48 protein-coding genes and 9 pseudogenes (2 of these 57 running past the window's edge) are annotated in these 56,944 nt (G+C 57.9%); 33 read left to right on the top strand and 24 right to left on the bottom strand.

The features are described from left to right. Window positions 1–6 carry the end of a hypothetical protein gene (locus DBIPINDM_RS04615; protein WP_258581256.1) on the top strand. Its footprint begins 174 nt before the window's first position, so 6 of the gene's 180 nt are visible here — the last part of the coding sequence; its start codon lies beyond the left edge, outside the window; the stop codon is at window positions 4–6. Between the two features lie 237 nt (window positions 7–243). On the opposite strand, the pseudogene DBIPINDM_RS04610 reads toward DBIPINDM_RS04615, so the two are convergent. Beyond that, window positions 244–697 (bottom strand): annotated as a pseudogene (locus DBIPINDM_RS04610) (transposase); the annotation flags it as partial. A gap of 617 nt (window positions 698–1,314) precedes the next feature. On the opposite strand from DBIPINDM_RS04610, the gene DBIPINDM_RS04605 reads away from it, so the two are divergent. The 6 genes from DBIPINDM_RS04605 (at window position 1,315) to DBIPINDM_RS04580 (ending at window position 8,113) form a co-directional block, all read left to right on the top strand. After that, window positions 1,315–2,448 (top strand): serine hydrolase domain-containing protein, encoded by a 1,134-nt coding sequence (locus DBIPINDM_RS04605; protein WP_258580907.1) that lies wholly within the window; start codon window positions 1,315–1,317, stop codon window positions 2,446–2,448. Window positions 2,449–2,656: 208 nt separating this feature from the next. Next, window positions 2,657–4,222, top strand: a complete 1,566-nt coding sequence (locus DBIPINDM_RS04600) for an ABC transporter substrate-binding protein (RefSeq protein WP_258580906.1) — start codon at window positions 2,657–2,659, stop codon at window positions 4,220–4,222. A 21-nt stretch (window positions 4,223–4,243) separates the two neighbouring features. Next, window positions 4,244–5,260: an ABC transporter permease gene (locus DBIPINDM_RS04595; RefSeq protein ID WP_258580905.1), complete on the top strand. Its 1,017-nt coding sequence runs from the start codon at window positions 4,244–4,246 to the stop codon at window positions 5,258–5,260. Window positions 5,261–5,277: 17 nt separating this feature from the next. Further along, window positions 5,278–6,150, top strand: coding sequence for an ABC transporter permease (locus DBIPINDM_RS04590; protein ID WP_258580904.1), 873 nt, complete (start codon window positions 5,278–5,280; stop codon window positions 6,148–6,150). Beyond that, window positions 6,147–7,136, top strand: a complete 990-nt coding sequence (locus tag DBIPINDM_RS04585) for an ABC transporter ATP-binding protein (protein WP_258580903.1) — start codon at window positions 6,147–6,149, stop codon at window positions 7,134–7,136. Before DBIPINDM_RS04590 ends, DBIPINDM_RS04585 begins: the two co-directional genes overlap by 4 nt. Next, a complete protein-coding gene (locus tag DBIPINDM_RS04580) occupies window positions 7,133–8,113 on the top strand; it encodes an ABC transporter ATP-binding protein (RefSeq protein WP_258580902.1) in 981 nt (326 codons plus the stop codon). The genes DBIPINDM_RS04585 and DBIPINDM_RS04580 overlap by 4 nt, the downstream gene beginning before the upstream one ends. A gap of 96 nt (window positions 8,114–8,209) precedes the next feature. On the opposite strand, the gene DBIPINDM_RS04575 is transcribed toward DBIPINDM_RS04580, so the two are convergent. Both DBIPINDM_RS04575 and DBIPINDM_RS04570 read right to left on the bottom strand, forming a co-directional pair. Continuing rightward, complete coding sequence (locus DBIPINDM_RS04575) at window positions 8,210–8,812, bottom strand: UPF0149 family protein (RefSeq protein ID WP_258580901.1); 603 nt, start codon at window positions 8,810–8,812, stop codon at window positions 8,210–8,212. Continuing rightward, complete coding sequence (locus tag DBIPINDM_RS04570; RefSeq protein WP_258580900.1) at window positions 8,809–9,042, bottom strand: IS66 family transposase; 234 nt, start codon at window positions 9,040–9,042, stop codon at window positions 8,809–8,811. Before DBIPINDM_RS04570 ends, DBIPINDM_RS04575 begins: the two co-directional genes overlap by 4 nt. 312 nt (window positions 9,043–9,354) lie before the next feature. Here DBIPINDM_RS04570 and DBIPINDM_RS04565 point away from each other — a divergent pair, with 312 nt between their 5' ends. Next, complete coding sequence (locus DBIPINDM_RS04565; protein ID WP_258580899.1) at window positions 9,355–9,543, top strand: hypothetical protein; 189 nt, start codon at window positions 9,355–9,357, stop codon at window positions 9,541–9,543. Beyond that, on the top strand, window positions 9,530–11,599 hold the full coding sequence (locus DBIPINDM_RS04560) for a recombinase family protein (protein ID WP_258580692.1): 2,070 nt from the start codon (window positions 9,530–9,532) through the stop codon (window positions 11,597–11,599). Before DBIPINDM_RS04565 ends, DBIPINDM_RS04560 begins: the two co-directional genes overlap by 14 nt. Here DBIPINDM_RS04560 and tnpC read toward each other — a convergent pair. The 3 genes from tnpC to tnpA all read right to left on the bottom strand — a co-directional run bounded on the left by tnpC (window position 11,539) and on the right by tnpA (window position 13,837). Beyond that, window positions 11,539–12,981: an IS66 family transposase gene (gene tnpC / locus DBIPINDM_RS04555; protein ID WP_258580898.1), complete on the bottom strand. Its 1,443-nt coding sequence runs from the start codon at window positions 12,979–12,981 to the stop codon at window positions 11,539–11,541. The genes DBIPINDM_RS04560 and tnpC overlap by 61 nt on opposite strands. A 71-nt stretch (window positions 12,982–13,052) precedes the next feature. Then, the gene (gene tnpB, locus DBIPINDM_RS04550) at window positions 13,053–13,403 is read right to left on the bottom strand and encodes an IS66 family insertion sequence element accessory protein TnpB (protein ID WP_023782575.1); all 351 of its coding nucleotides are present in this window, start codon (window positions 13,401–13,403) and stop codon (window positions 13,053–13,055) included. Next, complete coding sequence (tnpA, locus tag DBIPINDM_RS04545) at window positions 13,400–13,837, bottom strand: IS66-like element accessory protein TnpA (protein WP_258580897.1); 438 nt, start codon at window positions 13,835–13,837, stop codon at window positions 13,400–13,402. The genes tnpB and tnpA overlap by 4 nt, the downstream gene beginning before the upstream one ends. A gap of 325 nt (window positions 13,838–14,162) precedes the next feature. Between tnpA and DBIPINDM_RS43590 the strand changes: the two genes are divergently transcribed. After that, window positions 14,163–14,444 carry a hypothetical protein gene (locus tag DBIPINDM_RS43590; protein ID WP_416361685.1) on the top strand — a complete coding sequence of 94 codons (282 nt, stop codon included), beginning with the start codon at window positions 14,163–14,165 and terminating at the stop codon, window positions 14,442–14,444. Between the two features lie 245 nt (window positions 14,445–14,689). Then, the gene (locus tag DBIPINDM_RS04540; protein ID WP_258580896.1) at window positions 14,690–15,907 is read left to right on the top strand and encodes an ATP-grasp domain-containing protein; all 1,218 of its coding nucleotides are present in this window, start codon (window positions 14,690–14,692) and stop codon (window positions 15,905–15,907) included. Between the two features lie 265 nt (window positions 15,908–16,172). Here DBIPINDM_RS04540 and DBIPINDM_RS04535 read toward each other — a convergent pair whose 3' ends face one another. From DBIPINDM_RS04535 to ehuB, 12 genes are all read right to left on the bottom strand, one after another. Further along, window positions 16,173–16,940 carry a class II aldolase/adducin family protein gene (locus tag DBIPINDM_RS04535; RefSeq protein ID WP_258580895.1) on the bottom strand — a complete coding sequence of 256 codons (768 nt, stop codon included), beginning with the start codon at window positions 16,938–16,940 and terminating at the stop codon, window positions 16,173–16,175. 39 nt (window positions 16,941–16,979) lie between these two features. Next, window positions 16,980–18,167, bottom strand: coding sequence for a M24 family metallopeptidase (locus DBIPINDM_RS04530; RefSeq protein ID WP_258580894.1), 1,188 nt, complete (start codon window positions 18,165–18,167; stop codon window positions 16,980–16,982). Between the two features lie 80 nt (window positions 18,168–18,247). Next, window positions 18,248–19,669, bottom strand: coding sequence for an amidase (locus DBIPINDM_RS04525; protein WP_258580893.1), 1,422 nt, complete (start codon window positions 19,667–19,669; stop codon window positions 18,248–18,250). Window positions 19,670–19,829: 160 nt separating this feature from the next. Further along, the gene (locus DBIPINDM_RS04520) at window positions 19,830–20,741 is read right to left on the bottom strand and encodes a LysR substrate-binding domain-containing protein (protein WP_258580892.1); all 912 of its coding nucleotides are present in this window, start codon (window positions 20,739–20,741) and stop codon (window positions 19,830–19,832) included. A 465-nt stretch (window positions 20,742–21,206) separates the two neighbouring features. Further along, complete coding sequence (locus DBIPINDM_RS04515) at window positions 21,207–22,235, bottom strand: NAD(P)-dependent oxidoreductase (RefSeq protein ID WP_258580891.1); 1,029 nt, start codon at window positions 22,233–22,235, stop codon at window positions 21,207–21,209. 50 nt (window positions 22,236–22,285) lie between these two features. Next, window positions 22,286–23,044: an Asp/Glu racemase gene (locus DBIPINDM_RS04510; protein WP_258580890.1), complete on the bottom strand. Its 759-nt coding sequence runs from the start codon at window positions 23,042–23,044 to the stop codon at window positions 22,286–22,288. Continuing rightward, window positions 23,041–24,273 carry a M20 metallopeptidase family protein gene (locus DBIPINDM_RS04505; protein WP_258580889.1) on the bottom strand — a complete coding sequence of 411 codons (1,233 nt, stop codon included), beginning with the start codon at window positions 24,271–24,273 and terminating at the stop codon, window positions 23,041–23,043. Before DBIPINDM_RS04505 ends, DBIPINDM_RS04510 begins: the two co-directional genes overlap by 4 nt. Next, entirely contained in the window at window positions 24,270–25,454 is a 1,185-nt protein-coding gene (locus tag DBIPINDM_RS04500; RefSeq protein ID WP_258580888.1) for a M24 family metallopeptidase, read from the bottom strand. The genes DBIPINDM_RS04505 and DBIPINDM_RS04500 overlap by 4 nt, the downstream gene beginning before the upstream one ends. Before the next feature lie 23 nt (window positions 25,455–25,477). Further along, window positions 25,478–26,137, bottom strand: coding sequence for an ectoine/hydroxyectoine ABC transporter permease subunit EhuD (gene ehuD, locus DBIPINDM_RS04495; RefSeq protein ID WP_258580887.1), 660 nt, complete (start codon window positions 26,135–26,137; stop codon window positions 25,478–25,480). A gap of 9 nt (window positions 26,138–26,146) precedes the next feature. Further along, entirely contained in the window at window positions 26,147–26,815 is a 669-nt protein-coding gene (gene ehuC / locus DBIPINDM_RS04490; RefSeq protein ID WP_258580886.1) for an ectoine/hydroxyectoine ABC transporter permease subunit EhuC, read from the bottom strand. 33 nt (window positions 26,816–26,848) lie between these two features. Beyond that, window positions 26,849–27,664 carry an ectoine/hydroxyectoine ABC transporter ATP-binding protein EhuA gene (ehuA, locus tag DBIPINDM_RS04485; protein WP_318036877.1) on the bottom strand — a complete coding sequence of 272 codons (816 nt, stop codon included), beginning with the start codon at window positions 27,662–27,664 and terminating at the stop codon, window positions 26,849–26,851. 69 nt (window positions 27,665–27,733) lie between these two features. Next, window positions 27,734–28,597: an ectoine/hydroxyectoine ABC transporter substrate-binding protein EhuB gene (gene ehuB / locus DBIPINDM_RS04480; RefSeq protein WP_258580885.1), complete on the bottom strand. Its 864-nt coding sequence runs from the start codon at window positions 28,595–28,597 to the stop codon at window positions 27,734–27,736. A gap of 303 nt (window positions 28,598–28,900) precedes the next feature. Here ehuB and DBIPINDM_RS04475 point away from each other — a divergent pair, with 303 nt between their 5' ends. Further along, window positions 28,901–29,134, top strand: coding sequence for a GntR family transcriptional regulator (locus DBIPINDM_RS04475; protein WP_318036876.1), 234 nt, complete (start codon window positions 28,901–28,903; stop codon window positions 29,132–29,134). A 305-nt stretch (window positions 29,135–29,439) separates the two neighbouring features. Here the strand turns inward: DBIPINDM_RS04475 and DBIPINDM_RS04470 are convergent. Further along, window positions 29,440–29,736 (bottom strand): annotated as a pseudogene (locus tag DBIPINDM_RS04470) (DDE-type integrase/transposase/recombinase); the annotation flags it as partial. A 358-nt stretch (window positions 29,737–30,094) separates the two neighbouring features. On the opposite strand from DBIPINDM_RS04470, the gene DBIPINDM_RS04465 reads away from it, so the two are divergent. After that, window positions 30,095–31,195: an Ldh family oxidoreductase gene (locus DBIPINDM_RS04465; protein WP_258580884.1), complete on the top strand. Its 1,101-nt coding sequence runs from the start codon at window positions 30,095–30,097 to the stop codon at window positions 31,193–31,195. Between the two features lie 387 nt (window positions 31,196–31,582). Here DBIPINDM_RS04465 and DBIPINDM_RS04460 read toward each other — a convergent pair whose 3' ends face one another. Beyond that, window positions 31,583–32,722 carry an alpha-hydroxy acid oxidase gene (locus DBIPINDM_RS04460; RefSeq protein WP_258580883.1) on the bottom strand — a complete coding sequence of 380 codons (1,140 nt, stop codon included), beginning with the start codon at window positions 32,720–32,722 and terminating at the stop codon, window positions 31,583–31,585. 93 nt (window positions 32,723–32,815) lie between these two features. Between DBIPINDM_RS04460 and DBIPINDM_RS04455 the strand changes: the two are divergent. The 8 genes and pseudogenes from DBIPINDM_RS04455 to DBIPINDM_RS04420 form a co-directional block, all read left to right on the top strand. Continuing rightward, a pseudogene (locus DBIPINDM_RS04455) lies at window positions 32,816–33,512 on the top strand (IS6 family transposase). Window positions 33,513–33,933: 421 nt separating this feature from the next. Continuing rightward, window positions 33,934–35,313: a PLP-dependent aminotransferase family protein gene (locus DBIPINDM_RS04450; protein WP_258580882.1), complete on the top strand. Its 1,380-nt coding sequence runs from the start codon at window positions 33,934–33,936 to the stop codon at window positions 35,311–35,313. Window positions 35,314–36,547: 1,234 nt separating this feature from the next. Then, window positions 36,548–37,729, top strand: coding sequence for an ectoine hydrolase DoeA (gene doeA / locus DBIPINDM_RS04445; RefSeq protein WP_258580881.1), 1,182 nt, complete (start codon window positions 36,548–36,550; stop codon window positions 37,727–37,729). Window positions 37,730–38,061: 332 nt separating this feature from the next. Further along, a pseudogene (locus DBIPINDM_RS04440) lies at window positions 38,062–39,087 on the top strand (IS5 family transposase). Window positions 39,088–39,660: 573 nt separating this feature from the next. Continuing rightward, entirely contained in the window at window positions 39,661–40,953 is a 1,293-nt protein-coding gene (locus DBIPINDM_RS04435) for an LLM class flavin-dependent oxidoreductase (protein WP_258580880.1), read from the top strand. Window positions 40,954–40,992: 39 nt separating this feature from the next. Further along, a complete protein-coding gene (locus DBIPINDM_RS04430) occupies window positions 40,993–41,166 on the top strand; it encodes a hypothetical protein (protein WP_258580879.1) in 174 nt (57 codons plus the stop codon). Further along, on the top strand, window positions 41,163–42,209 hold the full coding sequence (locus tag DBIPINDM_RS04425; RefSeq protein ID WP_258580878.1) for a D-2-hydroxyacid dehydrogenase: 1,047 nt from the start codon (window positions 41,163–41,165) through the stop codon (window positions 42,207–42,209). Before DBIPINDM_RS04430 ends, DBIPINDM_RS04425 begins: the two co-directional genes overlap by 4 nt. A gap of 796 nt (window positions 42,210–43,005) precedes the next feature. Further along, a pseudogene (locus DBIPINDM_RS04420) lies at window positions 43,006–43,229 on the top strand (transposase); the annotation flags it as partial. A 215-nt stretch (window positions 43,230–43,444) separates the two neighbouring features. On the opposite strand, the gene DBIPINDM_RS04415 reads toward DBIPINDM_RS04420, so the two are convergent. Next, window positions 43,445–44,155 carry a hypothetical protein gene (locus DBIPINDM_RS04415; RefSeq protein ID WP_258580877.1) on the bottom strand — a complete coding sequence of 237 codons (711 nt, stop codon included), beginning with the start codon at window positions 44,153–44,155 and terminating at the stop codon, window positions 43,445–43,447. A 1,146-nt stretch (window positions 44,156–45,301) separates the two neighbouring features. Beyond that, a complete protein-coding gene (locus DBIPINDM_RS04410) occupies window positions 45,302–45,598 on the bottom strand; it encodes a hypothetical protein (RefSeq protein ID WP_258580876.1) in 297 nt (98 codons plus the stop codon). A 425-nt stretch (window positions 45,599–46,023) separates the two neighbouring features. On the opposite strand from DBIPINDM_RS04410, the gene DBIPINDM_RS04405 reads away from it, so the two are divergent. The 4 genes from DBIPINDM_RS04405 (at window position 46,024) to DBIPINDM_RS43585 (ending at window position 47,831) form a co-directional block, all read left to right on the top strand. Beyond that, window positions 46,024–46,161, top strand: a complete 138-nt coding sequence (locus DBIPINDM_RS04405; protein WP_258580875.1) for a hypothetical protein — start codon at window positions 46,024–46,026, stop codon at window positions 46,159–46,161. A 557-nt stretch (window positions 46,162–46,718) separates the two neighbouring features. Then, window positions 46,719–46,823, top strand: a complete 105-nt coding sequence (locus DBIPINDM_RS43430; RefSeq protein ID WP_323806032.1) for a DUF982 domain-containing protein — start codon at window positions 46,719–46,721, stop codon at window positions 46,821–46,823. A 97-nt stretch (window positions 46,824–46,920) separates the two neighbouring features. After that, window positions 46,921–47,109, top strand: coding sequence for a hypothetical protein (locus DBIPINDM_RS04395; RefSeq protein WP_258580874.1), 189 nt, complete (start codon window positions 46,921–46,923; stop codon window positions 47,107–47,109). A 131-nt stretch (window positions 47,110–47,240) separates the two neighbouring features. Next, entirely contained in the window at window positions 47,241–47,831 is a 591-nt protein-coding gene (locus DBIPINDM_RS43585; protein ID WP_416361684.1) for a hypothetical protein, read from the top strand. Between the two features lie 331 nt (window positions 47,832–48,162). On the opposite strand, the pseudogene DBIPINDM_RS04385 reads toward DBIPINDM_RS43585, so the two are convergent. Together DBIPINDM_RS04385 and DBIPINDM_RS04380 are read right to left on the bottom strand one after the other, a co-directional pair. Continuing rightward, a pseudogene (locus tag DBIPINDM_RS04385) lies at window positions 48,163–49,657 on the bottom strand (NAD-dependent succinate-semialdehyde dehydrogenase). A gap of 136 nt (window positions 49,658–49,793) precedes the next feature. Continuing rightward, complete coding sequence (locus DBIPINDM_RS04380) at window positions 49,794–50,285, bottom strand: Lrp/AsnC family transcriptional regulator (protein WP_258580873.1); 492 nt, start codon at window positions 50,283–50,285, stop codon at window positions 49,794–49,796. A gap of 457 nt (window positions 50,286–50,742) precedes the next feature. On the opposite strand from DBIPINDM_RS04380, the gene ectB reads away from it, so the two are divergent. From ectB to DBIPINDM_RS04335, 8 genes and pseudogenes are all read left to right on the top strand, one after another. Continuing rightward, window positions 50,743–52,050 (top strand): diaminobutyrate--2-oxoglutarate transaminase, encoded by a 1,308-nt coding sequence (gene ectB, locus DBIPINDM_RS04375; protein WP_258580872.1) that lies wholly within the window; start codon window positions 50,743–50,745, stop codon window positions 52,048–52,050. A 10-nt stretch (window positions 52,051–52,060) separates the two neighbouring features. Further along, window positions 52,061–52,405 carry an ectoine synthase gene (locus tag DBIPINDM_RS04370; protein WP_258580871.1) on the top strand — a complete coding sequence of 115 codons (345 nt, stop codon included), beginning with the start codon at window positions 52,061–52,063 and terminating at the stop codon, window positions 52,403–52,405. A gap of 363 nt (window positions 52,406–52,768) precedes the next feature. Beyond that, window positions 52,769–54,244 carry an aspartate kinase gene (locus DBIPINDM_RS04360; protein WP_258580870.1) on the top strand — a complete coding sequence of 492 codons (1,476 nt, stop codon included), beginning with the start codon at window positions 52,769–52,771 and terminating at the stop codon, window positions 54,242–54,244. 50 nt (window positions 54,245–54,294) lie between these two features. Beyond that, window positions 54,295–54,844, top strand: a pseudogene (locus DBIPINDM_RS04355) (hypothetical protein). Beyond that, window positions 54,844–55,188 carry a hypothetical protein gene (locus tag DBIPINDM_RS04350; RefSeq protein ID WP_258580869.1) on the top strand — a complete coding sequence of 115 codons (345 nt, stop codon included), beginning with the start codon at window positions 54,844–54,846 and terminating at the stop codon, window positions 55,186–55,188. The pseudogene DBIPINDM_RS04355 and the gene DBIPINDM_RS04350 overlap by 1 nt, the downstream one beginning before the upstream one ends. Before the next feature lie 118 nt (window positions 55,189–55,306). Continuing rightward, window positions 55,307–55,984, top strand: a pseudogene (locus DBIPINDM_RS04345) (IS110 family transposase); the annotation flags it as partial. Further along, entirely contained in the window at window positions 55,971–56,441 is a 471-nt protein-coding gene (locus DBIPINDM_RS04340; RefSeq protein ID WP_258580868.1) for a hypothetical protein, read from the top strand. The pseudogene DBIPINDM_RS04345 and the gene DBIPINDM_RS04340, both read left to right, overlap by 14 nt. A gap of 189 nt (window positions 56,442–56,630) precedes the next feature. After that, window positions 56,631–56,944, top strand: a pseudogene (locus tag DBIPINDM_RS04335) (HipA domain-containing protein) (its annotated part continues 111 nt past the right edge of the window); the annotation flags it as partial.

Raw genomic sequence — 56,944 nt, 5'->3', positions numbered from 1 at the left:
AATTGATGGGAAGTCCTCCGCGAACTGGCGCAGCAACTCCCAATGCAATGTGCACCGATAGCCCGCTAGCCGCCTTGCGGTAGGCCTTCGGCGGTCTGAAACGGCAATCTGGTCGCTGTTGCGTGCTTTCTGAGACGCTTCGTCGGGCGCCGGGGTTGATCGTCGGGATGGAAGGCGAGGGTTTGCGGATTGCGGTCTGCGGCGGGTTCGTTCCGGGGCGTCTGCGCCCCGTCTTTGTGTCGCGAGCCGCGGAATGCGGTCGAGAACGATGCGCAGGATGCGCTGGTCGGGGGAGGATGTCGGCAGGTGTAGGCGGATTTGCGTCTTCATCTCGACCACCCGCGCGGCGATCTTGATGAGGCGCAAACGCAGCGTGTCGAATTGGGCGACGGCAAAGCTCGAGCGCTTCGGCATCACGGCGCGCAGACCCCACATCAGGCCAGTAAGCACCGGCATGCAGGAAGAGCCGGAACTGGTTGGCCGTCGCTCTGGTGCAGGAGGTGCGGTCGGCGGCAAGATGCGTCTTCCACGACTTGATGTGGTTTTCGGCGGCGCCGCGCCGGCAGTAGAGGTCCTCGTAGAGCGCCTTGGCCTTGCCGCCGGCAAGGTTGGTGACGATGAAGCGGGTGTCGGCGCCTTGGGCGCCGACCTCGACCCGGCTCGAGCTGGCAGCCGCGTCCAGTAACTCCTTGAAGCGGTCATCAGCCATCCGGAACTCCGAGTGTCGATGCTTGCGCTCCGACGGCAGGACCTCGAGTGAAAGGCGGCAGCGTTAAGCTCGCGCATAAGGGGTGTTCGTTGAGGCATCCTTATCTAGTGCTTCGTCGACGAAATTTCTTCGCCGACCAAGCGAAAACGTTTCGTTTGACAGCCCACGCGCTCTATCAATAGCTTTCACAGGGGCGTCAATGTTAGCATAACAGGTCGAGAAGGCCACATAGGTGGCGTGCTGCGCCTCAAGAACTGGTAGCGGACATTGTAAGATGCTGAATAATACATGCGTGCCGTCATCTCTTGACGGTCTGATCGTATGCGAGCGCTCGGAGCTAACCGGAGGCGGCAGGTTCTTAGAGACTGTTTGGAAATTCTACTCTGGCGGCCATCTGATGGCGTTTTCCGCGCTGCCGGTGCTTACGGACCTGATGTCCGCTCCGCTCCGGTTCTCAAAACCACCACCATATGACTCGCCAGAGCGAATTTGGAAACAGTCTCTTAGCTGTGACTGGCAGTCGGTCCACAGCACATACATTCCGTTCGCGCATGTCCTCCCGCCACCCGGCTCGCGAGGCGGGATCACTTGGAAAGGCCCGCCGCATGACGCTCTCCTCAATCGCTAATCCCGACCTCGCCATCCTGTTCGATAACAAGCCCCGCTGGAACCTGCCTGACTACCGCCGCTGTGGCTTCCATAACCTTCACACCACGGCGCGCTACGCCATGTCGCTGCGCGCCCCCGGCGTCCTGCAGCTCAGGAAGGATGTCGACTGGACCATCGGTGAGCGGCCGGAAGTCGCACGCTATCTTGCCGTGCCGCATTTTTCGGCCTTCGTCGTGGCGCGCGGCGAGCGCGTCCTTTACGAGGCTTATGCGCCAGACTTCGGTCCCGACAGGCCGCATCCCATCATGTCTATCACCAAGACGACACTCAACCTGATGCTCGGCCGTGCGGTGGCCGACGGCCTCGTCAGTCTCGACGAGCGCGTAGGTAGCTATCTGCCGGAGATCGGAACGGGCTACGCCGAGGCGACCGTCAGGGCGGTCGCCGACATGAACGTCGCCAACGACTTCACCGAGGACTACGGCGACTCCTACACCGGGGTCTACGACTTGGATGCCGCCACGGGGTGGCGCCTGCCGCCGGAGGGTCAGAAGGAGGGGACGGTCCGCTCCTTTGTCTGCGGCATCACCGGAGACGATCTGACGAATCGCACCGGCGAGATCCTCTACAAGTCGACCAACAGCGAAGTCATTGGCTGGATCATCGAGCGCGCCAGCGGCCGGCTATTGCGCGACTGGCTGATCGAGATCGCTGAGGCGGCCGGCTTCGAGGGATGCTTTCATATCGCCTGCGACCGCGAAGGTGTTCCGGTGCTCTCAGGTGGCGCTTGCCTTACCGCCCGCGATCTCGCGCGCTACGGGCTGCTGTTCGCGCGCAAGGGCGAGGGGATCGACGGCCGCCGTGTGGGCGACGCCGCCTTCATCGAAGAGACGCGCCGCAATCCCGGCCCTTGCTATTCGAAGCCGAACGACTGGAGGCGCTACAGCCGCCAGATTGCGACCGACGGGTCGTTCCTCGGCCACGGCGGCTTCGGCGGCCAGTACATGCTCGCCAACCCGGACACCGGCACCGTCGTCGTCTATTTCAGCGTGCTGGAGAACAAGACCGCTATGGACACTAGCTTCTCCGGCCCCCTGGTGAAGATGATGGCCGAGGTCGCTGCCCAATGATCGATCCTCCTCAGCAGTGTGGTCCTCGAGACCGTGCACAGCATTCAAGAGCATGGTCTTTATTCGGTCACTGCGGCTAGTGATCAATGAATCTACTCTCGCGTCAAGCTCGCAAAAACCCGCCATTGATCAATCGGCGACCCCCTATCTCACGAGAGTACCTATAGAAGTTACTAAGTAAGACATAACTAAAAATGGGAGGTTTGCTATGAACATGAACCGTAGAACTGTTCTTCGAGGCGCGTTGGGTTCGTCAGTTGCGATTGCCGGAGCTAGCTGGTCCGGCCTGTCCGCCATGGCTCAGCAAGCGACTAAGAACACAGTCACCTGGGTTGCGAGCTATGCGTATCAGCATATGAGTCCTGCCTCGACCGATTCGGTCGAGATTTTCGTGCTCGGCAACGTCTACGAGACCCTCTTGGTCTACAAGGATGGCAAGGTCTTGCCGAAACTCGCGAGCTCGTGGGAGCGCTCGGACGGCGGCAAGACCTGGACCATCAAATTGCGCGAAGGCGTGAAGTTCCATGACGGCTCTCTGCTGAATTCGGTGGCGGTCAAAAAATCCTTCGAATTTCAGCGTGATCTGGGGAAGGGTGGAAGCTACCTTTACGCCAGCTTGGAGAATGTCGAGACGCCGGAAGAACATACAGCCATATTCCATTTCAAGAATCCTATCGCCTTCGATCTCGTGGCGGCCGGACAATATGGCGGCTTCGTGATCGGCCAGGCAGCGATCGATAAAGGGGACGAATGGCTCCGCCAAGGAAATGCGGTCGGCACCGGCCCCTACCTGCTAAAGGACTTCCAGCAGGGAAAACTGGTCGTCCTCGACAGATTCAACGAGTACTGGGGCGGTTGGGAAAGCGGCCAGATCGGCCGCGTCGTTCATCCATACGTGGCCGATGAGGCGACCCGCATCCAGATGGTTCGCTCCGGTGACGCAGACATTACCCCTGTGTCGGCTTCGCAAATAAAGAGCCTCGACGCCTTGCCTAACATTTCCGTGTTGAACGGTCCGGCTTGGCGCACGGATCTCTTTTACCTCAATGTCAAAAAATATCCCACCGACAATCTGAAATTCCGGCAGGCCTTGTTGCATCTTTGGGATTACGAGACGGTGCTGAAGGACATCTACTACGACACCGCCAAAAAGCCGGTGGGACCCATTCCAGCAACGTTGTGGGGTCACGGGACATATGACGTCAGCACGTTTGATCCGCAAAAAGCGCTGGCGCTCCTCGAGGAGTCGGGCGTTCCGAGGAAGGATTGGAAGATCAAGGCGATGTTCACAGCCCAGAAGGAACGGAACGACGCGATCGAACTGTTCCGGGCCAACGCCGCGGCTGTCGGACTTGAGGTGGAGCTTGAGCTTTTTCAAGAGTTCAACACCTACGCGAGTAAGGCTCGGTCCCTAGAAACCTCCGGTCACATGAACTCGATAGAATGGTGGCCCTCATATCCGACACCCGCGGATTCGTTGGTGGCCCTTTTCCACACCGAGAAGAAGCCCCTTTTTAACCTGTCCTACTACGGCGATGCGGAATATGACCGATTGGTTGACGAGGGCCTCAAGCTCGAAGGCGCCGACAGAGACGCTGCGGCAAAGGCCTATATCTCGGCACAGGATAGGATCATTCAGAACGCAGTCGCCATATTTTATGCCGAGCCAAACCGGATTGTAGCCCATTCGTCGGACCTCCACGGTGTCGAGGATAGCAACAACCCAGCCTATGAATGGATCTCCATCTATAATCTGCGCAGAGGTCTGGCATAGGCGGAAAGGAGGAACGTGCATATGGGAATGCAAATGGTTCAACGGCTGTTCATGATCTTTGGCGTCATGTTGGGAGTCGTAACCATCATGTTTGTGCTGAGCCGGGTGCTACCCGGCTCACCAGCAGAACTGATGCTGGGGGGGAGGCCTTCAGCCGCGATGATCGCGAAGGCAGAGGCGGAACTGGGGCTCGACAGGCCGCTCGCCGTTCAATATCTCGACTTTATCCGCAATTTGTTGCGTGGAGACTTCGGCACAAGCCTCCTCACCAACAGACCTGTCCTTTTGGAAGTGCGCGAGCGGCTAGTCGCAACATTTGAACTTACCACCTGGGCGATTGTACTCGTTCTGCTCATTGGCGTTCCGCTCGGTATCCTTTCCGCCGTTCGACAGAACTCTGTGCTCGACAATTTCACTCGGATGGTCTCGGTTGCCGGCATTGCTCTCCCCTCCTTCATCTTGGCGATGTCACTGCAACTGCTCTTTCACGGCATTCTTGGATGGTTGCCGCTCCGGGGTCGAGTGGATCCTTTGATCCTTTTAGATAATCCCATCAGGCCTATAACCGGTATGTTTCTTGTCGATGGCATTCTGACGGGCAATTGGGAGGGCTTCTTGAGTGCTTCCTCGCACATCGTATTGCCACTCCTCACCCTCACCTTCCTGCTGCTCGCCACAGTGACACGCATCACGCGCAACATGATGGTTGACGTCCTGAAGGAGGAATATATCCGCACTGCCTTCGCTTATGGTTTGCCGAAATCTGTAATCTACTATCGATACGCCTTAAAGGCTATTCTCATACCGATCCTAACAATCGTTGGATTGACCTATGGACAGCTTCTCGGCGGGACAGCAGTAGTCGAATATATCTTCGATTGGCCAGGGCTGGGTGCTTTTCTGGTCTCCTCGATCTCGCAGAATGACTATCCTGCCTCTCTTGGCGCTACCATCTTTCTTGCCGGCATTTACCTTTCAGTCAATCTGATCGTCGATCTTCTGTACGCGGTCGTTGATCCCCGGCTCAGAACCTCGTGACGGAGAGGATTACGATTATGCTTGCAAGTGACACAATCGAACGGCCTGATCGCCTTGTTCGTGCAGGGGCATTTGTTGCTCAGAACCGGCTGTTCGTCCTTGGCGCGGCGATCCTTATCGTTGTGGTTGCCAGTTGTATTCTGGCTTTTTGGGCTGCTTCTTACGACCCTACGAAGATCGTGATGTCCGAGCGGCTGCTACCGCCCAGCACCGAGCATCTGATGGGCACGGACCGTTTAGGACGGGACATCTTTGCCAGAGTCCTTCATGGGGGGAGGACATCGATGCTCGTCGGCCTATGCGTTGTCCTTGTCGCCATGCTCATCGGCTGTCCCATTGGACTCGTGGCCGGATATTTTGGTGGCAGGACCGACCTTATTTTGATGCGCTTCTCAGATGTCTTTTTGGCCTTTCCACCGCTTCTTCTACCGATCGCCATCACTGCTGCACTCGGTCCAGGTCTTCGGAACGCGGTGATCGCTCTCGCCGTGTCCTGGTTCCCTTGGTATGCACGAATGATGCGGGCCGCAGCCACGATGGTGCGGAAAGAGCTCTATATAAGCGCTGCGCGGACAATTGGTGTGGGGCACCTGCGCATTCTCGTTAACCACGTCGCCCCGAATTCGCTGACACCGCTCATCGTTCAGGCATCGATGGACTTCGGCTATGCAATACTGGCCGTCGCATCCCTGAGCTTCATCGGACTTGGAGCGCGATCGCCGGCCATAGAATGGGGCCTAATGGCAGCCGATTCTCGGACGGATTTCCTCGACCATTGGTGGACGGCGCTGTTGCCGGGATTAGCCATTTTTGTGACAGTCCTTGCAGTCAATGTCGTCGGCGACGGCATGCGTGATATTCTGGATTCGAAGCAGGGGCGAGGTGAATGAGCGGTCAGGTTCTCCGAGTGAGCCGGCTCGAGGTGGCGTTCCCAAGCCGGGTACGCTCTACCTCGATTCTGCGCGGCATTGACTTCGAAATTGCGGCGGGCGAGGTGCTGGGCCTTGTAGGCGAATCCGGCTGCGGCAAGTCCATGACCGCAAGCGCCTGTCTTGGCATGGTGCCACCACCCGGTCGCGTCACTGGCAGCATAAAAATAGAAGGGCAGGAAATAGTTGGGCGGCCGGAGTTCGAACTGACTGCGATCCGTGGTGGTCGCGTTGCGATGATCTTCCAAAATCCAATGCGCTCCATGAACCCATTCTTCACCCTAGGGCGACAAATGATCGATATTATCTGTTGCCACAGGCCGGTGAGCCGGACCGAAGCGCATTCTATAGCCTTGACCGAGCTCAAGGCCGTTCGCATTCCTGACCCAGAGCTAGCGCTGGGTAAATATCCGCACCAACTTTCTGGCGGGCAGATACAGCGTGCCTTGATTGGTCTCGCGCTCGCCTGCCAGCCCCGCCTTTTAATTGCCGATGAGCCAACGACGGCGCTCGACGTGACGATTCAAGCACAGATCGTGTCGCTGCTGCGACGCTTAGCGGATGAGAAGGCCCTTGCGGTCATGTTCATCACGCATGATCTCGGCATCGTCTCGCAACTTTGCGACCGAGTGGCAGTCATGTATGCGGGCCAGATTGTTGAGACGGGGAGCGTCGAGGCGGTAATAGACCAGGCCTGTCACCCATACACGGCAAAGCTGCTGGGTGCGGTTCCTGTAGTTGGCCGCGGCAACTGCGATCTCGTGTCAATACCTGGCCGTGTGCCGGACGCTGGTGTCATACCGTCGGGCTGCGCGTTCCACGACCGATGCGACCGGGCTACCGAAATTTGCGCAGAGGCGAAGCCGCCTGTCCAGAACCTTGAGCAGAACCATGTAGCGCTGTGCCATCATGCTGTTCGCAATCAGCAGTTCATGGAGGCATCATGAACACCGGATCGGCTGTTCCCCTGGTATCTGTCGAGAGCCTCTGTAAAGTCTATCCCACGCGGCACGGTGCTCTGAAGGCCTTGGATGGCATCAACTTCCAGATCGCACTAGGCGAGACGCTCGCCGTAGTAGGTGAGTCGGGCTGCGGCAAGAGCACGCTCGCCTCCGCGCTCCTGGGACTTGTGAGGTTCGATGCTGGCAGGATCGAAATTGGCGGCAATGTGGTTACCGCGGGTCATTATGGGGCAACGATGCCCCCGCGCCGTGACGTCGGCGTCGTGTTCCAGAACCCGCGTTCTTCCCTCGATCCGAGAATGAAGGTGCGCACCATTATCGGCGAGCCGCTGACCGCTATTCTCGGAATACATGGGGAAGCCGTCACCGAGCGTGTCCGTGAATTGCTGAGCCAGGTTGGGCTCGGCGTTGAATACCTCAGTCGTTATCCGCATCAGCTCTCCGGGGGGCAGATGCAGCGGGTTGCCATCGCACGTGCACTGGCGCTTAAGCCACGGCTGCTTGTACTCGACGAACCCACCGCCGCGCTTGATGTCTCCGTGCAGGCTCAGATTCTGAAGCTTCTGAAGGTTCTCCAAGCCGCATCGAACGTCAGCTATCTGTTCATCACCCACGATCTCGGCGTTGTCGACTACATCGCCCACAGCGTCGCCGTGATGTATCTCGGTCGCATCGTCGAGAGCGGTCCCGTGGATCAAGTCTTCGCCGATCCGCGCCACCCTTACACGCGGGCGTTGCTCGACGCGGTGCCGGTGATCGATCCCGGGCGGCGGCGCCAGCCGGCGCCGCTCGACGGGGAGGTCCCGAGCCCCCTTAATCGCCCTCCCGGCTGCGCCTTCGCGCCGCGTTGCCGTTGGGCCGCCAGCGCATGTCGTGTATCCGAGCCCGCGCTTCGCGAGAATGAGCCGGGGCGACGGCTAGCCTGTTTTCATCCTTTGGCGCGCGGAAAGACGTCAAGATAGCGAGGTGGCATGAGGGTAAGCGATGCGCCAAGGCACCTTTCCCGAAATAGTGCTCTATAGTAGATAGAGGAAGCCGTTGGTCCGCGTCGCCGCCGATCACGGCGGATCGTCATAACGGGTGACGTAGTGGAGTTCGCGCAGGGCGGGGATGACGAGGGCGATGTCTTTGTAGGCCTCATGCTCGATGAAATGCGCGGTCTCAGGCCCTGGCCTGGGCTTGCCGAGGACGGGCCGCCCCTTTTTGTCGACGCAGTAGATCAGGATCGGCAGCAGCAGGCCGTGGTTGGGGTTGTCGAGGTCGAGTAGTCGTTTCCAGCGTTTGATGTTGCGGTTCATGGCCGCGTAGAACCCCTGGCACCAAGGCCGGGGGTCGATGCCGCCGCTGGGCTTGGTGGCGAAACGGGGCGCATAATCCTGCGGTCTGTCGAAGAGCGTCTCGTTGATCCGGTTGTGGATCCTGGCGACGCTGGCAAACACGGCGTGATCGGTTGCAGATCCTTTGGCCAAGACGTCGCGCGGCAACCCCATGAGCGGGCACATCCAGTATTGCGGGTCCGGGAACCGCGGCCCGGTGACCGCCGCCGTTACGAAGCCATCCAGCGCCGACATGGTCCGCACCAGCGGGCGACGGTTGATCTTGACGGCCATCCAGGCCTCGAGCGCCTCGTCCGACAGCGCCATGTCATCGAGCGCGCTCATGCCGCCAAGGAGAGCTGCATCTCTTCGCGGCGCACCCAATTCCACGGCATCAGTTCGTCCCAGCGCGAGGCTGGCCAATCATTCTGGATGCGCTCGGTGACGTCGGCCATGTAGGCTTCGGCATCGACGCCGCAGAGCTTGCACGTCTCAATGATGCTGAGCACGACCGCTGACCGCTCTGCCGCGGCGAAGCTGCCCGAGAAAAGCCAGTTGCGTCGGCCGACCGCCATCGCAGGGTCATTCTGCCCATGTCGGGCAGATGGTAGAGTTTCATTATCGCTGGCATCCATATTACGGCGGCCGATTCCGGCATGAAGGTCGGGAGGATCGGGCTAACGGTTCGATCATTCGGGTCGAGATTAGGCCGGGTGAGATCATTCAGGTCGCAGAGTGGATGCTGGATCGGGCGTTTTGCGCCAACATGGAGATGGGCGAACCGCGCGTTGCGGTGATTGGACTTGTAGAGCTTCATAGACTGCTTACCGAGCGCGGTTTCAGGCAGACTTCGACGGATGGACTCACGGCCATCCAGGAGGCGCGCCATGAAGGCTTTACCACCACCACCCTCGACATTACCGGTGCTGACCCAGCAGCTGAGCATGCCGCTCGATACGCCGCAGATGCGAGGCCTGAGCGACCCGGAACGAAGCGTTGTTGTCGCCTGGCTGGCGACCCTCCTGATGGCCGCGGCCGGCGTCGCGACGAAGGAGACGAGCGATGACGGGCAATGATCTCCTTCCAGCGACGGTGCTGAAGCGCAAAGCTGTGGTCTACGTTCGACAGTCGACCCCCGGTCAGGTCCAGAACAACCTGGAAAGCCAGCGGCGACAATATGAACTTGTGGATGTTGCGCGCCGCTGGGGATTCCATGATGTCGAGGTGATCGACGATGACCTTGGTCGGACCGCCAGCGGCGCTGTCGACCGCCCTGGTTTCGAGCGACTGGTGAGCGGCCTGTGCACAGGCAAAGTTGGCGCAGTGCTCTGCCTCGACGCATCGCGCCTTTCCCGTAACGGCCGGGATTGGCACCACCTCCTGGAACTGTGCGGCCTGGTTGAAGCGCGCGTCATAGATCTCGACGGGGTGTACGATCCTTGTCGGCCTAACGATCGATTGTTGTTGGGTATGAAGGGCAGCATCAGCGAGTTTGAGCTCGGCATATTGCGAACGCGCATGCTTGACGCGGCTCGCGCCAAAGCGCGGCGGGGGGAACTGCGCCTCAGTGTTCCGATCGGCTATATCTGGCATCGTGAATACGGTCTGGGGCTTGATCCTGATCTTCGGGTACAGCAGGCGATCCGCCTCATCTTTTCGCGCTTCCGCGAGCTTGGCAGCGCCCGCCAGGTGCTGATTTCGCTGACGGCTGATAATTTCCATTTTCCCCGCCCTTCTGACGGGCGCAAAACGGTGTCCTTCGACTGGGTGCCGGTTCGCTATCGAAGTGTTATTTCGATCCTGAAGAACCCATTCTACGCCGGGGTCTATGTCTATGGTAAAAGCGAGAAGCGAACGGAGATTGTCGATGGCAGGGCTCGCAAAAGCTACGGCCACAACAAGCCCTTTGGAACGTGGGAAGTGCTGCTCCAGGATCATCATGAAGGTTATATCGATTGGAGTGAGTTTGAGCGGAACCAGAGCCATATCGCCGTCAATGCCTTTGGACAGAAAGGCGGCATCAAGTCGGGTCGTGGCGGCCGTGCGCTGCTTGCGGGCCTGCTCACCTGCGGCCGATGTGGAAGGCGGTTGGGCGTTGTCTATTCGGGCCGGCCTCCGGGTCATCCCTATTACCGCTGCGAACGTATCAACCAGATGCTGGCCAAGCCGCGATGCATGACTTTTGGCGCATCTCGCATCGACCCTGCCATCGGCAAAGAGATATTGAGAGCCGTGACGCCAATGGCGATCGAGGCCGCAATGGAAGCTGATCGTGCGCATCGGGATAATCTGGAAGAACGACACCGTATGGTGGAGCTGGACTTGCAGCAAGCTCGATACGAGGCATCTCTCGCTGAGCGTCGCTATGCCGCTTGCGACCCCGACAACCGGCTGATCGCTGCCCAACTTGAGAAGAGCTGGGAGGCAGCGCTCAGGCGCGTGGAAGCCTGTGAAGCGGGTTTGGCCCAAGCGCGACAAATCGATCTTGTCACCCCAGTTCCCGATTTTGCTGGCATTGCCACCGACCTGGAGGCTGCCTGGCGCGCGCCTGACGTCGATATGCGTTGCCGTCAGCAGCTCCTCCGCACCCTCGTGTCGGATATCATCGCTGACGTCGATGAAGAGCAACGTGAAGTTATTTTGACGATCCACTGGAGGGGTGGCCAGCACTCCCAGCTGCGTATTCGCAAACCCAAAGCTGGCGAACATGGCCAGAGTACTCCGGAGGCCGCCCTTGCCGTCATGCGGTCTATGGCTACCCGCTGGTCCGACGCAAACATTGCCGCCACTCTCAACCGGATGGGAATGCAGACCGGACAAGGCAAAACCTGGACGGCGCGCCGTGTCGGGGCACTGCGCACGGTCCATAAAATCCACGGCTACCGATCCGCCGAAAAGAATGGCGAATGGCTCACGCTGACCGAAGCTGCCAAAAAGCTTGGAGTTACAGCCCATCGTGTCCGTCGACTGATCAAGGAGGGCGTGCTCCCTACCGAGCAGGTTGTTCCGGATGCGCCGCACCAAATACGAGCCACGGACCTGGAAAAGGATCAAGTAACCCAGTTTCCGCGTCACAGGGGCCCGTGTCGCATCAAAATGGAAAACCAAAAGTCCCTGTTTCCGGACGTTTGAGGAGAGGTGCAGTATGAATCGGTCGTTGTAAATCCACGAATGGCCCGCTCCGCGATCAGGTTGTCGGGCTCGAGCTGGCCATCGTAGAGGAAGCGATTGAACGCGCGCCATCGGTTGGTGCCATAGGCGAAGGCCTTGGCGATATCGGCATGGCGCGACAAACCCTTGCCCTGGCGCATGAGCTGTCGTCGCAGCGCGCGGACCAGTGGTCGGGTCCGACTTCGTCGTGCGGCCAATCGCTCGGCGGGCGGGAGCCCCCGTATCTCTTCCTCGATCCGGTAGATCGCCTGGATACCGGCCATCGCCGTCGTGCTGAGCTCGGTCGGCTGGCTGTCGTGAACGTCGAATATCTTGCGACGCAGATGGGCTAGGCAGGCTGCTTCTCGAATGGCGCCGCCCTTGTAGAGCTGGTTATAGCCGCTGAAACCGTCGGCCTGGAGCGTGCCGGTAAATCCGGCGAGCTCGGTCATCACGCTCTCGCCGGCGCGGCCCATGGTGGCGCGATACCAGGCGATCGGCGGCTCCTGCGAACCCGAATTGCGGTCGTCGGCGACGTAAACCCAGAGCGCGCCCTTGTGGGTCTTGCCGTTGCCGGGCGCCAGGATCGGAAGCCGCGTGTCGTCGGTGTGGATCTTGGTGCGGGTACGGCCGATCTCGCGGATGCGGTTGTAGATCGGATCGAGCAAGGCGGCGGCGTAGCCGGCGCTGCGCGCAAGCGTGGAACGCTCGATATCGACGCCCTTGGCGGCCATCATCTGGGCCAGACGGTAGAAGGGCAGATGATAACCCCACTTCGCCATCATGATATGGGCGAGCGCGGCATAGCTGAGCTTGCCGCGTGCTATGGCCTTGGCTGGCGCCGGCGCCTGGATGATTTTATCGCAGGTCCGGCAGCTGTACTTGGGTCTAATGGTCTCGATCACCTGCCAGGCCTGAGCCACCAGATCGAGCATCTCGTCGCCATCTTCGCCCATGGCGCGAAGATCGCCGCCGCAGCCCGTGCAACATGCGCAAGAGGGCTCGCGAACGACCCGCTTGCGCGGCAGGTTGGGGTTGAGCTTGCGCACCGGCAACACCCGCACCTTGTCGGTGTCAGCGACGATAGGCAGATCGAGATCGGGCACGCTGGCGGCGAAATCGATCTCGAGATCTTCGAGTTCGAGCTGCATCTGGCCGAGCTTCTCGGAGGAGCGGCCGAAGGCCTTGCGGTTGAAGCGATCGATCTGCAGCTGCAGGCGCTGGATGCGAAGCGCGGCCTCGGCGCGCTCTCTTCGCAGCTGCTCATCCCGTTCGGCAATGGCGATGTCACGGGCACAAACCGCCGCCTCCAGAGTGGCGATCCGGGCGAGGAAATCAGCGATGGAGGGAGCTTGTTCCGACACCCAAATTACATACCCGAAAGACCTCGTCTACGGAAGCAAAATCGACACAAAATCAATGAGAACGGCCGAATTTAGCCGGCCAGACGTGGTCGATAAATCTTGTTCGGCCGGCGCCAATCGATCCCGTCCAAAAGTAGCGAAAGCTGTGCCTTAGTGAGCGACACGGTCACCTGATCCTTGGTGGTCGGCCAGGCGAAACAACCATCGGAAAGCCGTTTTGTAAAAAGGCAGAACCCCTGGTCGTCATGCGCCAAAATCTTGATGATATGACCCTTGCGTCCACGGAAGCAGAAGATCGCGCCGGAATGCGGGTCGAGCGCGAGCACCTGCTGCACCATCCGCGCCAGGCTGTTGATCCCGCGGCGCATGTCGGTCTCACCGCAGCACAAGTAAATCCGGTCGGTCGGCACCACCGTGATCACCTGGTCAACTCCGCCAGTACGATACGCAGCGCCGTCGGATCGACGGTCCCGTCGATCCGCAATCGCGCGCCGTTCGGAAAGGCCACGACGATTCTGCCGGCCTGGTCCGGGCAATCGGCGACGGGGCGTTCGACACCGGGCAGATCGTTCACTTCGATCCGCGCGAAAGTTGCCATCGCCCGATCGGCATCGAGCTCGCCGCCGGCCATCTGTTTGCGCCAGGCATAAAGCTGTGACGGAGCTACGCCGAATGCCTCCGCGACCTCGGTCACCGACGACCCCGCCGCGCTCGCCAGATCGACCAACCCGCGCTTCTCCGTGCAACTCCACAGCCTTCGTTGCCGCACGCGCCCGGGCACCGTTGTAAGATCTTCGGACGCCGCGGCGGCGCTTAACTCGGCGACCGTATCGCCGCTTGCATGTTCCAATGTCATGGCTCGAAAACTCCATGTTCATCGGCCTATTGCAAGGTGCCTTGGCGCATCGCTTACGCATGAGAGAGGCTGCACTCACTAGAAAGTTGGGTACTTGACGGACACTCGCACCTCCTGCCGTGCAGCGTACCGTATTTCGGGTTCGACGATCGTCATGGCGGGGAAAGTGCGACGTATCATACGACCCGGCGTAGATTACCACAAATCCTGGGTTCAGCATCTCAAATGACGGGAGCGAGCGGCGCATTGTGCCGAAGACCCTCGGCAAATTCGAGACGCTGATCCGGGACATGACACGCCGGACACGGGGATCAGTCTGCCGCAGTTGATCAAGGAGCTGAAGCCATACCTTATCGGATGGCGCGATTACTTCGGCTTCTGCCAGACCCCCCACGGGTGCTTACGAACTTGGAAGCGTGGCTCCGCCGAAGACTACGCATGTATCTCTGGCGGCAATGGGGAATGGGCACAACCGCTTCAAGGAACTGCGCCGTCATGGCGTACCAAAGTTCGGAGCTGCGATTGCCGCCGGTTCACCGACGGGATTCTGGCGCATGTCTTCGAGTCTCTCGGTCTCCCCCGGCTCCATGTCTTTGCCCAAGCCTAATCCGATCGAACCGCCGTGGTACGGACCCGTATGGCCGGTGGTGTGGGAGGGGGACGTCGCGCCCCTATCCCGATCAGTCCGCAGTTGCAACAAAACCGTAACACTAAGTTACAGAATCTTTGCGGGAGCAGATCGCTGACGATGGTACCTTCGCCGCAAGGTCTGAGGCCTGGCACGGATAGGAAAGCTGATGCCGATTGTTGCCCAGACCACTTCACACCACGCAACATAGAGGTAACAGGCAAATGGCAAAAAGAGTGCTCATCCTGATTGAAAGCGCAAGCAATGGTCTGTCGTACGTCCAAGCGGCCCAGCGTCTTGGTCTTCATCCAATTACCCTGTCGACTGATCCAACTCAGTACGACTATCTTGCGGCGGAAAGCGTTGAGGCCATTCGTGTCGATACAGACAATCTCGATGCGCTGATCCGGGAATGTTCCCGGCTCCGTGCGACCTACGACATTGCTGGCATTACCAGCGCTAGGGAAGCGGTTTATGCGACAGTAGGCAAGCTCTGCCGCCGTTTCGGTCTCCCGGGACCGAACCCCGTATCGGTTGAACAATGCTGCGACAAGTTCGCTCAACGTCAGCTCCTCGCGGGAGCAGGCGTTCCGGTACCTGTTTATCGCGTGGCCGCGAATGCGACGGACGTAGAAAGCTATGCTGCGGAGATTGGCCTGCCGGTGGTTGTCAAGCCAGCGGTAGGTGTCGGCAGCAGAGGTGTCCGATTGTGCCGCAACGCCGATGAGTTGGCCGAACATACGACCTATCTGTTGGGCGGGAACTACACATGGCGGTCTTCACCGAGGATACTGGTCGAAGAATTTGCCCAAGGTCCCTACTATTGCGCCGACACAATGGGAGATGAGGTCATCGCAATCTCCGCCGGCGATTTCGGGGCTCCGCCGCATTTCGTCTTTCGTGAGATGACGCTTCCGGCCCTGCTGACCAATGAGGAGCGCGAGCGTATCGCTGATGTTTCGCTGAGCTGTTTGCAAGTTCTCGGCCTTGGCTGGGGGCCAACGTGCATTGAATTCCGATGGACGAAGCGTGGCCCGGTAGTCATTGAAGTCAATCCTCGCCTTGGTGGCGCGCCCGGACCTCAACTGATTCAGCTGGCTTATGGTGTGGACATCATCACCGAGCACATCAAGCTTGTCGTCGGCGACGAATGGGATTTGCGCAGAAGGCATTCGCAAACTGCGGCCGCTCGGATTCTAGTGCCTGATAGCGATGGCACCCTCGATTGGATCGGCGGCGTCAATCAGGCAGCAACTGTACCAGGTATCACTGAGGTCAAATTCTTTATTGAACCCAAGACCCCTATCGTCAGGAATGGCGACTACGGGGACCTAATTGGATATGTCATCGCCGCACATCCCAACCTTGCGCAAACCCAGGCCATACTTCAGCGTGCCGTCGACTTGATCGATTGGTCGATCACGCCATTTCCGGACCCTTGACGAATAGGGACCATCTGGGACTCCCACTCGAAGCCTGCGAGTGAACCATCCTCATTTCTTAAAAGGAACGGCTTGGTGCCGAGGGTAGCGCTACCTGCCTTGATCACACCAGCCTGTTTGATATCGTGAAGACAGTTGGGGTTCGCAACGCCTGTAAAAGCCATGAGAGCGGTAAGTGCTAAAGATGTATATCTTATCCCATTTTCATGCGTATCCCCCTTTTTTGGTTTGGAGCTTTCCACGCATTTTCGGCAATTAGCTTAAGTTATTCTGCAAAATTCGAGCCATCTGCTCTCAAAACGCGTTTCATGGCATCGAAATACATGCGGATCTCGGCGCCGTAGTCCGTGCCGGGAGCGCCGAGTGAGCTTCGGATGCGATCTTGGACTGCTTCCGAAATCATGCGCTGCTTGCCGGCCGCCATCGCTATCATCTGCGTCATAGCGGCTCTCTCTAAGAAGTAAAGGCGGTGGTAAGCCTTTGCGACGCTGTCTCCGGTCGCAACGGCCCCATGATTGGCAAGCATGAGGATCTTCTTGTCGCCCAGGACGTCCGCCATGCGCTCGCCTTCGTCCTGCGTTTCGGCAAAGCCGTTGTAGTCGCGGTCGTAAGCAATCATGTCCTGCAGAACCACGCCGTTCTGGCTTGAGGGCTCAATGCGCATGTCTTCCAACTGGCTCAGGGCCGTCGTGTAGGTCATGTGTGTATGCAGGACGCACTTGACGCCGCGCCGATGGATCGGGGCGTGTATGCAGACCGCAGTGAGGTTCGCGATGCCCTCGCCGGCGACAACAGCGCCGTCAAGGGACACCTCGATCAAGTTGGACGCGTTAACTTCGGACCAGTGATATCCGAACGCGTTCAGATAAAAGCGGTCCGGTGCTCCTGGCACGGTCAGCGTGAAATGATTGTCGATGCCCTCAATGAAGTTGTCCTTCACGGCCAGGCGATGCGCGGCCGCAAGATCACGCCGGGCTTCGGTCTGAGCATTCGATTGCGAATTGTGGGAATCTACAGTCTCATGTGCGTTCATCGGATCCTCTCAAGTGGTAACAATGGCCATGGTGCGGTGCTAAGCTGCAATCTCGAAAAGTTCCTTGGGAGTGTTCTGCAGAATCTCCGCGCCATTTTCCGTCACGAGGATGTTGTATCCGTATGAAATTGTAACGCCTTCGAACTGCGATATCGACGGCTCGAGGGAGAAGATCATCCCAGGCTCGAGGACCGTTTCGTCACCCACCAGAATGTCCGGAAATTGCGCAAAGGTCGGAGGGTAAGACAGGCCCATCCCAAAGCCCGCGCGAGCCACGATGAAGTCGGCATAATCGCCCCTGATATCCCGGCTGAGGCGGTCGATGTCCGAAGCCGATGCGCCGGGCCGGATCAGCTCGAAAGGCCGCCAGAACGATTCGTAGTTGATTTTCCAGAGGTCGAGCAGCCGGTCGGATGCCTTGCCCGCCACCACGGTGCGGCAGAGGTTGGAATTGTAGCGTTTCCAGGATCCCGTGAACTCAAAAAGGATCGGATCACCCGCCTCGATGATTTTCGACGATGGGACGGCGTGGAATGTGCCTGAACGCCACCCGGAAGCGATAATGAAAGGCAGCGTGGGATATTCGGAGCCCGCAAGCGCCAATTTCGACTGTACCGCCGCCAGCACATCCAGCTCGCTAATGCCTGGGCGGAGGATCTCGGCCATCGCCTCCAGAGCGAGGTCGGAGAACCCGGCCGCTTTCCGCATATATTCAATTTCGGTCGGCGATTTAATGGTGCGCAGCCGCATGATCTTCTGCGTCACGTCGACAAATTCAACTTCTGGAAATGCCACTGTCAGGGCTTTGTAGAGATCGGCGCGAAGATACCAATTGGCCATCTCGAGGCCCACCCTCTTGCCAGCTGTTGCACCGAGGGCGCGCAATTTGTCGATTGTCATCTGAACGGGATTGTGGCCGTGCGTCCAGATGATGATTTCCGAGATCCAGCACTGGAAAACGGTGAGCTCTTTCTCAGCTTTATGAGTGAGGAGCGAAGGTTCCTTCGCTCCTGTCTGGAAAAACACGCACTCATACAAATAGATTCCGAGAGGATCGAAGCCGGTGAAATAATTGAGGCTTTCGGGCGCATGACCGAGATAGATATCGATCTTCTCTTTCTGCAGCATGGCATTAAGACGGCTGACCCGGTCTTCAAATTCCGGCAGTGCAAACGTTAGTACCTTGCCATTGGGATGTTGTTTCATGTCATTCGTTTGCGCGGACATCGGTCCTCAATCCTGGTTGGTGTGAGCGTCTCTCGAGAATGGTGAGATGACGCTTTGGCGCGTAGAAACTTGCGGGCGGTCTATCGGCTGTCCATTTGCAGAACTGGCGGCGTCAGGCGTCCCAAACGCCTTTCAATCACTCGGGCGGCGCCGAGTACCTTGGCGTCGTGGTAGCGCGGTCCGACGAGCTGGAGGCCCACGGGGAGCCCGGCGTCGTCCAACCCCGATGGAAGGGATGCTGCAGGCTGCTGCGTCAGGTTGAAAGGGAAAGTAAAGGGCGTCCAATCGACCCAGCCGCTGAACCCATCGGGCTTATCCTTTCCAACGGGGAAAGGTGCAACGGCTACGGTCGAAGTGACCAGCAGATCAAAGCTTGCATGGAAATCGGCCATTTTTGCCGACAAATCGAATCGAGCCTGTTCGGCATCCTTGAATTCTGCGAGAGAGATTTCCTCACCCCGGATCGCACACTCAAGAAAACCGGGATCCAGCAGCTCTTTCTGTGCCTCGCTCATGCGAGCAATCAGACGCGCTGCTCCGGCGAACCAGAACGTTGCGAATACCTTTACAGGATTGGCAAAGCCAGGGTCTACCTCAACAACCTCTGCGCCCAGGCCACGAAGCTGTTCAACAGCTGCGTCGGTGACGCGCAGAATGTCAGGCGCCACATCGGCGTAGCCAAGAGTACGACTGTATCCGACCCGGATCCCGTCCAGGGACTCGGTTTCGCCTGACACGTCGGCCTTATAAGTCATGCCGCCGTAGCCGTCCCGTGCGTCGGGACGGGTGATAACATCCATCATCAGCACCGCGTCATCGACCGTACGTGTCATTGGTCCAATGTGAGACAGCGCTCCCATGGCACTAAGCGGCCACTGGGGCACGTATCCGAAAGTTGGCTTGAAGCCGAATGTACCGGTAAAGCTTGCGGGAATACGGATCGAACCGCCGCCATCGCTACCTTGGTGAAGAAATCCGAGGTTTAGCGCTGCGGCTACCGCCGCGCCCCCAGACGAGCCGCCTGGTGTCAGCTTCGGATTCCAGGGGTTGCGGGTGATGCCGGTCAGGGGGCTATCGGTTGCTCCCTTCCAGCCGTATTCCGGTGTCGTAGTTTTTCCGAGAATGATGGACCCGGCTTCTCGCATGCGGGCGGTGAGCGGTGCATCTTCATTCCATGGCCCGGCAGCACTAGTTGCTGCGGAGCCACGCCGCGTCGGCATTCCGCGCGTCAATGTGAGGTCTTTGATTGTAACAGGCACTCCGTCGAGCACACCGATCGGTTGCCGCTTGTTCCACCTTGCCTCGGATTGACGGGCCGCAATCAAAGCCGCCTCCGCATCAATGTAACAGAAAGCGTTGAGTTCGGCGTTGATTGCGTCGATGCGCTCAAGACAGTCCCGAACAACCTCGACCGGTGAGATCGTGCCGGCCCGGTAGAGTTCAATGCAATCGAGAGCCGTCAGGGCCCCTACGGTCCCTGAAACTTTGCTTATGCTATTCATTTTTTCGATCTTATGTTGGGTCAGCGGAGGCTGGCTGCGTCAATGACCACTATCTACCGAATGAGCTTCCCCGCTTTTTTTGATCCTAGGAAGGTCAGGGATCATTCGTCAAATCTATAGTTTTCGCGATATCGACGAAATATTTTTGCCGATATCGTATTCAGGCCTCGCCGTCATCCTCGGTATGGTTGGCCATGATTTCGGTCTTAATCCATGAGCTAAAGGCCGCCACCGTTGGCATTTCAGCCTTGGCCGGCGACGAAACAAGGTAATAGGAGCGTCTCCCTCTAAGCGAGAGATCAAACGGCATGACAAGCATGCCGCTTGCCAAAGCGGCTCGACAGGTGAAATCGTCGCCCAGCGCCACGCCTTGCGAGTAGACCGCAGCGTTGTAACAAAGGTTTCCGTCATGGAAGGTGATGCCGCTACGCGCCAGAAAAGGGTCGACACCGGCCGCGGTGAGCCAGATCTCCCAGTCTGTCTCGTCGCCAAGGATGTTAAGCAAAGGCACGTTGCTCAGATCTTTAGGGTCCTTAAACATCCCATGTTGATGCAGGAAAACCGGACTGCATACCGGAGATATACGGATGCCGACGAGGTAAGAGACACTCATCTCTGGCCAATGACCATTCCCGAAGGTGATAAACACATCAATGTCCTCATTCGCGACATTTTCCAGAAGGGTCTGGGTTTGAAGGACGATCTTCACATCAGGGAAGGCTCCATTGAATTTGGCAATGCGGCTGCAAAGCCAACCGCCCGCGAAGCCCGGTGTGCTACAAATTACGAGAGTACCGCTTACACTCCTATTCGCGTACCGCTGTGCTGAACCGGAGATCGTGTTGAGCGCCAACCGCACATCATGAGCGTAGGCTAAGCCCTCAGGCGAGAGCCCGATGCGGGTACCCGCCCGGTGCAAAAGTGAAAAACTCAAGCTGCGCTCGAGCAAGCGGAGTTGGTAGGTTACCGCGCTTCGGGTGAGAAAAAGCTCATCCGCGGTCTCTTCAACTGATCCTGTCCGAGCGAAACTGGTGAGAACGCGAAGCGCTTGAATGGACGGATAGTGTTTCATGAAACGGAACCGAGTCTGCATTAGCGCCCGTTTAAAGACGATGACGCATTTTATACAATCATTTAAGCGAACCGAACACCTGATCGCAGAGCCTGCGAGATCGGCGACCGCGTCACTCTCGTATTTAACCAATGCGCGCCGCTCCGCCGTCATGAGCGAAGGGGATGGCATGACAGACCCGCGCTCGATCCCAATCGCGGGTCCGTTTCCGGAACTCGTGATGTCCCCGCCGGGACGGTGGTTGCGGTGACCTCGTTGAATCGGCTGACGTCGACTTCGAACTTCGTTGCACACGTTGAGGCGCCCGCCCGAACATCACCATGAGGCATTCGACCTAGGAAAGGACCATGACCCCGGCGATGACAGAGCGAGACTCGGATTGACAACCACACGCAATTAAAAAGCCAATTCACAGTCATGGGTGGTGATTGGATGTCCTTGCTTTGCAAGAACATCCATGCGGGCTTAGTATCCCAGATCGAGCCTCACTTCTCGCTTCATCGGTGTACCCGATACAAATTCAGCCAGGTTCTGCGAGCCCCAGCGGATATTCCTCTCGAGCACGTCATCGGCATTTGCGGCTTGGTCGTTCGACGTGACCACATTGGGCAACTTGTGGATTCCAAGGCGCGATCCCCAGCCAATCGGAAATGTTTGGCCGTAATTGTACTGCCACCATACGTCGGTTGCGAAACCATGAAGGGTGCCTGAAGTGAGCGCTTCGTATAGCGGCTTCTCCTGGATCAACATGCCACGCGAGATATTAATGAGAAACGCCGATGGTTTCATGGCGGCGAGCTCCGCGGCGCCGAAAAACTGATGCGTCTCTTTTGTATCAGGCGTCGCTAGGACGACGTAGTCGCACTTCGGCAGAACATCGTGCAACTCGTCGACCCCGTGCACTGCATCGAAAAACTCGACCGGGGGGCCGCCATTGGTGCGACGGACGCCGAGGGCTTGCATGTCGAACCCCTTGGCGTGTTTGGCGATACGCCCGCCGATATTTCCAACTCCAATCACGCCGATTGTGCGACCGTGTAGCATCCCCGACCTGTATTCGTCATCATAGAGAGGGAATAGCAGCCTGCCTTCTTCTGTCGCCCGGTGCTTAAGGAGAGTCTTTTTTGCAAGAGCTAGCACGAACATCATTGCTTGCTCCGCGACCGCGACCGCATTCGCGCCGCGAATGTTTGCGAGCTTGACGCCACGCTGTTTGAAAAGATCTAGCGCGCCCATCAGTCCAAGGTCGTCCACGCCGGAATGCAGCCAGGAGAACACCTTGAGCTTTTCCGCGATCTGAAGAAGTCCCTCCGGGACGCTAAAAGCAATGATCGCATCGGCGTCGGGCGCCAGATTCGTCACGTCTGAGTAGTCGCAGTCGAAACGCGAGAGATATTCGCCTCTCGGTGCCACCACTTCGGTTCCGGGCGGCAGCACTCCTTTGATTAGGTTGATCTCAGTGTCCGTGGCATACCATAAGCATAGAACTTTCATTCCTGGTCCTCCTGAATTCGGATAATTGGTCGGTGCGAAGATGGGTCGCGTCAGACAGTGAGTAGCTTTCCGAATCCCGACAGTGGCTGTGTATAGCCGGAAAGTCTAAGTGCATCCCAGAGCATTGCTTGGTGAGCGGTGATCACAGGCTTGCCAATTCGCGCTTCGAGGGCCTGGATGATTGTCGAAGTCCTCAAACCAGTGCATGGTATGAACAAAGCTTCGGACTCAGCCGAATTTAGTGCCTCGGCCGCTGCTATGATGCTCGCCGGCTTGATATTGATGATTTCATAGTCGTTTTCGATGTGGAATGAACCACAAGACACGACTGAAACACCTTCGTCCTTCAAGCACTCGGTCATCGCCGCCGTAACGTCGTCTGGATAGGGTGTCAAAAGATCGACCCGCCGAATCCCGAGCTGACGAAAAGCCTTGTAGGCTCCTGTCATAGGCGATGTTAACTTCGCGCCTGGTGCAGTTCGGTGCAGTTCTGCTTCAAGGGTCGTTTGCAAAATCAGCGCAGATCCAGACGTGCAGCCGTAGGCAAAGACATCCACGGACTCCCGGGGCACGAACAGCTCGGCGGCTTTGGCAATTTCATGCGCATGGCCACGCAGATTTTCGATCGTAATCGGGTTTTTCGTCTCAATTCGGGTTGCTGAAATACTAACGCCGTCCTTCGGAAGCATTCTCCGCAGCTCGTACTCAGTCACGACATCTGTCGAAAGAGCAATCAAGCCGATTACAACCTGGTTCGCCATCCCTGCGTCCATAGCTGCTTCAAGGTGTTTGATTGGCGACGTGATCATGACGATATGCCCGCGTTTGCTGAAACTTGAAGATTTCTGACGATTGCCCAAGCAGCGCGCGCCGCGCGCAACACGTCATCATCGGAGACACCGAATTCTGCCGTGTGAACATGGGTTATGTTTCCGAGCGCTTCATTGTAACAGCCAAACCAGAAATACACCGATGGGAGTTTTTCGGCATAGAATCCGAAGTCGTCTGCCCCTGCGAGAGGTCTCGCCGGAACGAGTGACTCACTTCCATAGATTTCGCCAATGGCTTCCCGGGCCGTTTGACTGATACCTGGATCGTTTACGACGGCAGGTTCTCCCGGAACCAGCTTGAACTCTGCCTCGCCGCGATGCATCGCGGCAATCTGACGAGCCAGTTCCTCCAAACGGCGTCGAAGCCTCTGACGGGCGTCTGGCGAACGTGTGCGCAGCGTACCGTCGAGAACGACGCGATCGCAGATGATGTTGGTTGCTTCACCACCATGGAAACGGCCTATTGAAATGACAGGAGCTTCGTCGCTGTGGCTCTCACGCGATATGAGTTTCTGCATCTCAATGACGAATGTGGACGCGATCGCGATCGCATCAACACCCAGCTCTGGCCACGCCGCGTGGCTCTTCTTGCCTTTGAAGATGATCTGGAATTCGTCGGAAGACTTTGTTACCGGGCCCGTCAGGACGGAAAACGTCCCGGAGGGTATTTCGGGGTTCACATGCATCCCAATTGCGCAGTCAAAACCGTCGAGCAGACCTTGTTCAGCGACAGATCGGCCGCCGAGGGGTTCTGCTTCCTCAGCCGGTTGAAACACAACGCGCACCTTTCCCGCGTAGTGCTGACGATAGGCGAGCGCCGCCAATACAACGCCCAATGCTGCCGATGCATGCGCATCGTGGCCGCAAGCATGCATCTTTCCAGGGACACGGGATCTATATGGGATATCCGGTCGGGCCTCTTGGATGGGCAGCGCGTCGATGTCGCCACGAACCACGACATTTATGGGAATTCCATTTCCCTCGCCGACAATGTCAACGAACAAGCCTGTGTGGTGAAAGACCTGGGGTGTTTGCAGCCCCGCACCGCCCAAAAACTCCGCTATTTTTGCCCGAGTGTTGTGCTCCTCATTTGATAGCTCCGGGTTTGCGTGCATGTAGTGCCGGAGAGCGAGGATTTGCTCCTCGCATCCCGCCGGCAAATGGAATGCGTGACTGGCCCGTTTGAGGTCTGTGTCCGATGCATTCATTGATCGATCACTATCAACTGGCGTGGCGACTGTGCCAGGCACTCGGCCTGCTTGTCGGTGATAAGGATGCTTTCAGTGATTTCGATGCCCCAGTCGCCAAACCACAGGCCTGACATAAAGTGGAACGTCATCCCTGGCCGCAATTCAGTGCGGTCCCCTGTGCGGAAGCTTGCGGAGTGCTCACCCCAATCCGGCGGATAAGCGAGACCGATCGAGTAGCCGCAACGGCTTGGCTTTTTCAGCCCGTGACGCTCAATGGCGGTGTAGTAGGCTTGCGCGACGTCTTCGCAAGAATTCCCCGGCACCGCTTTCTCCAAGCCAGCCGCCATTCCCTCGAGCACGGCCTTTTCTGCATCGACGAACTTTTGTTCCGGCTTACCTAGATAGAATGTCCTGGAGAGAGGACAGTGATAGCGTTTGTGGACGCCGGCGAGTTCAAAAAAGATGCTTTCCCCAGAGCGAAGCTCACGATCTGACCAAGTCAAATGAGGCGCCGAGGCGTCGATGCCCGCCCCGATCATGGGAACGGCCGCTGGGTAGTCGCCCCAGAAGCCATCAACGCCACGAGTGGCGGTGCGGTAAATTTCCGCCACAATGTCCGATTGCTTGACGCCGGGTTTCAACACTTCGGCGACGCGCTGATGCATGGCCGTCGCGATTTTGCCTGCTCCGCGCATGTACTCGATTTCGCGGGGAGACTTGATGATCCGCTGCCATTTCACAAGCCTTGTCGTGTCTTTGAAGCTTGCGTTCGGCAGCGTGGAGGACAGCGCTTCAAAAGCTGCGTGCGTAAAGTAGTAATTATCCTTTTCGATCCCGATCGAACCCGTGGACCAGCCGAGGTCTGTAACCAATTGGCCAAGGGCAGTCATCGGATGATATTGGGAGGATTGGACGTAGTGATCCGCGTACGACTTGATACGGCTCTCATCCATGTAAATGGTTCGGCGAGCACCGTTGCCGTCCATTTCGCGACCGAACCAGACCGGGTCTTCGTCCCCATGAATGAGGACGCACTGGTGAACGTAGAAGGACCAGCCGTCATAACCGGTAAGCCAGGCCATGTTTGCGGGGTCCGTGACGATTAGAAGATCGATGCCTTCCCGCTCCATTGCTTTGCGGGTGCCCTCGAGCCGAGCTTTGTACTCGGAAATCTCAAAGCGTAGTTTCGGTGCAGTCATGGTTGATTCCTCAATTCGGCTGCTCAGGCAGCCCGAAGTTTCAGATAGTTTTCCAAAAGCCGAATAAGGGCCGCAGAGCAAAGGCTGACGAACAGGAAGCCCACGGCGACGAGAGTGATTGGTTCGAGATAGCGGTAGCTGAAGTTGGCTTTGGCTAGCGCTTCGCCCATAAGGTCAAGGACGGTAATTGCCGATAGTATTGGCGTCTCCTTGAACATCGCGATCACATAATTGCCCAAAGGTGGGATCATTGGGGGAATAGCTTGCGGCAGCACGATTTCCGTCCAGGTCTGCCTTGTGGTCAGGTTGCAGGCCCTCGCAGCCTCCCATTGCCCGGCCGGAACATTGATGATCCCGGCGCGATAGACCTCTGACACGTAAGTGCCGTAGTGGAGACCGAGACCGATTGTCCCGGCGACCATGGGAGACAAAACAATTCCAATGTCTGGCAGGACGTAGAAGAGAAAGTACAGCTGCACCAGCAACGGCGTTCTTCTAATCGTCTCTGTTACAAGGACCGCAGAACGGCGAACCGACTCGATTGAAGACATCTTGGCAATTGCGAAGAATAGTCCGATGCTCAAAGCCACAACCGACGAGATCAACGTTATCTTCACTGTAACGACGAGCCCTTTAAGCAAATCGGGCGTTATCTCAGCGACGAATGCCCAACTCCAGTTCATTGATTAACCTCAGGTATTTGCGCTTACGATGCCACGCCCAAAGCGTCTTTCAAGCCACCGCACGAAACTTATCAATGCAGACGCAATTAGAAGATAAATGACCAAGATGAGCAGAAAGGGCATAGCGGTGTCGCCTGTTTGGCCTCGTACCACCTGCGCCTGAAACGTTAGCTCCGAGACCGTTATGAGCGATGCCACCGCAGTGCCTTTCATGAGCTCGATCGCAAGATTTCCAAAGCTTGGCAGCATGAACACGACCGCCTGTGGAAGGATCACCCACCAGAGGGCCTGCCACCGCGTCAGATTTAATGCGATAGTTGCTTCCCGCTGATCGCGACCGACGGCGTTGAGCGCCGCGCGAACGACTTCAGCGCCATAAGCGCCACCGTTCAAGCCCAGCGCCAGGACGCCCGACTGCAGTGGAGATAGAGAAACGCCAACAAATGGCAGAACGAAATAAGCCGCGAACAGTTGGACGAACACTGAGGTGCCGCGGAAGATCTCCACATAGATTCGCGTTACGGCACGCACGGAAATCTGGTCTGCAGTGAGAGCAATGCCGGCCAGCATAGCCAGTATCAACGCGAGCAGGCAGCTCAAAAGCGTGAGTTCTACGGTAGCGACAGCCCCCGTGAGTATGAACCAACTGTATCCGATTGCAGACTCAAAACTATTCACTGGGATGACCTTGCCCTGCCTTGACTGACCGACTCAAACGCGATGGCCTGCGGCGATTATCTTGCGAAGGAAGCTTTTCGTGCGCTCGTGGTGAGGCGACTGAAAGATTTCCGACGGCGGGCCTTCTTCAACGATCTTGCCGCGCTCGAAGAACAACACTCGGTCGGCAAAATCCTTGGCGAAACCCATCTCGTGGGTAACCAGGAGCATCGTCATGTCGGTCTCGTTGCGGAGATTTGTGATGACGTTTAGGACCTCTTCCACCAGCTCCGGATCAAGAGCGGAGGTGATCTCGTCAAGGAGTAGTATTTTGGGCTGCAAAGCGAGAGCACGGGCAATCGCGACGCGTTGTTTTTGGCCGCCAGATAATCTTGACGGATACTCATGTGCTTTGTCGGCGAGCCCAACGTTTTCCAGCATTTGCAGCGCACGTTCTTTGGCTGCCGCTTTCGACAGACTTCCAGTCAGCACCGGGGCGAGGGCAACGTTCTGAAGAGCGGTTTTATGCGGAAAGAGGTTGAAATGTTGGAAGACCATTCCGAAGGCGCCACGCATTCTGCGTAGATGCGCCTCCGACGACGGTACTTGTTTATCGCCTCTTTGCTCGTGGTTTAGGCAAACGCCATTGACGATCACATCTCCAGCTGTAACCGACTCGACCGTCATCAAAATTCTAAGGATCGTCGTTTTTCCCGAGCCTGATGGACCAATCAGCGCAAGATGCTCACCAGCTTTCACCGAGAACGAGAGCTGTTCCAGCACCTTGAGGGAACCATAGCTTTTCTCAACGTCCCGGAATTCAATGATGGGCGGGCAATCTGGAGCCTTGGGTGCGACATGCAATCCCATTGCGCTGTCTCCTTTCGTGCGATGCCAGCCCAGCAGCACTCGCTGCTGGGCGTTATCACCTGGAGTGAATTACGGATTGCACATCTCAGCTGCTGACTTGGCATTAGCCAAAATCTTGTAGTTCGTTTGAAGACCATATTTCGCCATGATCTTCTCGAACTCGCCACTGTCCTTTAGCTTTTTCAGGCCTACATTGTAGGCGTCGCGTAGTGCCTTATCCTCTTTATTGAAGGCTGCGGCTGCACAATCAATAGGAGTGTTGGCGATCGGTATGATGGTCTGCAAAGTATCATCACCCGACCGACTCTTCATGTCTATGACACCCGCATCATTTAGGGCGATGGCATCGACGCGCTTGTCTTGCAGCATCTTCACCGCACTGGTGTTGTCAGGATAGGGAACCAGGTTCTCTTGCTTCACTCCGGCTGAGAGCGCATCTCGGGCCTGCAAAGTGCCGGCGCCCACCGCCAGCTTGAGGCCTAGGTCGGCAAATTCCTTGTAGCTTTTGAACTTGCCACTCATGTCGGAGCGGATCAGGAAAGCTTGCGCAGTGCAGATGGCCGGTTCAGCGAAATCAACGACGGTGCAACGTTCGGGGCGAATGTTGAGAGAGCCGGCTGAGAGAATTCTTACGCGTTTTGCCTGCAGGGCCGGTATCATGGCCCCGTACTGTATCAGCTCGCCTTTGAAGTTCTTGAACCCGGAGAGCGCCAATGCGCCGCGATCGATGTCAGGGCCAGCGCCACTCAATGTACCGTCGGGCTTCAACTCCGTATAGGGCGGCTCACCACCGATGGCGATCGAAATCTCTTGGTTGACGTCGAGATCGTCCGCGATCGCAGCGCTCACCGTTGTGATTGCCAAGATTGCGGTCAGTACAGTTGCTAGGCCGCGAGGAGAAAAAGAAGACTGCCGTTTGATGTTTGATGCCATTGTTGTTCCCTTTCTGATGGCTCTTCTAGATCGTCGCGCCAGCAGGACATCGATCGGAAATATCCTGCTCTCCGATCCCCCGCGGCTACATGACGAGAGGTTCGTCTAGACCTAGGGGCAAACTGCTGTTTTTGCCGCTACCGGTGCAAACATGACAATCGGTCCGAGCGTTGTCAATTGACTAAATTGTCCAATGACATTAGGTTGCTGTTCTCTGCTTCCTCGCGTTGCGCTATTCAAAATCATATGAGTTTCTGACTTTCGCCTGTCCTCAGGGCGGCAGTCGACGATAGGACTCCCTCCATGACAATGTGGACACCAACCAACGAACGTCTTTCGCAGCCATATTTTCTGTCGATTGCCGATCAGATAGCGGGAGCCGTCTCTTCTGGGGCTTTGAAGCCAGGCGAGCAGCTTCCGCCGCAAAGGCAGCTTGCCTTTAAGCTCGGGGTCTCGCTACCCACCGTGTCTCGAGCGTATGAAGAACTCGCTCGTCGCTGGGGAAATTGGACGCGGAACGTTTATCAAAAGTCCTAGCGTCAATTCTGAAGCTGTCACGCCATACGCACCCCTGCGCACTTCCGGATTGATTGACCCGTCGATCCTGAAGCCCGTCTCTGACATTCTGCACCTCGAACGTATGCGGGAGACACTTGGGGCGTTAGCTGTCGACTTGCCGCCGAGCACCGTGTTCGGCTCTCGCCCTGGGACTCTTTTTGCGCGTCATCGCTCGGTTGCAACAGAATGGTTGAAGTATTGCGGTGTTGATACAGATGAGAGAACAGGGCGTGCGATGTCACGTTGTCTGCATATAAACTCGTTGAGACCTGCGGCCGCTGATGTCAGCTGGCCAGGACCACGGCTTTCCAGTGCGCCATGGCCTGCAGGCGGTGAATATGTTTAGCGAGAGCGCAGCGTTTTGAGCGGGGCGCGACGAAGAGATTGCGCAGAGCCGAGAAGATCGAAACGAAGCGTTGCAGTGCTCCCGTTTTCGCAGCGGCACATGTGCATTCTCCGCCCGGTTGTTCAATCCCTTGTGCGACCGATGCTCGACGTCTGGCATCACCTGTCGCCTGGCATGCTCCATGCGAGCGCAGCTTGTCGGTGATCATGCGCTTCGGCGCGGCGGACTGGCTTTCTCATCCAATGCTTGTGCGGTTAAAGACGCCGTCGTCGGAAACTCGACAAAAGCAGCCGGCCACTCTAGGCACGCTTTTCCGCCGTCGAGCAAAGTGCGCCTGGACCTTGCGCGAGCGGCACGTGTCCGACGACTGAAAAAACACCGACAAAAAAGGTATCCTAGAGTTTTACTAGATCGGGCCCCTCACATCTGTGCAGATGGTTGCGGTTGGGGTTGGGGCGTTGGACATCTGCGGACCTTTGTAAGATTCTTTGATTCTTCCTCGTTCACGAGCTGACTCATGCTGTGGCATGCGATTTGCGGTGCGTGTCACGCCGGCCCGGTGGTCGGAGATGGCCTAAATAGAGGAAACCTTCATGAGTTCGATTGAGGACCCACGACTGGGCAAGCCGGACGAAAATATACGCGTTTCGGTCGTGAAGCCGGATCGTCTCACCCGCATTTGTGCGGCGCTGCTGAAAGCCGCCGGGGCTTCAGACGACGAGGCGCAAGCAGTCGCCACCGGTTGCGTCAATGCCAACTTGGCTGGTCATGATTCCCATGGAGTCATCGCCATTCCGAGCTATATCGACAGCGTGAAGGCGGGGGATATCGTGCCGGGCGCAGAGTGGAGGATAGTGCGAGAATCCCCCACCACAGCTCTTATCGATGGCAACTGGGGTTTTGGTTTTCATGTCAACGCCAAGGCGATGACGCTCGCGATCGAAAAAGCAAAGACCGCCAATGTCGCGGCCTGCACAGTGTTCAGGCAAAGCCATGTGGGACGGCTCGCCGCCTATTCCTTGATGGCGGCAAGAGCTGGCATGATTGGGCTTACGGTCGCTGATTCCGGCAACTTACGCAAATATGTCGCGCCTTTCGGCGGACGCGAGGCGCGGCTTGGAACCAACCCGATCTCGATTGCGGTACCCTCCGATCTCAAGGCCCCGTTTCTGCTCGACATGGCGACCTCGGCGGTCGCCGCCGGCAAGCTCGAGCTGGCGATCGCGCGCGGTGAAGAGATTCCCAAGGGCTGGTTGATCGATTCAGAGGGACGCCCCACGACCGATCCTCGCGATTACCGCAAAGGCGGCGTGCTACTGCCGCTCGGCGGCACCGAGGGTTACAAGGGCAGCGGCCTCGCCGCAATCGTGGAACTGTTATGCGGACTGCTGCCAGATCCTGGTTTCGGGGCCCAGCCGAGCGGCCGGGAGAATTTCGGCTGCTTTATGGCTGTCTTCAATGTGGCAGCCTTCCGTCCGCTTGATAACTTCAAGAAAGAGGTTGCCGACTTCGCGCGGCACCTGAAATCGGCGGCGCCGTCGGAAGGCTCACCCGGCGTGTTCTACCCCGGCGAGATCGGATATTTGCGCGAACAGGAGCGAGCAAACGGCATTGAAGTCGACAACGCGACCTGGGAGAAACTGCGCACGCTTGCGTGTAATTACGGGCTTGCCGGTGAACTTGATCTCGCCTGAACGCATGTCGTTCAAAGAATATCACGCGACAGTATCGAGCCAGACTGCATGGGCGATGATCTGCGGCGGGCAACGATGGCGCTTGTAGCTGACGGTCGCGGTGTTCATGCCATCGGGCTATGCCGCAAATCCCTGAACGCGAGTTAAGTTAGTAACGCCGACCGACCAGCAGCGTCTCGATCTGCTGGAAATCTTCGAGGAACGCTATCGCCCAACTGCCAATCGTCCAGTGGCAGTTCGCGCCTGTCATCACCATCCCCAATCCAAGGTACGCGTCGTAACCCAAGGCAGGAGCCGCATGTAGAAGGACCCACGTAGGGATCTGAGCTGGGGTGCGGGGGAACCGGCGTCCCCTACCGCGATCAAGACTGACGCGGCGATTCATCCTCAGAGATCAACGAGGTTCTTCAACGATAGGTTTCGCGGATCACGTTCTCCACAGAGCGCCATCGTCGTGTCGAGTTCGCGTCTGATGATCTCAAGCGCCTGCGTGACGCCTTGCTTGCCGGCCGCACCGAGGCCGTATAGAAACGGCCTCCCAATAAAGGTGCCTTTCGCGCCGAGGCATAGCGCCTTCAAGACGTCTTGTCCGGATCGGATCCCGCCGTCGATATGCACCTCAATCTTGTCGGCGACCGCCTCGACGATCCGGGGCAGCATGCTTATCGATGATGGTGCCCCGTCCAACTGCCGCCCCCCGTGATTGGAGACGACGATGGCATCCGCACCGGTGCGAACCGCCATACGCGCATCTTCCTCATCCAGGATGCCCTTGAGAATGAGTGTGCCGCCCCAGCGCTTCTTTACCCATTCGATATCCTCCCAAGACAGGCTCGGATCGAGAGTGTCGCTGGTCCAGGCGGCAAGGGCCTCCAGATCGTTGACACCGCCAGCGTGGCCGACAATGTTCCTGAATGTCCTGCGTTGCGTACCGAGCATCTTCAAACACCAAATCGGGCAGCGCGCCATCTGGAGGATGTGATCCAGTGTGAAGCGGGGAGGGGCCGACAGGCCGTTGCGGATATCTTTGTGGCGCTGCCCCATGATCTGCAAGTCCAGCGTCAGCACCAAAGCCGAGCAGCCAGCTGCTTTGGCGCGGTCGATGAGATTAAGAGCAAAGTCGCGGTCGCGATTGATGTAGAGCTGAAACCAGAACGGCTTGCGCGTTACCGATGCAACATCTTCAATCGAGCAGATGCTGAGGGTCGAAAGGGTGAACGGGACGCCGAATTCCTCGGCGGCCTGGGCAGCCAGCATCTCGCCGTCAGCGTGTTGCATGCCCGCCATACCGGCCGGCGCGAGAGCGACCGGCATCGAAACAGCTTGGCCCGCCATCTCACATGCCAATGATCGGTCCTTCATGTTGACCATGACGCGCTGGCGCAGCTTGATCTTGGCAAAGTCCTCCTCGTTCGCCCGATAGGTGCTTTCTGTCCACGATCCAGAGTCGGCGTACTGGAAAAACATCTTGGGCACGCGCTTCTGGGCGCGAGTTTTGAGGTCATCGATAGTGAGAGGCGTATGCAAAACTTCTCCTTCTCCAAATGTCGAGTACAGCGGCACCTCAGAGGCGCTATCAACTTAACTCGCGTTCAGGGATTTGCGGCATAGACCGATGGCATGAGCACCGCGACCGTCAGCTACAAGCGCCATCGTTGCCCGCCGCAGATCATCGCCCTTGCAGTCTGGCTCTACTACAGGTTCCCCTTGAGCCTGCGTCTGGTCGAGGAAATGCTGCTGGAGCGCGGGATCGTGGTTTCGTATGAGACAATCCGCCGGTGGGGCATCAAGTTCGGTCCGCATTACGCTCTTGCGCCACAAGCAGCACAGCCGAAACGATGTCTGGCACCTGGGCGAGGTCGTCATCACCATCGCCGGCAGGAAACACTGGTTGTGGCGCGCCGTCGACCAGGATGGCTATGTGCTCGACGAGGTCGTCCAGAACCGCCGCAACACCAAGGCGGCCAAGCGCTTGCTGACGCGGCGGCTGAAGAAGCAAGGCGTCGCGCCGAAGCGCATGATCACCAACAAGCTGCGCTCGCATGGAGCCTGCCGGCAACAGGTGATGCCGGACGTCGAGCATTGGTCGCACAAGGGATTGAACAACCGGGCGGAGAATGCCCATGTGCCGCTGCGAAAACGGGAGCGGATGATGCAAGGCTTTCGATCACCAGGAGCACTACAACGCTTCGTTTCGATCTTCTCGGCTCTGCGCAATCTCTTCGTGCCGCCCCGCTCAAAACGCTCCGCTCTCGCTACACATATTCACCGCCTGCAGGCCATGGCGCAATGGAAAGCCGTGGCCGTGCTCAGCTGACATCAGCGATCGCAGCAGTCCCCGCTGTGATTGCCAAGATTGCGGTCAGCACAATTGCGAGGCCGCGAGGATCAATAGGAGACTGGCGTTTGATGTTTGATGCCATTGCTGTTCCCTTTCTGATGGCTCTTCTAGATCGCCGCCTGCGGGACATCGATCGGAATATCCTGCTCCGATGCTCGCTGCTCTTGCCACATACCTAGGAGCGATCCGCGGGTACATGACGAGAGCTTCGTCTTGACCTAGGGCAGACTGCTGTTTTCGCCGCTGCCGGTGCAAACATGACAATCGGTCAATGTGAAGTCAATTGACTAAATTGTACAATGACATTAAGTTCCTATTCTCTGCTTCCTCTGGTTGCGCTATTCGAAATGGTACGATTTTTGCTCCTCAGAGGGAGTCGACGATAGGACCCCAGGGCATGACAATATGGACACCACTCAACGAACGTCTTACGCAGCCGTATTTTCTGTCGATTGCCGATCAGATCGCGGGAGCCGTCTCTTCTGGGGCTTTGAAGCCAGGCGAGCAGCTTCCGCCGCAAAGGCAGCTTGCCTTTAAGCTCGGGGTCTCGCTACCCACCGTGTCTCGAGCGTATGAAGAACTCGCTCGTCGCGGTCTCGTCGCTGGGGAAATTGGACGCGGAACGTTTATCAAAAGTCCTAGCGTCAATTCTGAAGCTGTCACGCCATACGCACCCCTGCGCACTTCCGGATTGATTGACCTGTCGATCCTGAAGCCCGTCTCTGACATTCTGCATCTCGAACGTATGCGGGAGACACTTGGGGCGTTAGCTGTCGACTTGCCGCCGAGCACCGTGTTCGGCTCTCGCCCAGGAACTCTTTTCGCGCGTCATCGCTCGATTGCAACTGAATGGCTCAAGTATTGCGGTGTCGATACAGATGAGAGGACAGTACATTTGACGAATGGCGGAACGCCCGCCTTGACGGTCGCTTTTATGTCGACCTGTCAGCCTGGCATGACGATCGCTACCGAAGCGACAGGGCTCCATGTGATGCTGCCATTGGCTTCATATCTTGGTCTAAAGGTTCAGGGTGTGCCCATTGACGAGGAGGGATTGATCCCCGATGCGCTCGAAAGCGTCTGCCAGCAACACGTCATTCGCGCGCTCTTCATGATGCCCAATGCCCTTGGTCCAACCGCATTCATTATGGGCGAGCGGCGGCGCAATGCGATTGTGGAGATCGCTCGAAAATACGACTTGCAGATCATTGAGGACGACGCCCTGGGGCCGCTCGTAGACAACAGGCCGCCAACTTTTCAGGCTCTAGCGCCCGAACGGACCATTTATATCACAAGCTTCACGAAACCCATCATGTCCGGGCTACGCACGGGTTATCTCGTGGCGCCAGAACGTCTCCTCCCTGCAGTCGAAAATCGTCAAATCGTCACGAGTTGGAGCGCCACACCGTTGATCGCTGAAATCGCAGCAAGGTGGGTTGAGGATGGAACCTGCCAACAATTCGTGGAATGGCAACGCGCAACGCTTCTTGAGCGGCACGAGCTGGTTGCATCTGTTCTCAAAGGTGTTCGATACAGTTCTAACCGTGCAAGTCTCCACATATGGCTTCCCCTTGGTGAGCGGTTTCCCGAAGATGAGTTTGTCTCACACGCTCGCATGCAGGGCGTAGTCTTGGCGCGCGGCTCAGCATTTGCGATTTCGGAAAATCATCCAGCTGTCCGCGTTTCAGTCGGGTCGACCACGGAAGAGGAGCTGCACCGCGGATTGAACGTCATTCATAATTTGCTGCACAGCGAACCTGAACCAGTTCTGCTCTGAACTATGCCAAGCCGATTTCTGATGGATTCTGGCCGGCGTGCGTCAGCTAGTTGCGAAGCCAATTTACAAAGGCGACAACAGCGAGAGATTCAGAGATTCTGCCTTGGTAATGGCCCGGTCGGCGTCCGGGACCCTGACAGCACGTCTCCGCCTGCCAACTCCGCGCATCATTCGCACATTGGGCGCAAGGAGGTGCAGGAGGTGCAGGAAATCCGCCCGCCGGGATCTGTGTGGGCGAAGCCGAATGGCTGAGATATTCGACCACGAGCAAGTAGCGGGCCCGCGCCAACAGCACGTGGGCGAGGTCGCCTGGGATGACATCGCGAAGGAGCCATGACCGACATCCCCGGATGACGTCTGAAAACCGACAACTGCTGTCGGGTTTATCAAGATCACGACATGATCGTGTTAGAACGAATCCTGCTGTACGCAATTTAAACCATTGAATGATTTGCAGAGAATTTGTTCTGACGTTCTCTCGGCGCAGTTGGCACGATTGTTGAAGGTCCAAGTCACGACCTAGAGTAAGACTAGCAATCCGGGCCAGGGGCTCGTGCCACGGGACAACGAAGTGTAAATGTCCAGACGCGTGTTTTGCAGGCTCACTCAGAACGGGGGCGTGTATTAAAGAGATGCCAGTAACGAATTACCATCCTTGGTAGACATATCGAGGTTGCCGTAGAGAAACCGCGAAGTCGCCGCGAAAATGCGGATTAGACGGGGATCGCAGATCGCGCCTTGCAAAAGGACATCAGAGCGCTACGCCGCTCCCCTCGTGCGGCGCACGAGGTGAATGCAAACCTGCGGCGGAGACACGGAGAATCCGCGTGGGAGCAGACGGCAAAATGGACGCCCATTTGGACGTCTCGACCAGTGGCTACGGTGGCCGGCTGGAGGTTCTGCAAGGCCCGACGGGGCGTCGGACTCGCTCAGTGGCCGAGAAAGCCTGGATGGCGGCCGACAGCCTGATTCCGGGGACCGGTGGCGGCGATCGCCCGCAAGCCCGGCCCGACGCGCTGGCAGTTGTGATTGGCGCCGGCGCCTTCGTCAGAGCCAACTGGCGTGCCGGAAAGCATGGCGTTCGTGCCGCTGATGATGGAGGAAGGAGCGGCGCGCGCCAGCGGGCGGCGAAGGCATCGAAACCGGCGTCTGGAGCGGCCACAAGGACAGTGGCCGCTCGTCCATGCAGGGGCTAGCTGCATCTGTCTGACCGAGCGTATTCAAAGGAAAAAACATGACTGTCGCCCCACTACGTTTTGAGGTCTCCGAGTATAACTACCGACTTGAGGCGACCCGAACGGCAATGGAGCACGAGGGCGTTGATCTTCTTATCGTCACAGATCCCGCAAATATGGCGTGGCTAACGGGTTACGACGGCTGGTCGTTCTATGTGCACCAGTGTGTGCTCGTCCGTCAGGACGAAGATCCCGTCTGGTTCGGGCGGGAGATGGATGCCAACGGCGCCCGTCGTACCATTTACATGGATGAGAGCCGAATAAGGTCGTATGCTGATCACTACGTTCAATCTTCTCAATATCACCCAATGACCGCACTTGGCTCATTAATCAAGGATCAGGGTTGGTCCACTGGTGTCATTGGGATTGAGAAGGACAATTACTATTTCACCCATGCAGCCTTCGAAGCCCTTTCTTCGGTGCTTCCGAACGCCGCATTCAAGGACACTACCCGTCTGGTCAAATGGCAGCGGATCGTCAAGTCGGCGCGGGAGATCGAGTACATGCAGACAGCGGGCAAGATCGTAACGGCGATGCACCAACGCGTGGCCGAAGTGCTCCGGCCTGGCGTCAGGCAGTCTGAGGTGGTTGCTGAGATCTACCACACCGCCACTCGTGGCGTTGATGGCTTCTGGGGCGACTACCCAGCGGCAGTTCCGATGATCGGCGCCGGCATCGACGCCTCCGCACCGCATCTGACCTGGTCCGACCGCGCTATTCGCTCCGGTGAAAGCATTTTCTTCGAACTGGCAGGTGTCCACAAGCGCTACCATTGCCCTCTCTCAAGAACGTTTTACCTTGGAAAGCCGGACCAGAAGTTCGTCGACGCGGAAAAGGCCGTTGTTGAGGGGATGGCGGCCGGCCTCGAGAAGGCCGAACCGGGCAATACCTGCGAAGATGTTGCGAAGGCCTATTACCGCGTTGTCGAACGCTATGGATTCATAAAGCCGAGCCGTACGGGCTACTCGATTGGTCTTGCCTACCCTCCGGACTGGGGCGAACATTCGGCAAGCTTCCGGGTTGGTGACCGTACCCAACTGCGCCCTGGAATGACTTTCCACTTCATGTCTGGCCTTTGGTTTGGTGACTGGGGGATAGAGATCACCGAAAGCATTCTGATCACCGACAAACACGCGGAATGCCTGGCAAGCTGTCCGCGCCAACTGATCGTGATCGAATGACGGGCACACCCAACGGCACGAAGCTGCGCCTTGGCAATATTGACCTGTCGGCAGGAAGCGAGACTTATGAAGTGAGACAGATTTGAGCGGTCAGAGCCTCTCTCTGTCTTCCGACCATTCCCACCAAACGACCAGTCCGCTACCCTTCTTGCCGCGGGTCCTCGCGGGGGAGTCGCGCCAGCCGACCGGCTGCGGCCCGGTCCAACAGATTCGATAAGCGTCGAGATAACTGGACACCTCGAAGAACCTCCCCAACTCGATCGTTTTCTGATTCACTGCGTTGGTGATTTGCGTGGAGGCGATCGATGCGGGGACAGGCGGGATTCTAGGATATTGAGGAGCGCTATGTCCGGCTGAGCGAGGCGGGCGATCCGCTGGAAAAGCTGAACGCGGTGCTGCCGTGGGAGGTCTTCCGCAAACCACTGGCCAAGGCGCTGAAGCGCTCGGATGGCGCGAAGGGCGGTTGCCCTCCCTACGACCCGGTGATGATGTTCAGGATCATGGTGCTGCAGGCGCTTTACAGCCTGTCCGACGACCAGGCCGAATTCCAGATCCAGGGTCGACTTTCCTTCATGCGGTTCCTCAGGCTGGGGCTCGGCGACCGGGTACCGGATGCAAAAACGATCTGGCTGTTCCGCGAGCATCTCACGAAGGGCCGCGCGGTGGAGAACCTGTTCGCCCGTTTCGACAAGCATCTCGCCAAGGCCGGCTATCTTGCGATGGGGGGCTGCGCCCAAACAGCGAAATACCGATGCCAAGAAGGCCGGCATAAAGGCGGGCAAGGTTCCGGAGGCTTGGAAGGATGAGCCCGCGAAACTGCGGCAGAAGGATCGCGACGCGCGCTGGACGGTCAAATTCTCGAAAGCTAAGTGGCCGAGGACGGAAAGGCGCAGCAGCGCGATATCGCCATTCCAGCCTTCGGTTACAAAAACCATGCCGCCATCGATCGCCGGCACGGCTTCATCCGCGGCTGGAATGTCACGAGTGCGTCAGCCTATGACGGGGCGCAGCTTCGCAATGTGCTCAACCGCGGGAACACCGGCTCGACCGTGTGGGCCGACACCGCCTATCGCTCGAAGAAGAACGAGGAGTGGCTCGATCGGAACGGCTATATCGCCGACATCCACCAGAAGAAGCCGAAAAGTCGGCCGATGAGCGAGACGACGTCTCGAGCCAACGGCCGGGGCTCAAAAATCCGCGCCTTCGTCGAGCACGTCTTCGCACGGCAGAAGGCACAAATGAAGCTCTTCATCCGCACCATCGGCATCGCCCGCGCCACGACCAAAATTGGCATGACAAATCTCGCCTACAATCTAAAGCGCTACGTCTGGCACGAGGGGAGAAGCGCGTCCGCATGACGGTGTGGCGGCAGAAAAAGCCGCCACAAAGCAGAAATCAACCACCCATCAACCCAGTAAAGCGGAAAACCTGCGCCGAGCATGCCGAGTTCAGTGACCCACGCCCATTCTTGCGCCTCTTGCCTCAGAAACGGCGGTAAATCGAGGTGCCCAACTGCTTTTCCGCGTTTTGCTGGGCAAGACACGGACTGGTGAGCTAGTCGGCGAGCATTGTCATTGAGCGCCGAACCGGAACGACGTCCGACGCCCGTGGGCTCTCAGCATTCGATCAGAGACGACGATGTTTCCGGCATTCGATCCCGATACGGAAATTGAAGCTGACCATTTTAGCCACTCGCGAACAGGTGTGCATCTGACCGACCTTGCGCGACAGCCCGCTTTCATAGGTTCGTCGCGATGTCTGACTATGAACAAGATCATCAGGTCCTGAATCTAACATTAGCTCCACAATCGTTTGGATGGCTTGAGGAAAACGATTGTAACTCAGTGACCTAACTGGGCGTGTTCTCAGTCGGCACGTCCTTTGCATTGAGAACAGCATATACATCAAACGCCAAATTGAAGGAGCCCAGAATGTCGCGTCAGATGAAGTTTGTAGCGTTTCTCATGGCGGGGCCAACTTGCCATCATCATGCCATGTGGCGCCATCCGCAAACAGAGAACAGGTTTCTCGACCCCGCGTTCTGGGAAACGCTGGCGCGGACGCTAGAGGCCGGGAGATTTGACGGATTATTCTTCGCCGATGTTCTCTCTTTCTATAACGAAATCACTATGGCGCGAGGCGGGCAGATGTCGCTGCTTGATCCCGTCCCGCTAGTGGCGATGATGGCGCGGGCGACGTCGCGCATCGGACTCGGTGTGACATTATCGACGACTTTCCAAGAACCCTATGCGATAGCCAGAGTGCTTTCCTCGCTTGATGTGCTGAGCGGCGGTCGCATCGCTTGGAACATTGTGACTTCTGCAGGCGACCTGGAGGCGCAGATTTTTGGCGACGAGGCGATCCTGCCGCGCAGTGAACGTTACGACCGTGCCGAGGAGGTCCTGAAAGTGTGCCTCGACTTGTGGACGGGGTGGGCTGACGGCGCGCTCGTCCTTGACAAGGAAAGCGGCGACTTCATCGATGAGGCGAAGATGCGTCGCACCGAGATCGTCGGGAAATACGTGGGGGCAAGAGGCGTATTCACCGTCCCGCCGAGCCCTCAGCGGCATCCGGTCATCATGCAGGCCGGATCCTCACCGCGCGGCCGCGATTTTGCCGCCAGCCACGCCGAGCTTGTCTTTACGCTTCAGCATTCGTTGCTGGACATGCAAGAATTTTATGCCGAGATGAAGGATCGCGTCGGCAAGGCGGGGCGGAATCCGGACGACTGCGCCATCCTCGTCTCGGTGGACCCAATCGTTGGCGAAACAGAATCGCTTGCCCTCGAAAAGCAGGCTTACATCAATGGCCTGGTCGACCCTCGCCTCGGCATCCCCTTCATGTCGGCCCATACCGGGATCGATCTGTCGCAGTATCCGATAGACAAGCCGATCATCGACATCCCGGCAGAAACCGGCTCTCGCGGCTCCTTCGATATCATCCTTCAAGGCACCAAGGCCAACAATCTCACGCTCGGCGAAGCGGCAAAGCATTTTGCCATAAGCGAACTCTGCCCTCAAGTCGTGGGCACGCCCGAGACCGTGGCCGACCAGCTTCAGGATTTCTTCGAAAATAAGGGCTGCGATGGCTTCATCGTGACGCCCACCGAGATGCCCGGCTCCTTCGAGGCCTTCACACGATCGGTCGTCCCGATCCTCCAGAAGCGCGGTCTATTCCGCAAGGAGTATCCGGGCTCGACTCTGAGGGAAACGATCAAGGCATAATCAGTGCGGTAATTCTTTCACCTCAAAGCGGGGGTGGAGATGAATTTGAATACCCTTCCCATCGCCGAACCGCTTGTTGCAGCCCGCGACCCCGAATTCAAGATTAGTGCGGATGGTTTTCGGTGTCTGGGGATCAAAAACAACGGCATGCGTATATCGTTTCGCTCGACCGAGGGCGTGTTCGGCGAAGCCTATGCGCGTCATATGCGATGAATACCGACTACCCCAACGCGGCCTTGGCTAGTTTCGAGGTATCAGCTAGTTTCTTGTCAACTTTCGAGAGGATTCAAATGCCCCGACGAAAAATCGTCGCCCTACTACCGGTGGCATTTGACCAGAGTTCTACTTTCTTAAGCGAGGCTGACAACTTAGCAGATATAGTCCTCACTCAAAGCACGGACGAAGCGATACGGGAATTACAGGATGCTGACGGGTTCTTACTCTGGGACATTTTTAACCCAGTAATTCGCAACAATCCCTTACCCCCAAAACTCAAATGGATCCATATCGCTGGCGTGGGGGTTGATGCCGCCCTGTCGAGTGACCTAGCGTCTTCGGAGATCGTGGTAACCAACACGCGCGGGGTTTTTGAATATCCGATAGCAGAATATGTTCTTGGATTACTGCTGATGGTGGCTAAGGATTTTCGAAACACCATAAAGTTCCAGCATACCAAGGAATGGAAAAAGAGAGAGACCTTTGCGCTTAGAGGGCAAACTGTCCTCTTGATCGGGCCGGGCGCGATTGGCCGGGAGATTTTTAACCTACTAAGCGCAGTAGGCGTGAATGTAATCGCGGTTGGGCGTCACCAAACCATGAATGACCCTCTCTTTGGTCGCAGGCACTCAATGGATGAACTTGAATATCTCCTTCCTGCAGCAGACGCCGTCATTCTATCTCTGCCGTTAACTTCTGAGACTGCGGGAGTTATGAACAAGACGCGTTTCTCACAAATGAAGCCTGGCTCATCTTTTATTAACATCGGCCGTGGCGGCTTGGTGGACGAGGACGCATTGCTCGAAGCACTCAAAGATGGTCGGATAGGGACCGCTTTGCTTGATGTTTTTGCCGTGGAGCCGCTACCCAAGGATCATCCGTTCTGGAGTATGCCTCAGGTGTTTGTGTCACCTCATATGTCGGCGGACCTCCATGGCTGGCGAGGCCATGTCGTAGCAAAGTTCATCGAAAATCTTGAGCGCTGGGTGACAGGAAAGCCGCTGGAGAATGTGATAGACAAAACTAGTCGCTTTAGCTGACAAGCAATTGCACACTCCTACTACTAATGCGAAGTACTGGCACCTGGTTCAAATTGTGCGATTCTGAGCAATGCTCTTCAAGCCGAAAAGTCGGGAAAATATGTGGTGACGATATACAGAACTTAAATCTCATCGTGGATATGGCAAGGTCAACCTTATTGATGCTGCGGGAACCGAAATGACCGTCTTAAGTTGTGTCCTCACATTGCAAAAAACAGCGTCCGTGGCTGGATTGGCTCTTCTGTCCCCACGCCTGTGTATTCATGCTGTCTCGCGCATATACGTGAGTTCGTCCTTGCGACTCCATCCTTCGTTCATCTGTTTGCCGCCTATCTCGTGCTGCCCGTGTGCGAGGAAAGGGCTATCTTGGCGCCCAACCGTCCAAAACAAAGCGAGCGACTTCCGTAGACCGCGGCTCGAGCATGAAATACAGACTACCATCAATTCCGAAGAGCTCCTGGCATCCTTCTGCACCAAGTGCACAATTACGATTTGTATCGGACGTTACAGATACCGGCTCTAGCTATTATTTTGATTTAGTTCAGATCAAGGCCACTGCGTCAATGGTCGGAAATGGTGTGATCGGCCAACCGATCAAGTCGACGGCACGCTGAAGTATCGCCTCGGTGTGAGGAAGACTGGATGAGGCGGCGATGACATGTCCCATACAGTCTGGATAAGCGCTCGAACAGCCGCGATATGAGTGTCTGACCCGGAATTCGGAGGTGGCAAAAAGGTTGGCGATATCAGCCAGATGTGATTCAGTCGGAGTTGCGAGACAACGACGGAGAGCCACATTTGGACCGATACCACCCGGGCGGAGCATGCACGAAGTGGGCTGCGCCTGCCATCTGATTTGATGGATGCGGAATGGCTGGTGCTGGAGCCGGTGATGCCGGAGGCCATGGCCCTCGCCGTCCCCACAAGTGGGGATGGCGCACGCTGCTCGATGCGATGCTGTATCTTCTGCGAGGAGGTCTGCCGTGGCGCATGCTCCCACCTGGGCTGTTTCCGCCCGTACGACCGAGTTCCGCCTTGGGGCCGAAAGCCTTCAAAGGTCGTGAAACAGAGTGAGACGCCTTGCCCCTTGCCCTCATTATGCGGCGGCCCAGCGCCGATCGCGAAGAGAAGCGCCTGACCGCGGACGATACGATCCGGAAGAACAGGAGCGGCTTGACTTCAAGATCCCAATCAGAAAGCTCTGAGAAAGACTAAATCCGACAGTAAAATTGCGCTCAAGAAAGCCGCTCGATCGTTTCATTCGCCGAACATTTGATTAGCTGGGATAACTCGCGTTGAGTTAGCCAAATGAGCCAGTCATCATCTTCGATGTCTCGATCAGGTAAACTCAGGACGGATCCATGTGCTTCTTTGTGAAGATAGCCGTATTGATCGGCGACTCCCTTTTGGATGAGCCAAGTAGGCACAAGAGCATAGATGAAATCGGGGGACCATTTCGCCCATGCCAGCCCAAAAGCGACACCTGCAAGCGTGGGTGCTAAGCCCCGTCCTCTAAGGTCACTTCGGAGCCATAAATCGCCGTGATACGCAACGATCCCGCTTATAATCCGAGCAGTCGGCGCGACACAAACACACGACGAACCCGGGCCGGCATGCCTTGCAGGATCCACATAGCAGGCTTTCAATGACTCAAGATGGTCAGCCAAGGTGGTAGGCGCCAGATCATCCACACGAAGCGCCTGGACATGCGCTACTTTACCGAATTTATCTTCTCCAACGACCCAAAACGCCTGGCCGGGCTCAAGCTGTGAACAATCCGGGCGGAAGTTCGGAAAGGTAGGATATTTCCCGGAAATCTTACTGGTAATTGAAAGGTACTCCTCAAAATCTTCCCCCATCCTGAATTGAACGCCCGCTTTACGGGCCTTTTGGTCAAGCGAGCAGATATATGTCGATACCTCAAGGGTGGTCGCGTGGTCATGCATTGCAGGGTACTCTACCGTTAGATTGAAAATGCACTGAAAATCAGGGCGAATTGTCGCGAGCTTCTCGTATCGCAATGTCGAACGTGTGCTCGCTCTCATGCTGTCCCTTAAAATGGGCTTGGCGATCGAACCGGAGAGCTTGCCGCATTGGCGCGCGTAGGTCCCGAGCCACATCTGGGAAGAGCAACTTGGACGCCCGGTTGCTGAGCGTCACCGTGGCTTTGATTTGCGTCACGCTCTCGCAAGATGGCCTGTTCAGGGCTGAGATGATCAGGCCCTTGCCCACCCCTGTGTTGCGTTTCTCAGGATGCACGGCAATCTGCCAAAATGAAGAGCGTCGAGGGCTCGCTCGGCCGCCGATAAGCCGACATCCACCCAACCACCGCCCCGGCAGGCTCAGCGAGCACGCAGGTGTCGGCGAAATCAGTGCAGAGCAGGAGCTCGCAGTACAGCGAGTTGCGGTCCAGTGGCGGGCACCTCGCAATGAGGTCCCATACAACAGCTGCATCAATCTCGGTCGGTCTTCGGAATGTCACTCGCGGCAACGGGACGTTGCGTGGCAACGAGAAGCACTGGCTATCACTGACCATCGAAACCTCCGGGCGAACACCAGTGTCGCTTCGAGTCGCGTTTCACGAAGAGGAGTTCTCAAAAGTCATGCCAACTGCGCCGAGGGAGCTTTAGAAATATTTTGCTGAGTTTTGTTCAATGACTTGACCCGGAGTGCAGCAGGCACGGCCGAAAACAATGTGTCGCGGATTCGACAAACACGACAGTAGATGTCGTCCCGGCGTTTTCTCAGGAATGGCGACGGGGTTTAACAACGGGACTGGTAGCGGATCATCTTGCGATCGGCGCTGACGACGGAGCAGGCCCCCGCTCCGACAACAAGCCTTTGGCGATCCGATCCCTCCGTGCGCTTCTCAAAATGAAAGGGCTGCGGAACAATCTTTCGCGCTGCCCATGAAGCGCTCAATGTCCCGCTTACGAAGCCTCGCATCAAGAATCGAGTGACCAGGCTTCTGCGTGTGATCCAGTGAAATGGGCACCCATGCTCTTACTTGATCTGCGCCTTTCGCTTGGTTCCGCTACGATCAACTTGATAGGAAAAACGGGAAAAAATGCCAAGTTCCGAGTCCGCCATTTTCAATGGCGACTTAGGCGGATCCGGTTTCCGCCATCAGGGACACCTGTCTGCGGCTCAATCTCGACATAGCGTCCGATCGACCGCAGATGTGCGATTATCTCATCCATGAGATGATCGCGTTCGCCGTAGGTTTCGGCAATCCAGCGCAGTTGTGGCACGATGGCCCTCTGTTGCGCCGGCGTTAACTCGCCATCACCAAAGACGTATCCCCAGTGGCCAATCGCGTGTATGCCGCAGCCAATATCGACAACTGATTGCACGAACGCCGGGATGTCCTTTTCCTGCATCGTCTTCATGTCAACTTCTCGTCCAATGGGGCTTCCGCTGTCCGATGCCCATTTCAAATACCTCTAGCGCCGCGAGCGCACCGTTATGCCTTCATGTCCCGTGGCACGAACTTCTGGCCCTCACGTGCGATTTCCCATGGCTAGTCTTAGTCTAGGTCTTGACTTGGAGCTTCAACAATCGTGCCAACTGCCCCCATAGAGCGTCAGCACAAATTATCCGCAAAGCTTTCAATGGTTAAATTGCGTACAGCAGGACATCCGTTCTAAGGCGGGTCGTGTCGCGAACTTGACAAACCCGATAGCAGTTGTTGGTTTTCGACGTCATCCGAGGCTGTCGGTTATGATACCTTCGCGATGTCATTCGAGACGTTCTAGCTTAGCTAGCCCGCGGCTTTAGAACCCGCTGAGGGCGAGGTGCCGATAAGCATGGCAATTTGCAGCAGGTAAGCGGCAAGAGTGGACCGTTGCAGGCGCGGTCGCGTTCGGGGCGCGTCGATCCGGTCGAACGCAGTGATTTCGGCGAAGGTGAGAACGATGTCGGCCGTGGCGTCTGGCTTGGCGCGCCGACATAGTGATGAAGAATATGCGGCAGTTGACCACCGCGATGAGGGCGAGGAAACTTCGCCAGCCTCTCGGCGGTCTGAGCTAGGCTGCATCAAAAGCAGAAAATTACCGTTGGGCGGCGCGAAGAGCTCTGGGGGGTAGCGGCGCATCTCCCCGCCGGGCTCGCCGAAATAATCGCCGTAGCGGGTGGTGCATCCCAGGAACTGGCTACCATCATCGCTCGATCAGCTGTTTCGATCTCGACTATGAGGGTCAGCGCTTGCAACGACTGGAAGGAATGGGACTGTCCTTGGTGCCATATCGCCCGTATCGACAGGCCGGCGCTGGGCATCCAGAGGGCATTGTGTCGACATTTTACAGTTCGCAGCGCAACCGGCTCGGCCCCGCAGCGAACTGGCCTATGATCGGCTTGGTGGCGCAGAGATGACCGGCTTGAGCAGATTTGAGAGGCCGGTCGTTTTTCGGGTGGCCGGCACAGCTCAGAGCGTATCGTGTTCGATGTCAATGACGCGGCCGCTATCCTGCTGTTGATCTTGATCGTCAGACCGTGAAACGGGAGGTAGCGATGGACGCCTGTCTTCAGGTGTTGCGTGGCAAGGCTCACCCGCCAGTTACTCGAAGAGCTTTCGTTGCAGCCGCGCCTGAAGCAAAGATACTGCGCAGCGATTAAGAGCTAGTTGTCTTAGTTTGAATCTATAAACTCATCAGTCGCGTTTGAAGCCGTATGCGAGAGCGGCTATGCTTAGCGGAAAGCCAGGAGCTTTCGCATGGTAGCTGGAGTTTGCAAGATCAAAGACGGATGGGCTACGCAGGATAGCGTTTGGATTCGTTATGGCGACGGCAAGGAGTTGGAGATCCCTGCCAGCGAATACGAGGCAAAGGGCTATCAGCCTGAAATCGATGATTTGCCGGCATGTCCGCCAAACAAAGGCAGCACAAATGCCAACCGGACCTGAAAGCCAGAAGCGCCCCTGCCGACGTAATCGTCAACGCCGTCCGCGTCATGCGCATCGCCACCGGCGAGAAAGCCGACGACATTGTTGAATGACGGCAAAGCCCCTCCCACCGAGAGGTGTGAGCCAAACGCATGATGACCCGCACGCTCGTGGCAGCACGCACCCGGCTGGTCCGGACCACCGTCGAGCATTCCAACCAGAGCCGAGGGATCATGAAAACGTTCGGCTTGCTTGTTCCCGCAGGTAAGGGAACTACATTCGAAAAGAATGTCCGGAGCCTTCTTCCCGACCAGAACGAGCTTGCTCCTATCGTCCTACCGATGTTGGAGGCCTGGCGCAGCATTCGCATCCGCGCCGCCGAGCTCGGGCGCCAACTGGTTGTGAATGCTCGTCACCTTCGAGGCCGCGACAAAGGAGCCTATGCCCTGTGGGATATGTGTTCAGTCGGAGTGTTAGGCCGAAAGTTGCAACGGATCATCCATCAAACGGTAGATGACGCCGACGCCCGAAACATATCACAAAGTGATGAAGCGGAGGGAAGCGGCGATCCACGGGCGCCCGTATACCTTACCGGTGGCTCGCCATTCCAGCCTTACGAGTACGGGACACCGGCAGGTGAGGCAGGAAAGGTTGCCGGGCTCGGTGTCCCGCCCCGCCGCATTTATCAGACGATCGAGCCGCGTCGTCACGACCCGGCGGATGCGGACGGAACCGGGAAGTAGATTCACAGGGCGTACAGAGTACCCCTCAATGGCTTGCAAATCGTGTGTTTCAATGTTTTTTTGGCTAGGCCTATTCGTCCATGGGGGCTATGGCGTTGTGGACGCGGCTACCCTCAACAATGACAGTCCCGATTCAAACATCATTGGCGCAAGAGACCCTCGAGCGCCGCTTACCTCGCTTGGTCGGGGGCTTGGCTTTTCTCGCCATGAGGTAGACAGACTTCTGCACATTCAGTGGCCTAACCCCCTTCGAGCACATCTGCAAAATCTGGACTGAGCAGCCGCAAAGGTTTCAGGCTAAACCCAATCCATCACATGCCGGACCGAACACCTAGGCTACATTAAGGCAGAGATATTTGAGATCGGTGAAGGCCTCTAATCCGTGGCGCGACCCCTCGCGGCCGATGCCTGACTGCTTGACGCCACCGAACGGGATCGGCGCGCCGGTGATCTTTACGCGGTTGATGGCGACCATGCCGTAGTCGAGGGCGCGGCCCATGCGCTGCTGGCGCGCGCCGTTCTCGGTCACGACATAGGCGACCAAGCCATATTCGGTGGCATTGGCGCGAGCGACAACCTCTGCCTCGTCGTCAAACGGCGTCACGGCGGCGACGGGACCGAAGGTCTCCTCGCGCATGATCTGCGCCTCGTCGGGCACGTCCACAAGCAGCGTCGACTGGTAAAACAGCGATCCCGCCGCGTGAAGCTTGCCGCCGACAAGGCAGCGCGCGCCGCGGGCGAGCGCGTCGGCAACCTGCTCCTCGACCTTTTTGACGGCCCGCTCGTGCATCAGCGGTCCGATGTCGGTTTCGTCGGCGAGCCCATTGCCGATCCGCAGCGTCTCGACGCGGCGGGCGAAGGCGGCGCAGAACCGGTCATAGATCGGCCGCTGCACGTAGATGCGGTTGGCGGCAAGGCAGTCCTGGCCTGACGTGGCGAATTTGGCGTCGATAGCGATGCTCACAGCTCTGTCGATATCGGCATCGTCGAAGACGATCAGCGGAGCGTGGCCGCCGAGTTCCATCACCAGCCGCTTCATCGTCGGCGCACTTTGCGCCGCGATCAACCGGCCGACCTCGGTCGAGCCGGTGAAGCTCATGGCGCGAACGCGGGCGTCCTCGCACATTGCGCCCAACGATCGTCGAAGCCTTGCCGGTGATGACGTTGAAGACACCAGCCGGCAGACCGGCACGTTCGCCAAGTTCGGCCAGCGCCAGTGCCGACAGTGGCGTTTCCGAGGACGGATGCGCGACGATGGTGCAGCCTGCGGCGAGTGCTGCCGCCGCCTTGCGTGTCAACATCGCTGACGGAAAGTTCCAAGGCGTGACGACGCCGACGACACCGATCGGCTCGCGCCGCACCATCATCTCGGCCCCGAGCAGATGGCTTGTGACACTCTCGGCGTTGAGCCGCTTGGCTTCTTCCGCATACCATTCGACGAAGGAGGCGGCATAGTCGATCTCGCCCAGTGACTCCTTGAGTGGCTTGCCCTGTTCGAGCGTCATTAGCAGCGCCAGGTCGTCCTTGGCGGCGATGATAAGCTCGAACCATTTTCGCAGGATCCTTGCGCGCTCCTGCGGTAGCAGAGCCCGCCAGGCGGGAAAGGCGCGCGAAGCGGCATCGATCGCTTCTGTCGTTTGCTGCGCATCAAGCGCGGCAACGAAGGCAATGGTGGCGCCGCTGGCCGGATCGGTGACTTCGAAGCTTTCGGCGGCCTCGCTCGCCGTCCAGTGGCCGTCGACATAGGCGAGTTCGCGCAGCAGCCGGCGGTCGGCGACGCGATCGAGCGCGTCATGGCGGATCGTGCGGGCAAAGTGCGCGGACATGGTCGAGGCCTCCCGGGTCGGACTGATACGGGAAGACTATTCGCCATGGGCAGACAGAGAGGCTGTTTGGATGCCTGCCCCTAGAGAGAGTCTCTCTATTGTGCACCCCGGGAAGAGGATATCTCTGCGTGCCCCGTTACGATCGCGCCGGCAGCAGGTTAGCCACCGGCAAGACGGTCTCTTCCTTCACCGTCTTGGTGACGATGTAGGTGAAGTAACGGTCGATGCCGATCTCACGCTCGAGCAAGGCGTCGACCAGCCGCTGATAGGCGTCGATGTCGCGCGCCATTACCTTCAGAACATAGTCGACGCCGCCACCCACCGACCAGCAGGCGACGATCTCGGGGACGGCGCGGATGACGCGTTCAAAGCGGTCGAAATCGGCCTGGCGGTGGTTCGCCAGCGTCACCTCCATCAGCACGGTGGCGACCGGCGCGATCAAACGCATGGCGACGCTGGCGTGATAGCCCGAAACGATGCCGGCCTTTTCCAGCTTGCGCAGCCGCATCCAGCACGGGGTCGGCGACAGGCCGACCTTGTCGGCCAGCGCCAGCTTGGTGATGCGCCCGTCGCGCTGGATGGCGTCGAGGATTTTGAGATCGATCGGATCGAGTCTTAGGAACGCCATGCTAAGTATCCATTTGACGCACTTATATCAGTTCAATTTCCGGCCTGTAGCATGCTCCGTCGTCAGCGCCGATCGCAATGTGATCCGCTCCCAGTCGCGCGTTGTTAAACCCCTTCGCCAATTCCTGAGAAAACGCCGGGCAACCGACACCTACTGTCGTGTTTGTTGGATCCGCGACACATTGTTTCGCCCTGGTTGCCTCCTGCACTCCGGGTCAAATCATTGAACAAAACTCAGTAAAATATTTCTAAGGCTCCTTCGGCGCAATTGGCATGACTTTTGAGCCTCTTCGTGAAACGCGACGCCGGGCGGCACCGGTGTTCGTCCAAGTTGTTCTTCGCAGCTGTGGCTCAGGACTTGGGTGCGCCAATTCGGCAAGCTCCCTGGTTCGACCACGACCCCATTTGCAGGCATACCCGCCGACCTGCCAAGCCAATACCCAAATAGGGAGGCAACGATGACTGACCAAAGTAAACCGGATCGCGAGGAGGAATTTGCGGTCTTCAACCATCTTGAGTCCGAAGTGCGCAGCTACGCCCGCAGCTTTCCCGTCGTTTTCGCGAGGGCACAAGGGGCCCAGCTGTTTGCGCGAGATGGGACAGCCTATCTCGATTTCCTCATGGGCTGCTCAAGTTTAAACTATGGGCACAATCCCCCCGAGCTGAAGTCCGCACTCGTAGACTATATTGCGCGTGACGGCATCACCCATGGCCTCGATCTGTATAACGAAGCCAAGGAGTCTTTTCTGCGGGAATTCGATGAGACGATTCTTAGACCGCGACAACTAGACTACGTCGTACAGTTTCCCGGTCCAACCGGCGCCAACGCGGTCGAGGCTGCCCTCAAGCTGGCGCGCAAGATCACTGGTCGGCCCAACATCATAGCCTTCACTAATGGCTTTCACGGCGCGAGCCTTGGCGCTCTCTCCTGCACCGGCAACCGATATCACCGCGCAGCCGCCGGGCAGCTGCTCGGCGGCGTCACGCGACTGCCCTATGACGGCTATCTTGGATCCGCTGTAGACACCGCCGATTACCTTGATCGCCTGCTCTCGGATCCCTCCAGCGGCGTGGACGCCCCGGCGGCGGTGATTGTCGAGACAGTTCAGGGCGAAGGCGGCCTGAATGTCGCCGGCACGGAGTGGCTGCGCAGGGTGGCGGCCATTGCGCGCAAACACGGAGCTCTGCTGATCGTAGACGACATTCAGGCCGGTGTTGGCCGGACCGATGCGTTCTTCAGCTTTGAGGCGGCCGGTCTCCGCCCGGACATCGTCACTCTGGCGAAATCGATATCGGGCTATGGCCTGCCTATGGCCCTCGTCCTAATTGATCGACAACTCGACAAGTGGGAGCCGGGAGAACACAACGGCACGTTCCGCGGCAATTGCCATGCTTTTGTGACCGCCCGGGCAGCCCTTGAGCACTTCTGGCGGACAGACAGCTTTGCTGCGTCCGTCGCGGAGAAAGGCAATCTGCTGAAAAGCCGCCTTGAGCAGATCGCGCAGAAATACGACCCAAGCCGCGCGTCAGTCAAGGGTCGTGGCATGATGCGGGGCATCGATCTGAAGTCTGGCGAGGTTGCCGGTCAAGTCATCAGCACCGCCTTCCAAAAGGGCCTCATTGTCGAGACCGCTGGTCCCAAAGACGAGGTCGTGAAGTGTCTGCCACCTCTTGTCATTGGCGAGGATCAGCTTAGCCAAGGCCTCGACATCCTCGAGGACGCTATCGAAAGCGTGATTGGCAGCACCGTGAACACGGCAGCGTAAGAGGTGAATCATGATCGTCAGGGATTTTAATGAGGAGAAACTGACAGCCCGGCGGGTCCAGACGACGAGTTGGGAAAGCGGGCGGATGCTCCTCAAGAACGATGGGATGGGCATATCACTAGGATCTATCCGGACGCCCCGGCTCAAGATGCACTTTCGGAACCACCTTGGGGCGATCTACTGCATCTCAGGAACGGGTTCTATCGAGGATCCGCAGGCGGATGAGGTCCATGTCGTGCGACCGAACATCATTTACGCGTTCGATAAGCATGACGCCTACCTGCTGGGCCGAGATCGAATTGGTGTTGGCCTACGTCTTTGTACCTCCCTTGGCGGGCAGCGAGGTGCATGGTGAGACCGGCGCATATCCTCTCGACTCTGCCTGAGGCGATCTGATGTCGCCACAGAGAAGGTTAATGAGCGTCGACATCGAGCGTATTTGGCTCCTTCGCCTCACCGCGGTCGCTCGTCATGCCTGAGGCCGTGGCTTCCCCTGCGCTAGCACATCCGCAGACCAGGAAAGTACGACGACGCGTGGATTCGATCTACCTCCCATGGCTGGCGTTTCGGAGAACCTTCACACGGCATGGCAGCGCTGCGAGCTACGTCAGAAGGAGAAGAACGTATGGACGTCAGCGCGCATGCAAGACGTATGGACGGCGCGCTGGTGCCGCGGGTTGTCAACTGACCAACCTACCTCGCCGAAAAGGATTTTGAGGTGAATCTCCTGCCTAACCGCGAGCCTAGCGCCCACACTGTCGAGAAGATCGGAGGCACGTCGATCTCCAACACCACTGCCGTACTCAAGAACGTCCTAATCGGAGAACGCAAGGGTAGCGCACTCTACAACCGTATATTCGTCGTATCCGCTTATAGTGGAATGACCGATCTGCTCCTCGAGCACAAGAAAACCGGCACGCCCGGCGCCTATGCGCGCTTTGCGGGCGACAGATCAAGATCGGCTTGGGTTGAAGCTCTCGCAGAGGCCCATCGGGAGATGAGGAGGATCAATGCGGAGATCTTCGGCTGCTCGCCGGAAAGGCGCGTCGCCGATGATTTTGTTCGCGACCGCATCGAAGGAGTGCGCGGCTGCCTGTTGGATCTGCAGCGGCTTTGCTCAAATGGCCCCTTCAGGCTCGAAGAGCACTTGAATACCGTGCGCGAGGTTCTCGCCGCGCAGGGCGAAGCCCACAGTTCCCACAACACGGCACTGCTCCTCAGGAAACTTGGCGTGGAGGCGATCTTCGTGGACATGACGGGCTGGCGTGACGAAACTGAAATAAGCCTTGACGAGCGAATCGAGACGGCGCTATCCGCGATCGACCTCGGCAAGCAGCTGCCGATCATCACGGGCTACAGCCTATGCCCAGCTGGCCTGGTGCAGCTCTATGGCCGTGGCTACACCGAGTTTACATTCGCCCGGATCGCCGTACGCACAGGCGCCAAGGAGGCAATAATCCACAAGGAGTACCATCTTTCGACAGCCGACCCCAAGATTGTCGGCATTGCACGGGTCCGCACCATCGGCCACACCAACTATGATGTCGCCGATCAGCTCGCTAACCTCGAAGTGGAGGCGATACATCCGGCTGCAGCCAAGGAGCTGCGCCATGCGAATATACCTCTTCGTTTCAAGAATACCTTCGAACCTGGGGACGAAGGAACCGTCATTACGCGCGACTACGTCTCTGACACACCGCAGGCAGAGATTATCACTGGCCTTAGAGGGGTGTATGCCCTAGAGTTTTTCGAGCAGGATATGGTGGGTGGGAACGACTATGATGCGGACATACTCAAGAAGTTGAAAGGCTATAACGTCCGCGTCGTCACTAAGGCATCAAACGCAAATACCATCACGCATTATCTAGCCGCGGGACCCGACGTAATCCCGCCCGTTGTCCAGGCTCTAGAGGAAAGCTTTCCGACGGCTGATATTGTTACAAAGAAGGTGAGCATTGTCTCGGCCATCGGAAGCGACCTAAATCTCCAGAACCTAGCAGCCATTGCTGTACAAGCGCTAGCGGATGCTTGCATAGAGGTCCTAGGCATCCACCAGCTCATGCGCGGCGTAGATATAATCTTCATAGTTGATGAATCCCGCTTTGACGACGCTGTTAGGGCGCTTCACCGCGCTCTGATCGAACATTCATGGCTGCCTCTTGCAGCGCAGCCTTCTTCCAGCGTGGAGCGCTAACAGGCTGTTAGCGTGATTCAGTGTCTCCGGAGAGATTCGGAGAACGAGGCATGCGCGGCGGAGACGAACGGTCTGGCGAACTGTTCAGTTATGTTGATCTCGAGGCTCGGGTGCGGCGCGATCATCCGTTGCGCCGCATTCGGGCGATTGTGAACGAGGCGCTGGCGGCGTTAGAGCGGGACTTGGCGGCGCTGTATTCGCCGATGGGGCGGCCTTCGATCCCGCCGGAAAAGCTGCTGCGAGCGATGCTGCTACAGGCGTTCTACTCGAACCGCCACGGCCTGCTGGTCGACGCCTGCCTGACACTGGCAGACGGACATGCTGAGCGGGTGGCCGCACTGCACATGATTGAACCTCGAGCGGAGCGGCCACAGGCGATCACGCTCGGCGCCGACAAGGCCTACGACGCGGCATGGCGGCTATGCCGTCAGCCAGCGCATCAGGAAGCGCATCGAAGAGGCATTCGGTTGGATCAAGGTCGTGGCCGGCCAGCACAAGACCAGATTCCGCGGCCCCGATCGTGTCGGATGGGCCTTCACCTTCGCAGCCGCAGCCTACAATCTGGTGCGACTGCCAAAGCTCATGGCGGAGACCGGCTGATGGCCAAGGTTCCCAGCTTCGCCAAGGCCTTTGCCGGCCGCTGGCGCATCGTCGAGATAGATGTTTGGGATAACGACTTCCTCGATCTCGTCGAGGAGGCGCATCTGACATTCAAAGGCTCGGCGGATGGCGAGATCGCCTTCGGCGCACTCAAGGGCTTCCTCGATGTCCGATATGGCACCCGCGATGGCTCAGCCTGCGCGGAATTCTCGTGGGAGGGGCAGGATGAGAACGACCCAGCCTGTGGCCGCGGCTGGGTTGCCTTTGGCACTGCAGGCCGCCTCGTCGGCCACTTCTACATCCACAACGCCGACGATTCAGGCTTCGTTAGCGAAAGAGCCTGACTTCTTCAACAGATGGGGTGATTGGGGTCTCGCCCGAGCCAGATTGAGGGCGGCTGCTCCTGTCGAGATGTGAGAACGTGGTCGATGTAGATCGCCACAAACATCAGGAGGAGCAGCCATGAAGTATTTTGCCGGACTTGACGTGTCTTTGGAAGAGACCGCGATTTGCGTGGTCGACGAGGCCGGGCGGATCGTGAAGGAGGCGCGTGCGGCGAGCGAGCCGCAGGCGTTGATCGAAGCGTTGCGGAAAGTCGATCTGCCGCTGGAGCGCATCGGTCTCGAAGCGTGTTCGCTGACGGCCTGGCTTCACGACGGGATGTGCGCCGATGGCCTGCCGGCCATTTGCATCGAGACCCGGCAGGCCAATGCGGCGATGAAGACGATGCCAAACAAGACGGATCGGAATGACGCCCGCGCGCTGGCGCAGATCATGCGCACCGGCTGGTATCAGCAGGTGCACGTCAAGAGCCGGCAGTGCCGTGTCTGGCGATCCCTCCTCGTCGCCCGCCGCACGGTGCTGAACGAAATGCGCACCATCGAGAACGTGGTCCGGGCGATCCTGCGGGAGGCCGGCATCAAGCTGGGCACGCCGTCGCGAACCGCCTTCGCCAGTCGTGTGCGCGAGTTGGCCGGCACAGATCCGGTTGTCATGCCTCTGGTCGAGCCACTGCTGACGATCCTCGCTACAATGCTGGGAGAGTTCGCCCGGCTGACGAAGCAGGTTCTCGGTCTCGTTCGCCAGGAAGAGGTCCGTCGGCGGCTGATGAGCGTTCCAGGTGTGGGTGCAACAACTTCATAATGCCCGCTATCAGTCGGGTGAGGCGATTATCCGATATCGATTTCATCCCCGTTACGGGGAAGCGGTTATTGTTGCCGGGCGCAATCGCAATGGTGACGAGGTCGTTCTGATCATCCGCCAGCTTGACGGCACCCTGGTGCAGTTGCCGATCTGGATGACGGAGGATCGTGCGGAGGTGATGATGGTGACGGAGAGTCCCCGTCTGTCGCTGACGTATCTGCGCGAACTTCGTCTTGAGCTCGATGCCTGTCTAACCTTGCTTCGCGACGATTCCCGTTGCGAAGGAGGAGACAAGCACGAAGCATCGTCAATCCTGTCACCGCCAACTCGATCTCTTTGTGCCCAAGACCCCGCCGGCACCGATAGCACCGGCCGAGCGGACGAAGCTATTGCCACTGGTGAGCGCGCTGCTGTCGGAAGCACGGGGCGCAGCCGCAGCGACGGAGGCCGGTGATGAAGATCACGTCTGACCACCTGGCGCGCGGCGCCTACATCTACATCCGCCAATCGACCGTCGACCAGCTTGCCAACAATCATGAGGGCGTTGTCACGTTGTTTGAAATGTGGCCGCGTGAGGCCGACACCGCGCTTTTCAGGCAGGCCGTGCACTCACGGCTTCCCACGCGGCAATGTGACACCACCCCTTGCGCAACACGGCGCACAGGGAAAGACGGGCGCCCATGCCCTCTATCGGCGTGTCGTTTTCAACGTGCTGATCTCCAATGTCGACGATCACCTGCGCAATCACGGCTTCCTTTGGCTGGGAAAGGCGGGATGGTCGCTCTCACCGGCATACGACCTCAATCCCATCCCGACCGATCTTAAGGCGCGGGTGCTCACCACCAACATTGATCTCGACGAGGGCACCTGTTCGCTCGATCTTTTGGAGGCTGCGTCGGAGTTTTTGCGCTCACGCTGGCGCAAGCCCGGGCGATTATCAAAGGAGTCGCGGCCGTG

Origin of the sequence: Mesorhizobium sp. AR02, from assembly GCF_024746835.1 — a bacterium.
Taxonomy (GTDB): Bacteria; Pseudomonadota; Alphaproteobacteria; order Rhizobiales; family Rhizobiaceae; genus Mesorhizobium.
Note: the sequence above shows the minus strand (reverse complement) of the source record. Positions and strands in the feature narration are given on the sequence as shown.

What these genes read in the sequence shown, in the direction of transcription:
- DBIPINDM_RS04530 (WP_258580894.1), bottom strand. Translation starts at nt 18,167, where the DNA reads ATGTCCGCGCAAACGAATGACATGAAACAACATCCCAATGGCAAGGTA.
- DBIPINDM_RS04600 (WP_258580906.1), top strand. Translation starts at nt 2,657, where the DNA reads ATGAACATGAACCGTAGAACTGTTCTTCGAGGCGCGTTGGGTTCGTCA.
- DBIPINDM_RS04465 (WP_258580884.1), top strand. Translation starts at nt 30,095, where the DNA reads ATGAGTTCGATTGAGGACCCACGACTGGGCAAGCCGGACGAAAATATA.
- DBIPINDM_RS04425 (WP_258580878.1), top strand. Translation starts at nt 41,163, where the DNA reads ATGAATACCGACTACCCCAACGCGGCCTTGGCTAGTTTCGAGGTATCA.
- DBIPINDM_RS04565 (WP_258580899.1), top strand. Translation starts at nt 9,355, where the DNA reads ATGAAGGCTTTACCACCACCACCCTCGACATTACCGGTGCTGACCCAG.
- DBIPINDM_RS04415 (WP_258580877.1), bottom strand. Translation starts at nt 44,155, where the DNA reads ATGCATGACCACGCGACCACCCTTGAGGTATCGACATATATCTGCTCG.
- DBIPINDM_RS04350 (WP_258580869.1), top strand. Translation starts at nt 54,844, where the DNA reads ATGGCCAAGGTTCCCAGCTTCGCCAAGGCCTTTGCCGGCCGCTGGCGC.
- DBIPINDM_RS04540 (WP_258580896.1), top strand. Translation starts at nt 14,690, where the DNA reads ATGGCAAAAAGAGTGCTCATCCTGATTGAAAGCGCAAGCAATGGTCTG.
- tnpA (WP_258580897.1), bottom strand. Translation starts at nt 13,837, where the DNA reads ATGACATTGGAACATGCAAGCGGCGATACGGTCGCCGAGTTAAGCGCC.
- DBIPINDM_RS04370 (WP_258580871.1), top strand. Translation starts at nt 52,061, where the DNA reads ATGATCGTCAGGGATTTTAATGAGGAGAAACTGACAGCCCGGCGGGTC.
- DBIPINDM_RS04520 (WP_258580892.1), bottom strand. Translation starts at nt 20,741, where the DNA reads ATGAAACACTATCCGTCCATTCAAGCGCTTCGCGTTCTCACCAGTTTC.
- DBIPINDM_RS04395 (WP_258580874.1), top strand. Translation starts at nt 46,921, where the DNA reads ATGGTAGCTGGAGTTTGCAAGATCAAAGACGGATGGGCTACGCAGGAT.
- DBIPINDM_RS04410 (WP_258580876.1), bottom strand. Translation starts at nt 45,598, where the DNA reads ATGAAGACGATGCAGGAAAAGGACATCCCGGCGTTCGTGCAATCAGTT.
- DBIPINDM_RS04585 (WP_258580903.1), top strand. Translation starts at nt 6,147, where the DNA reads ATGAGCGGTCAGGTTCTCCGAGTGAGCCGGCTCGAGGTGGCGTTCCCA.
- DBIPINDM_RS04525 (WP_258580893.1), bottom strand. Translation starts at nt 19,669, where the DNA reads ATGAATAGCATAAGCAAAGTTTCAGGGACCGTAGGGGCCCTGACGGCT.
- DBIPINDM_RS04595 (WP_258580905.1), top strand. Translation starts at nt 4,244, where the DNA reads ATGGGAATGCAAATGGTTCAACGGCTGTTCATGATCTTTGGCGTCATG.
- ectB (WP_258580872.1), top strand. Translation starts at nt 50,743, where the DNA reads ATGACTGACCAAAGTAAACCGGATCGCGAGGAGGAATTTGCGGTCTTC.
- DBIPINDM_RS04560 (WP_258580692.1), top strand. Translation starts at nt 9,530, where the DNA reads ATGACGGGCAATGATCTCCTTCCAGCGACGGTGCTGAAGCGCAAAGCT.
- DBIPINDM_RS04475 (WP_318036876.1), top strand. Translation starts at nt 28,901, where the DNA reads ATGACAATGTGGACACCAACCAACGAACGTCTTTCGCAGCCATATTTT.
- DBIPINDM_RS43430 (WP_323806032.1), top strand. Translation starts at nt 46,719, where the DNA reads ATGGACGCCTGTCTTCAGGTGTTGCGTGGCAAGGCTCACCCGCCAGTT.
- DBIPINDM_RS04430 (WP_258580879.1), top strand. Translation starts at nt 40,993, where the DNA reads ATGAATTTGAATACCCTTCCCATCGCCGAACCGCTTGTTGCAGCCCGC.
- DBIPINDM_RS04575 (WP_258580901.1), bottom strand. Translation starts at nt 8,812, where the DNA reads ATGAGCGCGCTCGATGACATGGCGCTGTCGGACGAGGCGCTCGAGGCC.
- DBIPINDM_RS04590 (WP_258580904.1), top strand. Translation starts at nt 5,278, where the DNA reads ATGCTTGCAAGTGACACAATCGAACGGCCTGATCGCCTTGTTCGTGCA.
- DBIPINDM_RS04500 (WP_258580888.1), bottom strand. Translation starts at nt 25,454, where the DNA reads ATGACTGCACCGAAACTACGCTTTGAGATTTCCGAGTACAAAGCTCGG.
- DBIPINDM_RS04380 (WP_258580873.1), bottom strand. Translation starts at nt 50,285, where the DNA reads ATGGCGTTCCTAAGACTCGATCCGATCGATCTCAAAATCCTCGACGCC.
- DBIPINDM_RS04515 (WP_258580891.1), bottom strand. Translation starts at nt 22,235, where the DNA reads ATGAAAGTTCTATGCTTATGGTATGCCACGGACACTGAGATCAACCTA.
- DBIPINDM_RS04435 (WP_258580880.1), top strand. Translation starts at nt 39,661, where the DNA reads ATGTCGCGTCAGATGAAGTTTGTAGCGTTTCTCATGGCGGGGCCAACT.
- DBIPINDM_RS04570 (WP_258580900.1), bottom strand. Translation starts at nt 9,042, where the DNA reads ATGGCGGTCGGCCGACGCAACTGGCTTTTCTCGGGCAGCTTCGCCGCG.
- DBIPINDM_RS04505 (WP_258580889.1), bottom strand. Translation starts at nt 24,273, where the DNA reads ATGAATGCATCGGACACAGACCTCAAACGGGCCAGTCACGCATTCCAT.
- DBIPINDM_RS04580 (WP_258580902.1), top strand. Translation starts at nt 7,133, where the DNA reads ATGAACACCGGATCGGCTGTTCCCCTGGTATCTGTCGAGAGCCTCTGT.
- ehuD (WP_258580887.1), bottom strand. Translation starts at nt 26,137, where the DNA reads ATGAACTGGAGTTGGGCATTCGTCGCTGAGATAACGCCCGATTTGCTT.
- DBIPINDM_RS43585 (WP_416361684.1), top strand. Translation starts at nt 47,241, where the DNA reads ATGATGACCCGCACGCTCGTGGCAGCACGCACCCGGCTGGTCCGGACC.
- DBIPINDM_RS04605 (WP_258580907.1), top strand. Translation starts at nt 1,315, where the DNA reads ATGACGCTCTCCTCAATCGCTAATCCCGACCTCGCCATCCTGTTCGAT.
- DBIPINDM_RS04510 (WP_258580890.1), bottom strand. Translation starts at nt 23,044, where the DNA reads ATGATCACGTCGCCAATCAAACACCTTGAAGCAGCTATGGACGCAGGG.
- doeA (WP_258580881.1), top strand. Translation starts at nt 36,548, where the DNA reads ATGACTGTCGCCCCACTACGTTTTGAGGTCTCCGAGTATAACTACCGA.
- ehuB (WP_258580885.1), bottom strand. Translation starts at nt 28,597, where the DNA reads ATGGCATCAAACATCAAACGGCAGTCTTCTTTTTCTCCTCGCGGCCTA.
- DBIPINDM_RS04450 (WP_258580882.1), top strand. Translation starts at nt 33,934, where the DNA reads ATGACAATATGGACACCACTCAACGAACGTCTTACGCAGCCGTATTTT.
- DBIPINDM_RS04535 (WP_258580895.1), bottom strand. Translation starts at nt 16,940, where the DNA reads ATGAACGCACATGAGACTGTAGATTCCCACAATTCGCAATCGAATGCT.
- ehuA (WP_318036877.1), bottom strand. Translation starts at nt 27,664, where the DNA reads ATGGGATTGCATGTCGCACCCAAGGCTCCAGATTGCCCGCCCATCATT.